This window comes from Wolbachia endosymbiont (group A) of Udea olivalis, from assembly GCF_964028365.1.
GTDB lineage: Bacteria > Pseudomonadota > Alphaproteobacteria > Rickettsiales > Anaplasmataceae > Wolbachia > Wolbachia pipientis.
This window is the reverse complement of the sequence record NZ_OZ034773.1, coordinates 403,700-461,370: the sequence shown is the minus strand read 5'-3', so window position 1 is coordinate 461,370 and position 57,671 is coordinate 403,700. Positions and strand designations below refer to the sequence as shown.

The following is a 57,671-nucleotide window of genomic DNA, read 5'->3' as shown; positions in this document are numbered from 1 at the left end:
TTCCCTATCAACTTCCAGCTTGTCAATGCTTTCGCCAACCAAGTACATAGTATCACCAGGATCAGTAATTTCCACTTTTTGTAGCATTTGTTTTAAGATCACCTCTAAATGCTTATTGTCTATACGAACACCCTGCAATCTATAAACTTGCTGTATTTCAGAAATCATATAGTGCGCTAAAGCTTCTAACCCAAGCACACGTAAAATATCATGGAGATCAGGGTCACCATCCATCAATAGATCACCTTTACGTACAAAATCACCTTCATTGACTATTACATGCTTACTTCTTGATACCAAATATTCAACTGGAGAAATTTGTTCATCTACAGGTTTAATTAATATACTGCATTTTCCTCTACGGTCTTTTTCAGAAAACGCTACATAGCCATCTATCTCACTAACAATAGCATGCTCTTTAGGACGACGTGCTTCAAATAACTCTATAACCCTCGGTAAACCACCAGTAATATCACGAGTTTTAACTGACTCTCTTGGTGTTCTTGTAATAACATCACCTGCATGAACCTTCTGGCCATCTTGTACATTGAGCACTGCACCGATTGGTATAAAATAACATGCTTCAACGCCACTTGCGAGTGTCATTACTTTACCATTATCGTCAAGCAGCACAATACGAGGACGTAAATTAGCTCCACCAGAATGCAATTTCCAGTCTTTTACTACTTTGCTTGATATTCCTGTAGATTCATCCATCACTTCAGTGATCGAAATTCCATCTTTTAAGTCCTGATAAGACACTGTACCAGTCTTCTCCGTGATAATAGGCAATGTATAAGGATCCCATTCCGCAACTTTATCGCCAATTTTTACTGACCCACTCTCATCTACATAAAGCTTAGCGCCGTAAGGTACACTGTGCTTCAACTTCTCACTACCAAGGCTATCAATCAACACGACTTCACAGGAACGGCTTATCACAATTTTATTTCCGTTTCTATCTATAATTATATTACTATTGTTTAACTTTATTTTAGCATTAATAGAAGCTATAATATTCGAGGATTCAACGCCTCTAGTCATTACTCCACCTATATGAAAAGTACGCATCGTTAACTGAGTACCTGGCTCTCCAACAGATTGAGCAGCTATAACACCAACTGCTTCACCTATTGAAACAATTTTACCAGTTGCAAGGTCTCTTCCATAACATAAAGAACATACACCAGGACTTATTTCACAAGTTAAAGGCGATCTAATTTTTACAACATCAAGACCTGCAATGCTGATTTGCTTTACTTTATCCTCATCAATTAATTCCCCTGCTTTTACTAATAATTCTTTTGTCACTGGGTTATATATATCATTTGCAGCTGTTCTACCCAGCACAACACTCTCTAGAGATGCAACTATAGTACTTCCTTCAACTGTAGCTCTCACAACAAGACCATTTTTTGTTTTACAGTCATGCTTTGTAACTATGCAATTTTGAGATACATCAACTAAACGACGAGTTAAGTATCCAGAGTTTGCAGTTTTAAGTGCAGTGTCAGCTAAACCTTTACGCGCACCGTGAGTAGAATTAAAGTATTCAAATACGTTCAATCCTTCACGGAAATTAGAAATTATAGGTGTTTCTATAATCTCACCAGAAGGTTTGGTCATGAGCCCTCGCATTCCTGCTAGCTGTTTCATCTGTGAAGTAGAACCCCTTGCACCAGAGTTAACCATCATATACACTGAGTTGTACTTACTATTTCCATCATATATAGATATTGCTTTTAACATATCATTAGCTATCATATCCGTACACTTAGACCATTCATCTATAACCTTGTTATACCTCTCACTTCTAGTTATTAGCCCATCTTGATATTGCATAGAGAATTTCTTAATTTCACCCCTCGCGTGATCAACATGTGTAGCTTTAGTTTCAGGTATAACCATATCACAACGACCAAAAGAGACACCAGAAAATGTGGCATACTCAAAGCCAAGTACCATTAATTTATCAGAAAATGCCACTGTAGCACTTTGACCACAGTTACGATATACCAAATCAACTATACCAGTTATTTCCTTGACTGTTAATATCTGATTTATTAGATCGAAGCCTAGATTCTCATGCTTAGGAAAAATTTGCCATAATATTAAACGGCCAGGAGTTGTACAAACAGTTTTATAGTGAGTTTCACCGCTGCTATTAATATACTCCATCCTATACTTTATACTAGAATGAATATGTAAAGTACCATCACTCAAGGAATGCTCAACTTCACAAAAAGCACCAAAAGATGGTAAATTATCTTCCTTAGGTTCTTGTAAAGTCAGATAATATATACCAAGTACTATATCTTTACTAGGAACTATAATCGGTCTGCCATTAGAAGGACTTAAAACGTTATTAGTGGACATCATCAACACCCTAGCTTCAAGCTGAGCTTCCAATGAAATTGGCACATGCACTGCCATTTGATCACCATCAAAATCAGCATTAAACGCCGTACAGACAAGCGGATGAAGCTGTATTGCTTTGCCTTCAATAAGGATTGGCTCAAAAGCCTGAATACCAAGTCTATGTAGCGTAGGCGCTCTATTCAACAAAACAGGATGCTCTTTTATTACCTCTTCAAGCATATCCCAAACTTCTGGTTTTTCTGCTCTTATCAACTTACTAGCAAACTTAATAGTTGGAGCCATACCATACATCTTAAGCTTTGAGTAAACAAAAGGTTTGAATAGTTCAAGAGCCATTCTTTTTGGTAATCCACACTGATTTAGTTTCAAAGTTGGACCAACAACTATTACAGAACGTCCAGAGTAGTCTACCCTTTTTCCTAAGAGGTTCTGGCGAAAACGACCCTGTTTTCCTTTTAACATATCACTAATGGACTTTTTATATCCAACAGCACCAGCTTTATTTACCAAAGTATTACGACGACTATTATCAAAAAGAGAATCAACTGCTTCTTGTAACATCCTTTTTTCATTACGAATCATAATCTCAGGAGGATTTAAGCTCAACAATTTCCTCAACCTGTTATTTCTATTAATAATAGTCCTATAATGATGATTCAGATCAGAAACTGCAGGACGACCACTCTCAAGCGATACCAAAGGACGCAAATCAGGTGGTAAAATAGGTATAGTTGTAAGTATCATCCACTCAGGCCTATTTCCAGATTTAATGAAGTTTTCAACAATACGCAATCTCTTTATAATTTTCTTTCTTCTTATCTCAGAAGCAACAGATTCTAATTCTAGTCTTAAATCCTTCCTAATTTCATGTAAATCAAGGCGCGTTAGCAACTCTCTTATAGCTTCAACACCTTGCATAGCTACAAAACTATCGATCCCATAGCTATCTTTAGCTTCATTATAAGCTTTTTCACTAATAATCTCACCTTTTTCAAAAGGCGAAACAAGAGGATCTATTACGATATAATTATCGCTATATAAAATATTCTCAATATCTCTGAGAGACATATCTAATAATGCTCCAATTCTTGAAGGAAGCGATTTCAAAAACCATATATGAGCAACAGGAGATGCAAGCTCTATATGACCCATCCTTTCTCTTCTTACTTTAGAAGATGTAACTTCTACTCCGCATTTTTCGCATATGCGACCTCTGTGTCTTCTTTTTTTGTATTTTCCACATAAACATTCATCGTCATTGACAGGGCCAAAAACCTTAGGGCAAAATAATCCACCTTTCTCAACTTTGAACGTACGATAATTTGCAGTTGAAACATCTTCTATCTCACCACAAGATATACGCTTAATACTTTCAGGGCTAGCAATCGATATGCTAACCTCATTAAAAGGTTGTGCAATGTTAGTGTGAGATATATCTTCAATCACTACATCATTTTGCTTTAAATCTACATTTAAACATAAAGAACGTAGTTCTTTTATCATCACATTAAAGGATTCAGGAATTCCACATTCAAAATTACTGTCACCTTTTATTATCGATTCATAAATCTTAACTCTACCATTAATATCATCAGACTTCACAGTTAACATTTCCTGCAAAGTATAAGCAGCACCATAGGCTTGTAATGCCCAACATTCCATTTCACCAAAACGCTGACCACCAAAATGAGATTTTCCTCCAAGAGGTTGTTGAGTAACCAAACTATAAGGCCCTACTGAACGCGCATGAATTTTACCATCAACCAAGTGGTGCAACTTAAGCATGTACATGTAACCAACTGTAACCTTGCGGTCGAATTTTTCACCACTGCAACCGTCATATAATACAGCTTGTCCAGAGTTATCTAAACCAGCAAGTTCAAATAATTTTGCTATTTGTTCATCTTTTGGACCCTCAAATACAGGTGCAGCAACAGGAACGCCATCACGTAATTTGCGTGCAAATTCAATGAGATTATTATCACTAATATTACGAATATCATTACAGATAGATACGTTACTGCCATAGCTATAAACCTCAATCAGGAAGTTACGTAAATTGCTGTATGAACTTTTACAAGAGTTCAAATAGTTCTCTACTAACTCATTCAACTCGTCATTTAGTGCATTCTTATTAGGTGTATTTAAAACAGAAGCCGTTATTTCATCATCATCAATATTTTCAATTTTTTTATTATCAAGGTATGCTACTGCAAATTGTGTAAAATTATCATCGTTAAGGGACCTAATTCCCTTGCAAAAAGCACTTTTGATCTTATTGATCTCATCGAGAATATTACTTACCTTTTCCCCTAATTTTCTACAAGCCCAACCTACATGCGTTTCCAGTATTTGCCCTACATTCATTCGTGAAGGAACACCAAGAGGGTTAAGAATAATATCAACAGGAGTACCATCTTCCAAATAAGGCATATCTTCCACTGGCACAACTCGAGAAATCACACCTTTATTTCCATGTCTACCAGCCATTTTATCCCCTGGTTGCAGACTATGTTTCACAGCAATGAAAACTTTTACTGACATCGACACACCTTGAGGCAGGTCATAACCTTCATGTAATTTTTCTACTTTTCGCTTAAACTGTGCTATTGCATGTGATACTTTTTCATCAAAATCTTTTTTTAAGCTCTTAACTTGCTCAGAAATGGATTGGTTTTTTAATCCTATACCCCACCATTGCTCACGTTCAATAGAGTCAAATTTTTCTCGATCTTGAGAACCAGAATTAATAAGAAGTTTCTTCAATTCATCATAGAAATATTCACTAGTAACATTGATTATATAATCTCGCTCTTCCTCAAAGTCATTTATCTCTTTTTGTTTGATGAGTAATGCCCTTTCATTTTCTTCAACCCCCCTGCGTGTAAAGACTTGTACATCAATTACTGTCCCTTCAACATCTGGAGATGTATATAAAGAGGAATCCGCACAATCGAATGACTTTTCACCAAAAATTGTCATTAATAACTTCGTTTCAGGAGGCAATGAAAGAGAAGGTTTAGGTGTAACTTTACCTACCAGAATATAGCCTGGACCAACTCTTGTACCAATTTTCACTATACCACTATCATCCAAGTGATATAGATTTTCTTCATTAACACCAGGTATAGCACGAGTTATTTTTTCTGATCCTAAAGGGGTATCATGTACAACACAGTCAAATTCTTCTATATGAATAGAAGTAAAGAGATCTTTTTTAACAACTTCACTAGAAATAATAATAGAGTCTTCAAAATTATAACCTTGCCAAGACATAAAAGCGACTAGCAAATTTTTACCAAGCGCCAACTCACCACTGTTAATTGCAGGACCATCAGCTATTACATCACCCTTTTTAACATAATCACCTACGCACACTAGCGGTCTTTGATTAATACAAGTATTATGGTTAGAACGCTGAAACTTCCTTAGATGATAAATATCTACGTCCAAGTAGTTAACCCTTTCTTTATCAAAAGCACGTATAACTATAGAGTTACTATCAGAACTATCAACTATGCCATCGCGTTTTGCTAAAACTACAGCACCAGAGCCAGAAGCTACAAAAGACTCCATACCAGTAGCAACCAGAGGAGCGGTAGGCTTCAATAAAGGTACGGCCTGACGTTGCATATTTGAGCCCATTAATGCTCTATTAGCATCATCATTTTCTAAAAATGGAATCAAGGAAGCTGCAACTGATATTACCTGCTTAGGAGATACGTCAATGTAACTAACTTGGTCGCTACTTACCATGACGAAGCTACCAGCATATCTACAGTATAGCATGTCATCAACAAAGCAATTATTTTCATCAAGCTTTACGCTAGTGTCAGCTATATGATGTGAGCCTTCGTCTATAGCAGAAAGATACTCAATTTGATCAGTAACAACCCTATTGACTACTTTTCTATAAGGGCTTTCAATGAAACCATATTTATTAATACGCGCGTATATAGCTAAGCTGTTGATTAACCCTATATTTTGCCCTTCAGGAGTCTCAATAGGGCAAATTCTTCCATAATGAGTTGGATGAACATCACGCACCTCAAATCCTGCCCGTTCTCTTGTTAAACCGCCAGGACCTAACGCGGATAACCTTCTTTTATGTGTTATTTCAGATAACGGATTAGTCTGATCCATAAATTGAGATAATTGAGAAGAATTGAAGAAATCTCTTAAGACATTAGTTAACACTTTTGGATTAATAAAATCAGATGGAGAAACTTTATCTAAACTAGAAGTGGACATAGAATCAACTATTGCGCGTTCCAATTTCAACAACCCAGTTCTAAATTGATTTTCTATAAACTCTCCAACTGATCTTACTCTTCTGTTTCCTAAATGATCAATATCATCTACAGATCCTTGACCGTCACGTAACAATACTATTTTTTTCACAATTTCAATAATATCTTCATGCGTTAAAACAGTTAAATCCTCATCATAATTTAATCCAAGGTAAGAGTTAAGCTTCAACCTACCAATGTTAGACAAATCATAATATTCCGGACTGAAGAAAAGATTACGGAAAAACTCTTCTACTATCTCTAAAACAGGAACTTCACCAGGACGCAAAACTCTATATATTTCATATAGTGCATCCTGATAAGACATGTTTTCATCTAAGAAAAGCGTATTTAATATATAAGGTCCAACAAACAAATTATCTATGTTCAACACTGATATTTCATCTACAGATAATAACTCAAGCTTCTTTATGTCTTCCAGCTTTATAGATTCACCAGCAGATAAAATTTTCGTAGAGCTAGCACTATCCATTAAATCTTCTGCGAGGAATAAACCACATATAGAATTAAAAGGAACCAGATACTCTTTCAATTCATTATCATATAGCTTTTTAGCTAGTCTTGAGGTAATACGAACGTTAGCTTTAAGCAGCACATTACCTTCAATATCCATTAAGTCGAAAGGCAGCCTCACTCCTTTAAATTTATCAGGAACAAAAGGCACTTTCCAACCATCTTTATGTTTTACATACTTTATTTTCTCATAAAATCTATCGAGTATATCATTATTTGATAAACCCAACGCCTTTAATAAAACTGAGATTGGCAATTTTCTTTTTCTATCAACACGAAAATACAAATGGTCTTTAACATCAAATTCAATATCAAGCCAAGAACCCCTATAAGGAATAATTCTAGCAGAATAGATCAATTTACCAGAATTGTAAGTTTTTCCCTTATCGCTATCAAAGAATACACCAGGAGACCTATGCATTTGTGAGACGATAACTTTTTCCACACCATTAATGATGAAAGTGCCCTTATCAGTCATCATAGGCAACCCACAAAAGTGGACTTTCTGCTCTTCTATAGATTTTACAACGGTTGCAAGTTTAGAATGATCTCCACTCTCTTTAATCGATTTATATTCATCAAGAGAAATACCATCCTGCATAACAACAAGACGTATAGAAGCAATAACCTGAGCAGAAAAAGTTACACCACGCTTTATACACTCAGATTCATCATACTTAGGATCATCCACCCTACAACTTATAAACTCAATAGTAGCCCTACGCAAAGGATCATTTATTGGAAAGATTGTATGAAAGATAACTTCAAGTCTTTCATTACCCTTATTCTGAGGAGTAAATGAATCATACGATTCTTTTTGAACCTTAACCAAATCCAATAAAGAACCTTTTAAATCAATCGACCTAGAATAAGAAACTCTAGGAACAAAAGCACCAGAAGCGTACATATAAGAAGAATCAACCATTAAAATACCCCAAACTAATTAAAAGAGCTATATCAATATAAAATTAATACATTAAATATTATTCAAGCTCCACTTTAGTTGCTCCTGCTTCAATAAGTTTTTGCTTGATTTTTTCTGCTTCGTCTTTAGGAACATTAGCAGTCAAATCTTTAGGTAAAGATTCAACCAACTCTTTTGCTTCTTTTAAACCCAATGTAGAATTAACCTCTCTCACAGCTTTAATAACTCCTATTTTTTTACTCGCATCAATTTCTTTAATCACAACTTTATATTCAACTTTCTCTTGAGCAGCAGGAGCAGCAGCATTATCGCCAACAGGCGCCCCAGCACCAACAGCTCCACCAAGAAAAGAACCAGCAGGCAACCCTATTTTCTCTTCTAGAACTTTTACAAGTTCAGAAGCCTCTAATAGATTTAAAGATAATATTTTATCAACCAAATCACTTGTTACATTACTCATAATTACCACCTTACTTAACAATAAATTTATTTTTTAGAACTATAATAATCCAAAACTCTCATAAGCCTCATAGAAGATGAATTAATAGACAACGCCAATCGAGCAGGAATATCATAAGATATTAAACGCATAATTTTAACACGCAATTCATCCAGAGAAGGCAACTTAGCCAGTTTATTAACATCTTCCACTGTTAACAATTCATTTAAATGAGCCGCGCAAATCACAGACATTTTTTCTTTGTTAGCATTAGCAAAATCAACTATTAACTTTGCAGCTTCTACTATGCCACTAGAGTATATAATAGCAACAGGACCAGAAAATTTGCCTGATAAATAAGAAAATTTGCCAGTCCTTTCCAAAGCCAAGCGAGCCAGAGTATTTTTAACTACTAATACCCCACCTGTTATAGACTTCAGGTTATTCCTCAGGATTAATGAATCATTAGCATTTATAGATTTAAAATTTACTAATATTAAGAAATCATTATTTACAAATACGTTTATTGTGTTCTGTATAAATTCATCCTTATTTTTACGCTTCACGGTATCGCTCCCTTAAATTATATCTTCCACTTTGCTTATCTTATAAGCTTTACCCATAGTTGAATTTAAAAAAACACCCTTAAAGTAAACTCCTTTCACAGAAATAGGTTTATTATCTTTAATTACTTTAAGAAAGGCTTTTAAATTTTCTAGCAAGTCATCAATATCAAATTTAATATTTCCTAATTTACCATGAATAACACCATTTTTATCTGTTCTAAATTTTATCTGACCAGACTTAATGGTTTTAATAGCTTCTGCAATGTTAGAAGTCACAGTACCAAATTTAGGGTTAGGCATCAGCCCTTTAGCACCCAATACTTTTGCAATAGGAGTGATTTTTGCCATAAAATCAGGAGTAGTAATGCACCAATCAACATCTAATTTTCTACCTTTTTTTATTTCTTCAACTAAATCCTCTCCTCCTGCAATATCAGCACCAGCTTTTTCAGCTTCTAATAAATGTTTATCTTGAGCGAAAACAGCTACTTTAATATTCTTCCCGATACCTTTAGGCAAAACTACTGTACCACGCACCTGCTCTTCAGATTTACATGAATCTACGCCTAGATTGACCGCAACATCAACTGATTCATTAAATTTTGCTGAAGCAGACTCAACAATCTTCTCCAAACACTGCTTAGGATTACCATTATATGTATTCATTTACCTAACCTTCCACAACTTCTATACCCATAGATTTTGCAGTGCCTACAACCATTTTCACTGCTGAATCTTCATTATCCACTTTCATATCAACCATCTTGCACTTTGCCACTTTAATTATAGCAGACATAGGTAATTTAGCCACTAATTCTTTACCAGGATTACCAGAACCTTTACTTAATTTAGCTTCCTGCTTAAGTAAATAAGCCACAGGAGGACCGCTGACAGTAAAATCATGAGAGCGATCATCCTTTATGGAAATTCGCACTGTTACTAAATCACCTACTTTATAATTAGCGTTAGCAGCGCTAGTAACTTTATTAAAAGCTTCACAAAACTTAGGAACAGGTATACCACGCGGACCAAGTACTGAAGCAATTTTTGGTCCTGGAACTGCTTTTCCAGCTTCCATAAGTAAGTTAATCTTAGCAACTACAACACTCATAATTAATCCTCTATTTTCTCTACTTGAGCCAGATCAAGCTCTATTATTGTCGGCTTACCTAAAATCGATACTTCCACATTAATAATTTTTTTCTCATCGTTTACCATATTTACCTTACCAGTAAAATTTTGAAAAAGACCATCATTAATTTTCACTTTTTCACCTTTTTCATAACCATAACCTAACTTCTTTGTCTCTTGAGCATTATAAAGTGCATTACACATTGAGTGAATCTCATCATCCAAAATTACCTTTGGAATATTACCATTTTTCAAAAATCCATAAACCTTAAGAGATTTTGGTATATTATTGATAAAATTCAATACTTCATCGCATAAATTCACGTATAAAAAGACATAACCAGGAAAGCATTTCCTTCGTGTAGCAATTTTCTTAGATTTTAACTCTATTTCACTTAGCTCTTCATATGGAATAAAAACTTCCTTAAAGTAATCATTAACACCCAATCTCATAGAATTTTCCAATATATGTTGGCGCACTTTCTCTTCACAATTGGAAGCAACTCTCAAGATATACCATTTATATCTATTAAATTCTTTACACTTTAAACTTATCTCATCATCTGAAATCATCTCAAAATCACCAGATTCGCCACTACAGAATCCAGGCGTTTGATTCAAAATATTTTTGCTTTCATCACACAGATGCATATATACATACACTTCACATAACTCTTTTATATCAGACTTTGAATTACATACCGTTTGATAAGGAATAAACACTTCCTTAAAATAAACAGCATTACTTACCAATTCGCGTATGTTTTGCTCATATCCATAATCAACTTTAATGATATACCATTTATATTCACATTCCATAAATAATTCCAAATAAAGCCTTAATTACGTAAAGAGACATAAAATCCACAAAACAGAAGAAAATCGAAAAGCATAATATAACAATCATTACAACAAATAGAGATGACAACACCTCCTGTTTCTTTACCCAAGCAATTCTTCGTATTTCTTGCTTTATATCACAGAAAAAACCACACAAACTTTTTAACATTTCCACCACAACATTAATGCAGGAGCGATAGGAATTGAACCTACAACCTCTGGTTTTGGAGACCAGCGCTCTACCAATTGAGCTACACTCCTATAACTCAAACTCTCACTCCAAAATTTCAGAAACAACACCAGAACCAACAGTTCTACCGCCTTCTCTTATCGCAAAACGCAATCCCTTATCCATTGCTATCGGTACTTGCAATTCTACTTCTACACTCACATTATCTCCTGGCATTACCATCTCCTTCCCATCTAGCAATTTTATGCTCCCAGTTACATCCGTTGTCCTTAAATAAAACTGTGGCTGGTAATTCGCAAAAAATGGTGTATGCCTTCCTCCTTCCTCTTTCTTTAATATATAAACCTCCGCCTTAAACTTTCTATGCGGTGTTATCGTCCCCGGTTTCGCTAATACTTGCCCTCTCTCCACTTCTTCTCTTTTTGTTCCTCTTAACAATATTCCTACATTGAGTCCTGCACTTCCCTTATCCAGCAACTTCTTAAACATCTCAACACCTGTGCATATCGTCTTTTGCGTCGCTTTCAGACCTATTATCTCTATCTCTTCTCCCGTCTTTATCTCTCCCTTCTCTATTCTTCCTGTTACCACTGTTCCTCGCCCCGATATCGAAAATACATCTTCGATTGGCAATAAAAATGGTAAATCCACAGGCCTTGGTGGAACCGCTACATATTCATCTAACTTTTCCATCAATTTGTCTATTGATTTCTTTCCATATTCGCTGCTGTCATCCTCCAGCGCCTTGAGCGCTGAACCAACCACCACAGGCACTTCATCCCCTGGAAATCCGTATTTACTCAGTAATTCCCTCACTTCCATTTCTACTAAATCTATCATATCAGTATCAGCAACATCAGCTTTATTTATATACACCACGATATATCCAACACCTACCTGCTTCGCCAGCAATATATGCTCTCTCGTTTGTGGCATTGGCCCATCAACCCCCGACACTACCAATATCGCCGCATCCATCTGTGCTGCACCTACTATCATGTTCTTTACATAGTCAGCGTGTCCAGGACAATCAACGTGTGCATAATGCCTTTTTTCCGTCTGATACTCAACATGCGCTGTTGCTATCGTTATCCCCCTCTTCCTTTCTTCTGGCGCTTTATCTATCTGATCGTACGCTACAAAATTTCCATAATGCTTCGTTATCGCCGCTGTTAACGTCGTCTTCCCATGATCCACATGTCCTATTGTTCCCACATTTACATGCGGCTTTCCAAATGCTTCCACTACTGCTGTCATAATTATTACCCTTAATTATACTCTAACTTTAACTCATCAACCACATATTGTGGCACTTGCTCATAACAAGAAAAATGCATACTATACTGCGCCCTTCCCTGAGACATAGAACGCAAAACGTTGATATAACCAAACATATTTGCAAGAGGTACCGAAGCAGTAATTATTTTACTATTATTACCTAAATCGAGCATATCAGCAACATTTCCTCTTCTACTATTTATATCACCCATAACATCACCCATATATTCTTCAGGAGTAATGATTTCAACTTTCATTATAGGCTCCAGCATTTTTGGACCAGCTTTATTTGCCATCTCTTTAAAAGCACCTTTAGCAGCAAGTTCAAAAGCTAAAGGACTAGAATCAACCTCATGAAAAGCACCATCAAGAAGGGTAGCCTTAAAATCAATCAACGGAAATCCCGAAATTACACCACCTTCTTTTATCAACTCCAAGCCATTTTCTACCCCAGGAATATACTCTTTTGGAATAGCACCACCTACAATTTTACTTTCAAATTGAAACCCAGAACCAGGCTCAAGAGGTTCAAATTTTATTTTAACCTTAGCAAACTGACCAGCTCCACCAGATTGTTTTTTATGAATGTAATCAATTTCAACAGATTTAGTGATAGTTTCACGATATGCAACCTGAGGAGCACCGACGTTAGCCTCAACGTTAAATTCGCGCTTCATTCTATCAACAATAATCTCAAGATGGAGCTCACCCATGCCTTTCAATATAGTCTGGCCACTTTCCGCATTTACTGACATTCTCAAAGAAGGATCTTCTGCAACCAACCTATTTAGAGCAATACCTAATTTTTCCTGATCTGAAGTGGTTTTAGGTTCCACAGCAATTTCAATAACAGGCTCAGGAAATTCCATACGCTCCAATAATATAGGAAAATCAACAGAACATAAAGTATCTCCGGTGGTTGTTTTCTTTAGCCCAACTAAAGCAACTATATCTCCAGCCCTAGCCTCAGTTATATCTTCTCGGTTATTTGCATGCATAAGTAACATTCTGCCAATCCCTTCAGTTTCGTTTTTTAACGCATTTGAAACGGTAGATTTAGACTTTAATTTACCAGAATAAATACGGATAAACGTCAAGCTGCCTACAAATTTATCCGTCATCACTTTAAATGCAAGAGCAACAAATTTCTCTTTTTCTGAAGGTTTGACCTCAATTTTCTTTTCTGAATCTTTAGGATCAATTCCAACAATTACATCAACATCAATAGGAGAAGGTAAAAAGTCAACTACACCATCTAAAAGTGGTTGTACGCCTTTATTTTTAAAAGCTGATCCACATAACACAGGAACAAATTTTCCTTTAATGGTCCCATTTCTCACGCATTTTTTCAGTAAATCCACTGGCAGATCATTAGACTCAAAGTAAGTATTCATCGCTTCATCATCCATCTCAGCTGCAGCATCTAATAAAAGATTTCGATATTCTTGAGCCTTATCAAGCAAATCAGAAGGAATATCTTCATAAGAAAATTTAGCGCCCAACGTTTCTTCTTGCCATATAATGGCTTTCATAGAAATAAGGTCAATTATACCTTTGAAATCTTTCTCACTCCCTATTGGTAAATGAATAACTAAAGGTGCTGCACCAAGCTTCGTCTTTATCATATCAACACATCGATAAAAATTTGCCCCTATTCTATCCATCTTATTAACAAAGCAGATACGAGGAACGCTATATTTATCAGCTTGACGCCACACTGTCTCAGATTGAGGTTCAACTCCAGCAACTCCATCAAATACAGCAACTGCACCATCCAAAACCCTTAAAGATCTCTCAACTTCAATAGTGAAATCAACGTGACCAGGAGTGTCTATTATATTGACCCTATGATCATTCCAAAAACATGTTGTTGCAGCAGATGTGATTGTAATACCACGCTCTTTTTCCTGCTCCATCCAATCCATAGAAGCTGCACCATCGTGCACTTCACCAATTCTATTTTGCTTACCAGTATAAAATAAAATACGCTCTGTTGTGGTAGTCTTACCAGCATCTATGTGAGCCATTATCCCTATATTTCTGTATTTAGATATTCCAATTTCCATATCACAATTAATTAGCTAACATTAAAAACGAAGATGAGAAAATGCCTTATTAGCTTCAGCCATTTTATATTTTTCTTCGCACATCTTAAACGCACCACCGCGTTTATTATAAGCATCCAGTATTTCAGATTGCAAACAATCAACAGTGGTTTTTCCACTCTTTTTTCGAGCAGCAGAAGTTGCTTTAGCAATCCACCTTAACGCTAAAGAAACCGCTCTATCTTGTCGAACTTCAACAGGTACTTGATAAGTTGCACCACCAATGCGTCGAGAACGCACTTCTATAGAAGGAGTAACATTTCCTACTGCTGTCTCAAAAATTGATAACCCACCTTCGCCTATTTTCTTTTCAGCTAAAGACAAAGCGTCATAGATAATCTTTTCTGCAGTAGATTTTTTACCACATTTCATGATTGTATTAATGAAACGCATCAGCAAAACACTGCCGTAACGCGAATCAGGACTTATTTCTCTTTTTTTTGCTTTATTCCGACGAGCCATAAACTTTAACCAGATTTCTTTACACCATATTTTGAACGAGCTTTCTTTCGATTTTGCACACCACGCAGATCAAGGGCACCTCTTATTATGTGATAACGCACACCTGGCAAATCTTTAACCCGCCCACCACGTATCAAAACAACAGAGTGTTCTTGTAAATTATGACCTTCACCAGGTATATAAGCCGTCACTTCACCATACCCACTAATTTTTACTCTGGCTACTTTACGGAGTGCTGAGTTAGGCTTTCTAGGAGTTGTAGTATACACCTTAGTGCAAACACCTCTCCTTTGAGGGTTGCTTTCTCCCAAAGCTGGTACCTTTTTCTTATGGGTCAATCCTAATCTACCCTTACGTATTAATTGATTTATCGTAGGCATATGTTATAAACTCAAGCTCATTAAAATAACTAAGTTTTTAGTTATAAAATAATAAACCTCAATAGTCAATATAAAAATAAACATTACTACTCTAATAATTAAGCTCAACTGCCTTGAAAGCCATCAGTAGACTTCTTGCACTACCTCCCAAGCCACAACTGTCATTCAGTAGAAACGAAAAAACTTACTTGACACCCTTCGCCAGCCCCATTATCATGGTACTGAAGGTATTCATTTATCTTCAATCTGTGCAGATTAAATGACAACAGTATTACGTAATTGGCGTCTTATTTTTAATTTTTTGCACTATGCACACTTTACGTCTTCACAACATTTCTGGGTTTTTACCTATATAAGCTGAAACGCGCTTATAAAGCGTTTAAGACAGTATAGTACGCCAATTTGCAGGATTAGAGAGTGACAACTAGCTAATACGGGATATCTTTTGCCTTTTTTTCTGCTTAGTAAATTTCTTAAACATTTAAACTAAGGTGAGTTGCATTTAAAAGCAGCTAAATTGCAGTGTTTAAGACTTAAAAAACGCCAATACTGAAAATAGACAATGACTAGGGCTTCTTTTGCCTTTTTTTTTGCTTGGTAAATTTCTTAATATTTATGGCAACATGAACTGAGCAGGAAGGTGTCATTCCAGTGCTTGACACTGGAATCCAGTTTTCCATATAATCTCATCGAAAATGTTGTAACCACTTTCTGTGCTAGTTTGCTTGCTTACAAGCAAACTTTTCTGGATCTCAGTGTCTGGGCACTGGGATGACAGGGGAGGGAGGCTACTTGGATGACACCATTCTTTTTCCTGGATCCAAGTAGTCAGGGCACTGGGATGACAGGAGAAGGTACTAGGATGACACCCTGACCTCGTCGTCCCGCTACGTGTTAGCGGAATCTAGAGATACCGTGACGGTATGACGTAAAGCTCGCATTAGCTATACTTTTATGCTCACCAACTTAGCTGGATCCAAGTAGTCAAGCTACTTGGATCTGCAAATTGCAATGTTCGTACAGCTGCGTGCTTGACACTGGGATTTAGCGCAGCTACCCTAAACTGGAAGCTCATCTTGCTATTTTTGGCTGAAAGAAACATATTTTTAGAATAATGAAAACAATCAGCACTTTAATTCAAGAAGGATCGGAGTTATTATCGTCACATAAAGTTGAATCACCACATTTAGATTGTGAAATCATCATGCAGCACGTACTTGGAGTGGAAAGATCATTTATAATTGTGAACCATGCTGATCAAGTGCCGATGGAGAAAGAACTTTTATTTTGGAAATTAACAAAAAAAAGAGCGGAAAGATATCCAATATCGCAAATAATAGGTAATCGTGAATTCTGGAGTAAAAATTTTATAGTTAACCAGCATGTTTTAGATCCAAGGCCAGATAGTGAAACAATAATCCTAGCAGTGTTAAAATATTACCCAAACAAAAAACAGAAACTAAAAATTGCAGATTTTGGTACAGGCACAGGTTGTTTATTGATATCCGTACTTAGTGAGTATGAATATGCTGTTGGCGTCGGTTTTGAAAAAAGCTTGGAAGCATATAAAGTTGCCTATCAGAACACAAAAAAACATGATCTTCTCAGCAGAGCCAAAATACTTCCAAGTTCGTGGACAGAGTGCAGAGGTTCATTCGATCTTATAATCAGTAATCCTCCATATATTAAAAGAAGCAAATTGAAAGACTTGCAAGCTGAAGTGCAAAAGGAACCAAGAATTGCCCTTGATGGTGGTATTGATGGTTTGAGCTGTTATTTGAGCATTTTTCCAATATTGAGAAAGTGCCTTAAAAAAAATGGGTTTGCGATATTGGAGATAGGTGAAGATCAAAGCAATATTGACAAAATAATCCCCTCATACGAATTAGCTTTTCAGGAATATGTATATGACTTAGCGGGAATGAAGAGATGCATTGTTGTGAAAAGAACATAGCTAATGTTTTTTTGCCTTCATCCCATATTATCCTATATCATCCCAGTACCCTCTACCTAGTCATCCAAGTAGCGTGACTACTTGGATCTATATTTAACTAGATCCTATGGTCAAGCCATAGGACGACAGGAACGGTTTTATGCATTTTTTAAAGGGCAACATGTTTAAGCTTTGCTGGCAAAATGGAAAGTAAGACCAGCCTCTATACCGTGTGTGTGAAATAGTTGATTACCTATATTTATTTCCTCAGTTACTTTGCTACCTGAGCTAGGATTAAGCTTCTTTTTTTTATCATTATTAGGGTCGTCTACCACTTGTCCTAACCTTTTTGCTGTAAGCTTAATATCGCTACCAATAGCACCAAAACCTCTATATCCGATATGCATATTTACATCTTCGTTTATGCGATAGTCAAAGCCAGCTTTTAATTGACCTGCGGGTCTTATTGACGGTTTTTCAAACATCGTCATTCTTGTTGCACCGATCCCAATACCAACGTAAGGAGAAAAAGAGAAACGGTCACTTTTCCAATGATGATAAACATTTGCCATTACAGATATGTTCTCAATTTGGTCATGACTAACTGCAGCACTATAGAGATAAGTTTCTTTATTAGGATCCTCACCAGTCTCCTTTAGGTATGAAACAGTTATTTGGCTACTTGTTAAACCAATATTATCCACTTTTACAGAAGAATACATCCCTTCCAATTCAGCCCTATAGCTGTTGTTACCCAATTCTCCTGTGTAACCAAATGCCACATTTGCAGCAAAAGGTGGATTATAATCTCCTTTATACTCACTTAGTGACTGACCTTCTGTGTTCTGAGCACCCCTGTCATTTATAGACAAATTTTTGATACCTGTAGTGCTTGTTTTTAGTACGCTTGTGTTATTTAAATATTGACCGTAATACCTACTACCAAAGTAAAACCCTTCTGTTTCACTTGCAAAAGATTGTTGTGACAACAATAAAGCAAATGCTGTAACTGCTAATGTTTTTTTACTAATCATTACTACTCCCCTAGTTAAAATAGCTAATCTAATACTAATTAATTAAAAATGGCTTAATATGAAAAAGCTAATTATTTACATAACTTGCACTTTTCTGAGCTAAAAATAGGCAAAGTTAACCTTACTTCTCGTCATTTTTTAATTTATCCTCATCTTCAAATTCATCCTCCTCTTCTTCGTCATCAAACCCATCATCGCTCCTATCCTCATCTTCCTCGTCATCATCTTCAAACTTATCGTCGATATCTTCATCATCAATATCTTCGTCTGCAAATTCATCTGATTCATCATATACTGCATCTTCGGTTTTAGTTTCAGCAGGATAATCAACTGAATTAGGTCCCTCAAGAACATTATTCCCCTCGTTATTAACCTTATCTTTGCTCGCAGCGGCAGAAAGAACTTTGTTTGGGTCATATGGTTCTTGTGTAGGCACACGAGTTTGTTTGAGCAGCCTTCTTGTGAAGGTGGTATCACTGTAGTACAAAATTTTCTTTGATTTAATTGGGTAAGTCGACTCTATTAAAATTATCTGATCGTCACGTGGCAACATAATAACTTCTTGAGGCAATAGCAATGCTCTCTGTATTTCAGAGATATGTAATGACCTTGAAGCAGGATTTAAATCTAAAAATTTAGGCTTATTCAACGATTCTTGTTGTACAGTTTTGTTTCCTATAAGTTGCGATATTAAATTAGCTGTTTCAATATTATTGGCTGCAAAAGTTATTCTGTAAGTCGAGTTTGACAAAAAGGAGTTCATCCCTGCTTCTTCGTATATTCCTTTGAGCTGCTCAGTATCTTGAACAATTAAGAATAACCTAACTCGATAACCACGAAAATATGCAATACCTGTTTGAAATTGCTCCATTTTTCCAAGTGTAGGAAACTCATCCATTAAAAACAATACGCCATAAGGCTCGTCATCCGATGGCAATTTTCTACATAAAAACTCAGTTGCCTGTTGGTAAAAAACCTGCATTAAAGGCCTGAGCCTAGTCAAGTTGTCAGGAGTTAAACCAACATAAACTGTAATTTTCTTCTTTTTAAAATCTAGAATATTAAAATCACTTGACGCAGTTGCAGTATCAATCAATGGGTTTGCCCACAATTCAAGTGATGAGTTCATGGTTGATACAACACCTGACCTTTCTTTATCAGCTTTTTGTAAAAAAGCTGCAATATTCATATATGCTACAGGGTGTAGTATTTTACCCATTGTATCAAGAGCAACAGCAAGATTATAAACCACGTCATCACTACGCATCGTACGCACAACTTCACCAAAAGATTTAACTTTCTCTGGTGCAGCAAGTAAGTATAATACCACTCCAACAAATAAGCTTCTTGCTTCATTCTGCCAAAAGTCTTGTTCAGGCATGATTAGGTTAGCTATTTTCTGCACATCGTCAACCATCTGCCCAGGTTTTTCACTAATCCATTGTAATGGATTGTAACAGTGACTTATTCCATCTGGCTGCGCTGGATTCCATACGTATACTTTTTGTCCTTGTCGTTCTCGCCAACCACTTGTTATTTCATAGTTTTCTAATTTTATGTCGTGTACAATTACCGAGTCAGTCCAAAATAATAAATTAGGAATTACAAAGCCAACACCCTTACCAGAACCTGTAGGTGCAAATAACAATGCATGCTGAAACCCATCAGAAATGAAGTATCCTCTTTTATCTTTACCAAGCAATAATCCCTTTTTGCTTCTTAATCCTGCTTTTCGTATGTCTTTCTCTGATGCCCACTGCGAATCTCCATGAAGTGATTCCTTCTTTTTAAATGGTCGCCACTCAATTATCCTTTCTCTTAAATTCCATAAGATAATCATTAAAACAATGATAGGCAGTGCAGAAGATATAATTAATGTGATTTTGAGCTCAAGGCTATATAACTCTGGATGATGCCAACAATATTGTATATGATCAAAAATCGTTGGCCAAAGAGCTTGAGGGAAAGGCGTCAAACTAGGATTAATTGCCTTAAAATCCACAGCATCCGGACCATCAGCAAACAGAACAAACAATATACCAGATAGATAGAAGCAAAACTCAAGTACGCTAAAAGCTACTACACCTCCTATGAGAATATTACGTAGGTGATTTCCATTACTCATAAACTACTCTTCCTTAACTTATGTATAAATTTAAGCATTTTCGCTCGCAGATCTAGTAAATAATATCTCAGAAATGCTTCTTTTGCCCCCACCGGTTCTTTTTAGCTGAATAACAATATCAATCACATTTCTAATGTATGGTATAATTTGGTCTGGAGGAATGCCAAGGTTTGCTTGCATAACCATCAGTTTTATTTGCTCAAGGGCCATTGTTGGACTATCCGCATGAAGGGTTGATATTGATCCAGGGTGACCAGTATTTATCGCCCTAAGAAAACTAAAAGCTTCCGCTCCACGGAGCTCACCAACTATTATTCTGTCTGGCCTTAAACGTAAGCACGCTTCTATCAAATCTTGAGTGGTTACTTTTGCTCTGCCCTGCCCTCCTTTAGAGGCAATTAGATGGACTTTATTGGGATGATCGTTCAAAACGATTTCCCTTGCATCCTCAACAGTAATAATTCTTTCCTCATCTGGAATAGCACGCAAAGTAGCATTAGTAAAAGTAGTCTTACCAGTGGAAGTTCCACCACTAATTATAATATTTTTCTTACTTATTACAGCGTATTCTAAAAACTCTTTTATTTTTTTTTGCCTTAACAGTAAATCCAAATGACGGTCAACTGGATTATCAGTTGCTTCTGTAACAGTTTCAGAAAAAGCCCCCATTTTTTCGTAATCATCGAGTGCTAATTGCATGCTAGAAGGCTTACGAATCGACATGACTACTTTATCAGGCTCACATGCTGGCGGAAATACTATCTGTATACGATAACCATTTGGTAATGTTGCCGAAAGTAACGGCGCTTCTTCGCTAAGCTTTTGTTCTGTAGCTTGAGCAATCAGTCTGCCAAGAGATTTCAAATGGTTAAGATCGAATATTTCTAATTTTTCACACCTTACTTCACCACGATTTTCAATCCATACTTCCTTTGGCTTATTTATTGATATTTCATTTACGCCTTCTTCTTGAAATATGCCCTGTAATGGCTCCAAATATGTATCAAGTGCAGCATAGTTCATTTCATTGATTTAATATTGCCTGTGGAGGAAATACTATATCTTGGTTAACAAATACTTTCAATGCAGTGCCTTGATCAACATAAATAGTTGGTTTTTTATCTGTATATCTGCCCACTATATCTCGCATGTCTTTAGAAAAATCATTGATTGATTTCCCGATTGCTTCATCATAAACAGATTTGCTTCTTTTCTGAGTTTGCCTCAACAGTTGACGTACATCGTCTAAAGTTATACCGATATTGTCACTAGTAATTGCATCAACTCCACTAGCTCCAGAACTTTTTATCACACTTACTATTTCTTCCTTTATTATTCTCAGTAAATCCTGATCACTTTTAGCATTCCGAATTTTTTCAATAGCCCTAAGACCCAATTTCCATTTTTCGTCTCCTACCTTCCCAACTTCAGTTTTTATAGCATCCTCCAATCTCTCAACAATAGCCCCTTTGAGAGAAGAAATATCTATTTCAGTTGCAGTAATAGACTTCACTGCATCCATGGCAGTTAGCGCATCGATAAGATTAGAAGCCTTTTGCCCTATAACAGCCGAACTAATTGAAACACCAGCAAGTGCCACTGAAGAGAATAACGCACTTACTATTTTATTATCAACTATTCCCGCTATCCCTGCTCTACCAAGCTCGTCAGTACTAAGTGATGAGATGGCAACATCTATTCCATGTGGCAGAATCACTCTATTCCAGTTTATATTTACACGAGATTTAGCAACATTCGAGTCAAATGAATAACTACCTATCAATCTTGAGCCTTTAGGTATTAAAACTGTATCACCAGTTTCTGCATAAACATCTCTACTCACCATAGCACGCAGCATTCCTTGCAGATCAGAATTTATTGCAGTTTCAAGAACAGCATCAATAATTTTACCTTGAGTAATCATTAAACCAAGCTTTCCTACTCTGGTAGCTTTGCTCGACTGTGCTGAAGTGTCGGATAAAATAGCATCAGCAGCCTTGTTCTCTCCACTACTACCTGAAATTGTTAACATTTGTGCACTACGTCTGTCTCTAGGATAACCTCCGCCCCCTATTGTAGGAAACGAGGTAGGTAAATTGCTAATAACATTACTAGAAGGAAAATTTGGCTTTGGCAAAATAGGTATATTTGACACAGGGGTTTCTTTTGGTTTCTCTTCTTCTTTTTTAATTTGTTTTATTTCTGGTACGATTTGTGGTGTAGGAAGAGGAGGTAAGGGTGGTAAGGAATCGGTTATTATTCTTTCTGGAACTATTACATTATCTGGAACTTGTTCCAACTTTCCTTTAAATTCTTGAACGTTTTGCTTTGTTTCCTCTTTTTTAATAACTTCTGAATCCTCTTTATGAGAAGGACTAAAATAGAAATAATACACTACACCAACCAGAAGCACTAAAATCATAACCATCAATGCCCTATGACCTTGATTAGAGCCAACTGTTACTACCTTGTTCTCTATTTCTGACTCATCTTCTGAATTGTTACGCCTTTCTTTATTCATATTGCATGTACCACAGCTAAAGTGACCTATTTATAATTTCAACTTCATCATCTTCATAACGCATAAATAGCTTTTTATGTACCCCTTTTATTATAACATAATCATCAAATAACAGCCTTTTACAAGGTTTATCCTCCCCTTCTACAAAAATCTGAGGTATTTTATTATTATTTCTAAATTTTAAATAGGTTAAATAACCATCATCAAATAACTCAATCGGAACTATATCCGCATTACCACCTTCATCAATATATGTATAATTATACTTCGTATCATTTTCTTGTATTATTTTTTCTAGCTTGTCTGTAGTATACTGCATTTGAGTAGGTAAAGAAACCTCATCTAAATCAACATCAAATTCACCTTCTTCTTGAGGATAATAAAAACGTACTACGTAAGATATATCCTTTTCAGCAGAATAATCGTGATCCACTTTCTTAGCATTAGTGTCCAGGTATTTATCGTAGTTTGGCCTTGAGATTAAATCAAAAATGTAATTTCTTTTTTTAGTTGTCGTAATAATCATGTTAGTGCGGCTACTAACTTCAAATGGCATGATAAGCAATTTATTGTCATAAGGATTAATTTTCCAACTTGATGCATCACCAACAGCGATATTTTTAACTTTTTCTCCTTCCGCAAATTCAATATAAGAATAGTAACCCTGACTAAAAACCACCGTAAATACTTCATTAGGGCTATACACAAAAGTCTTTATTCTACTATCTACAGAAATAGGTTCATTATAATTAATGGATGCGTTTAAATTGCTACTTACAAGTAAAACTAAAACTAATAATATCCTATACATATTCATCATCTACTCTATATGAAATAACTTGAAACCCTAATGGGTTAATATATCTTTGCTGATCATTCATTTCAAGCGATGCATATCTATATGACATAATAACTATCTTATTTTTTCTTGTGGAACTTCCATCTTTCCGTATAAATTCCACAAAAAACCTCACCTGAAGAGCATCGTTACCCAATTTTTGAATCGAGCGAATTTTAAATTCATTTTTGGTATCTGAATATAAATTAAAAAGATCATCCATATTCTGCGATCCTATATAATTTCTAAATTCATTATACACATTAGATGAGGAAAACAACCTCACCTTTGTATAATAGTTATAATTATAATGATATGGATCAAAAACCTCCCTTGCTTTTATATACTCTGAAATAAAATAATCGTTCAGCGCTTCATCTGCAGAATACTGCTTTACTGTGACAGGATCAACCAATTGCACTATTCCAGATTTCTTGTCAATTTCTATAACAAATGGCTCAATAGTGCTACTTGTGCTAATTTTAAATATGACTAATATGCTGATAGAGATCGTTGCTAATAATATTAACGCAAATAAAAGTAGAATATTCCTTTGAGCAATAACTGTGCTGTAGCGGTTTGAATTCCAATTTATATCCTTATCTAACGATTCAGTACTTTTCTCTCGCTTAAAAAATCTTAGCATTTTAATATTCTTAAAAATCTTAACTTGTGTTAATAAACATAGCAAATTAACAAAGTAGTTACAACAAAAAAGCTAAAAAACTCTTAACTTATGGCCTAGCTTACCAAACTTTGTCTCCATATATGAATCGTTATATTTATTACGTTCCACAATAAGTGGTAGACACTTTGTAACCTCTATACCACTACTTTCCAATTCTGACAATTTCCTATCATTGTTTGTAAGTAATTGGATTTTGTTAATGTTCAATTTCTTAAGCATTTTAGCTGCAACAACAAAACTCCTTTCATCATCTTCAAAACCCAATATTCTATTTGCATCAACAGTATCAAGGTTATGTTCTCTTTGCATACTGTATGCTCTTAACTTATTAGTTAAACCAATACCTCTTCCATCCTGCATCAAATACAATATAATACCACTTCCAAAGTCAGCTATCATTTGAATTGCTTGATGTAACTGACTTCTGCAATCGCATGATAAGCTATCTAACAAGTCACCCGTATAGCACGAAGAATGAATTCTCACTAATGGTTCGTCATCTTTATCTGGATTGCCAATGATAATTGCATGATGTTCTCTTCCACCACTTTCGGTTCTATAAGATATGATATTTACTTCTTGAGTCTGTTTTAAAAATAATGATGTTTTGCACACTTCATATACATCCTGATTTTCTTGAAAATTATTTATGAATGACGTGTCCAGTGCAATAACGTCATTTTTCTCGCACCAATTTCGCATTTCATGGTTATTCTCAAAAGTCATATCAGCCACTAACGCGTATGGCAATAATTCTGAGAACTTAAGCAAGGCAATAGCACATTCATCTATTGTCTTTGAGCATTGCAACTCTTTTATGCAATCTTCCTTTGAACAGTTTATTAAATAGAGCAGTTCATCAAAATTATTCACCAACAGACGTTTGCTGTTATGTTCTTTATTCTGAGATATGTATTTTACCTTACTTGAAGTTAAAGTAACATATACATTACTTGATGTAAGCTTGTATTGATTAAATAAATCTCTTTCTAAAGCCTCAGCAGCAGCAAACAATAGGTAATTACTTTCATCATATATTACAATTGGCCGACCGCGCCTGATTTCGCTGATAGCTCTTTCTACCTTATTGCTACTCTGATTTCCTATAAACATTTTTACCCATATTAAACAGCGATAAAAACTGGTGCGGCCGAGAAGACTTGAACTTCCAAGGCCTTATGAGCCACAGCGACCTCAACGCTGCGTGTCTACCAATTCCACCACGGCCGCACTATATTCTAGTTTTTATATAATTATTTTAAATTACTTAATCATTTTAGAATTTTTCATCTAGAGTGTCAATCTGATACTAGAATAATTTAGAAATTGTTTGTATAATTTGATTATGAATTTTGTGATTATAAATTTTAATCATTTAAGATAACCTTACTACTAATTTTTAACTTAGGTTTTTATACAAATGAATATAGCTAATATCTTTATTTTTTTAGCTCTCTCTCTTATAACTAGCTTTCATTTCGTCCATGCACAAATATTATACACATGGTCTCAAGTTATCCCAGAAAATAAACTAAGCATACGCGCAATTACGGACAATGACATGTGTCCCATTGTTTATGTTGATGGCGAGGAAACAGAAATGCTGAATCGCAGCTCAATTAACAATGGTGATCATAACGAAACAGTTTGTGAACTGACAGTACAAACAAGTGCCAAAAACATTAGTATTGAGAATCTACGGGTTCCTATATTACCAAAAAAGGTTAATAAAATTGCTTTCATTGGTGACACGGGCTGTAGAATAAATATGTTATTTCAGCAGGAATGTAATTCGGTAGATAGCTGGCCTTTAAAAAAAAATTTAGATTCAATCGCCCTTCATAAACCAGATTTAATTATCCATGTTGGTGATTATCATTATAGACAAACAAAATGTAGAAATACAAAAAAGTGTGGCGATATTTATGGATACAATAAAGAAGTTTGGTACGCTGATTGGTTTGAGCCTGCAAAGGATATTTTATCACAATCCCCTTTCCTTTTTGTTCGTGGAAACCATGAGAGTTGTGATAGAGCTTATGAAGGATGGTTCAGGTATCTAGATTCATACCCCTTTTCGTCTGAAAAATGTGGAAACTTCGTTTCTAGTTGGTCCTTAGATGCTGGACCGATGAAATTTTTTATCTTCGACTCTTCATCCGGTGAGGATATTTTTACAACCCAAAGCACAATTGATGCTTTTGAGAGGCAATTTGATAAATTGATACAAAATAGTTCTGACAAGCCCATGTGGTTTTTAACTCATAAACCGCTTTGGAGATCTCCAAAAAAAGAATTTTTGACATTAAAAAGCCATGGTAATCTTACACAAATCGAAGCTTTTGGAGATAAATTTCCAAGCAATGTTACTACCATAGTTTCTGGCCACATTCATATAGCCCAGATTTTATTAATGGATAATGTTCCAGACCAAATTATAGTTGGAAACGGTGGTGCATCATTACACGCTCAAGATCAAGAATCTGTTTATCAAAATGTAGAATTTGACTATTTAAATGGTAAAAACTACTTAGCACACGAGGTTAGAAACTTTTTTGGCTTTGGCTTTGCAATACTAAATTTAGATGATCACGAATTTACCTTCTATAATCAACACAATAAGGAAATGTATTCTGCGAAGCTAACAGAAGATTTTAAACTTAAACGGATTAAAACTATAGTCGATTCATTTTAGGATTTGTTATTAGCTATTTTAAAAACGCTACTTAAACATTTTTTTTAATCGATTGATTTCATCAGCAAATTTTGAGTCGGTCTTTATAAAATTTTCTACTTGTTTTACTGCATGTATAACAGTAGCATGGTCTCTGCCACCAAAGTTTCTCCCAATATCTGGTAGGCTTTTTTGCGTAAATTTTTTGGCAAAATACATAGCTATTTGTCTTGGCCTTGCAAGACTGCGAAGCCTTCTATTGGATTGCATATCTGCAACCTTTATATTGAAAAATTCAGCTACTTTCTTTTGTATTTCTTCTATTGTGACTGACCTATGATTTGACCTAAGAAGATCGATTAGGGTTTCACTAGCTGATTCTACCGTCATACTTCTTCCAATTAATGAGGTATGGGTAACCTTATTTAATGCTCCTTCTAATTCTCTTATATTAGATTTTATGTTCCTTGCTAAAAACTCTAGGACATCTTTCGGAACATACATATTCATCTGCTCCACTTTTGCCTGCAATATACCAAGCCTTAATTCAAAAGTTGTTTCATTAATATCTGCCACCAACCCCCAACCGAGTCGTGATTTTATTCTTTCTTCCACTCCATCAAGATCACTAGGAGACCTATCAGCTGATATAACCAATTGTTTATTTTGGTCTATCAATGCATTGAAAGTGTGAAAAAATTCTTCTTGTGTACTATCTTTACCACTGATAAATTGCACATCATCTACCATCAATACATCTACTGATCTAAATTGCTCTTTAAATAACATAATATCTTTGCTTCGCAGCGCTGTAATATATTGGTACATGAATTTCTCTGCTGATAAATACACCACTTTTCTTTTTGCTGATGGGGAATTGACTATGTGCCAAGCTATAGCATGCATTAGATGTGTTTTACCAAGTCCCACTCCACCATATAGAAACAAAGGATTGCTGCCTAATATTGGATCTATAGATTCTGCCACACGCTTTGCCGCCGTAAATGCTAATTCATTTGGCTTTCCCACTACAAAATTATCAAAGGTGAACCTTGGATCCAGCGGCGAACCAAGATTATGATTACTTTCCTCTCTGTTTTTTAGTATAACATTAAAATTTGAATTCCTCTCCTCAATTACTTGAATATCAATAGAACGTATACTTTTATCTTCGCTTTGCCATAATGATAATATTTTTTTCATGTAATGAACTGTAATCCACTCTTTTATAAACCTTGTTGACACGGATAAAAGAACTTCCCCATTTCTGCTACTGACAAATTTTAGTGAACTCAGCCAGCTATTATATGTTGCTTCTCCATAAAGATTATAAAGACAATTTTGGATTTTTTCCCAAGTAACATTGTGATCCGTTACTGTAATAATCTGATCAAAAAACATAGTAGAAACCTTAGGGCTAGTTAAGTTCATATACCACACCAAGAAAAAAGCAATAATTAGAAAAATATAAGATAATCAATAGCCTACTGCAAAATGAAAAGCTAATACTACTTAATACATACTAAAAATTATGGTGATTTTTTGATGGGTTGTAAAGGGTATAAAAACATTAAAATTGATCATTTTTATTTCAAAAAAATGAAAAATTTGTAAATGTCGCTTGTATCGAGGATTAGAAGCATGCAAAAACAGTAATACATTATGTATAAATAAGATGTTAAATTTACTGGCAAATAAGTAAAGTATTCATATAAATATAGCTAACCTAATATAGATTTACTGAAGCAAATTTATGATTATATTAAGTAATTTGAGTTGTTATGCTGTATTAGGTATTGAACTAGAGTTTTACATTGAAGGAATAGAAAAAGAATACTTATTTCTGAATAGCATCAAAAATAAAATAGCATCTCTTGAATTTTCTTGCGAGAAGGAGAATTCTACACATCAGTATGAGATAAAAAGTGGTTGTTATACGAACTCCTACAATTTAATTAAGCATTTTGAGTTAGCAAAACAATCACTTACTGAAACAGCACAAAAACTAGGTGGGAATGTTTCTTTTAAAGCAAAGCCTTATTTGGATAGAGCAGGCAGTGCATTAAATGTGCATGTTAATCTCGTGAATTCAAATAACGGTAACTTATTTTATATCAATGAGCAAAAGTACAGTGACTATCTGATTCATAGTATTGGTGGATTATGTGCAATGATGAAAAAACATATGTTGTTTTTTGCTCCAAATGATGATTCATATTTAAGATTTCAGTATCCGGATATTCACACTCCAACTACGATTAGTTGGGGAGTAAATAACAGAACTGCTGCGATAAGAATTCCCTATTTTGGCAACGATTTCAAAAGATGCCGCCTAGAGCACCGCGTTCCCGGAGCAGATTGTGACCTTGAAAAAGTACTCACAGCAATAATTGAAGGTATGGTTTTTGGTATAGAGAACAAAATTGCTCCGCCAAATAGGGTCTACGGCATTGCATCTGATCCTCAATATGAGATGGAGAGGTTAATATAACAACTATCTATCAAATCCTAATCCGTTAAACCCCTTTTGGGTAATTGGCTGTTTTAGCATTTTTTTTACATCATTATCTACATTTTTGCACTGTAATAGCAAGTCTAAAGCAGATAGTTTCTGCGTGCTTTTAGATTCAAGCTCTAGATTGCTTAACACTTGCCCAGGAAGTGGATTACCAGGCACATCCATGTGCTCAGGAAGAGGTTTCATCTGATTCTTTATAGAGCTAGAGTTATTTTGTGTAAGAGTTTTATCATTTAGCATGCTAAGAATAATTTCCTCAGGCACTACCATAGTTTTTGTATAATCAACAGGATTACTATTTTCAGCATCTATAGTCACATGAATTGGTTCGCCAAACGCATTTATAGGACCACCAAGTGATCCTTTCTCCATGCGTTCTTGTGCTCTTTTCCTTATTATTTCTTCTTCTAACTCAGTTTCAGTTTTTTCTGGTTCTTTTGCGGTATCTTTTTCTTCACCTTCATCAACACTGCTATACCCTTCATCTTCTGAAACTTTCTCTCCTGAAACACCAGTAATTTCAGGCTGTTCTTTTTTAGTTCTTATTTTATGAATCAGCGAAAGTAATAAGTAAGTAACTGCAGCAGCAGAAACGATAATGGCTATCTTTGCGGCAATGTGGATTGCTGTTAAAAATATTAAAGCTGATAAAGCTCCAGCTAATCCAGACACAATAACTTTATTTTTGCCTTTTGTTATATTTAGAATTGCCACCATAATAACCTCTCAAATACTGTTCTAGAATTATTATACAGGAATTTTCTTATACTTGCAATTTTGCGAAAATTTTAATTATTTGCATAAAGTTTTAAAGCTACACAAGGATTAATTAATATGCAATGTATCTCGACTATAATATTGTACAAACACACATATTCAGCTAACATTCAACATGCAGAGCTTACTCATAGAGCGAAACAGGGCGGTGGTATTATTACTTATAGTAATTTTTATCTTCGGTTCATACGTTTATGTAAAAATGCCAAGGGAAAGCAATCCTGATATACAGATTCCTATAATCAGCGTGTTTGTTGGACTTCCTGGGATTTCTGCTCAAGATAGTGAAAAGCTATTAGTGCTTCCTATAGAAAATGAACTAAGATCCATCGAAGGTGTAAGAGAATTGAGAGCTTTTGCAACTAATGATGGTGCTCACATGATACTCGAATTTGGAACAGAGTATGATAATAAAGAAGTGCTCGATAATGTTCGTTCAAAGCTTTCAAACATAAAATCGAAGTTACCTGTTGAAGCGGAATCTCCGATAATCAATGAAATAAACTTGAGCTTATTTCCGATACTCAATGTCGGCTTAATTGGTAATTTGCCAGAAAGAGCCTTAACTGAAATAGCACGCAAGCTAAAGAAAGAAATAGAATCTCTGCCAAATGTTCTCAAAGTTGAAGTGGCGGGTATGCGTAAAGAAACAGTGGAAGTTATAATTGAGCCCACAGTTCTAACAAAATATAACATTCAATCAAACGAAATATTCCAAGCTATATCAAGCAATAATAGACTAGTGGGAGCTGGATCACTGGAAAATGACACCGGTAAATATTCGATTAAAATATCAGGATTACTAAAAGATATAGAAGATATTATGAATATTCCTATTAGATCTCAAGGCGATGCAGTTTTGAGAATAAAAGATATAGCAAAAGTATACCCTAGGTTTGAAGATCACCAAGGGTTTGCTCGCATTAATGGATTACCTAGTGTCGTGCTAGAAATTTCAAAACGTAACGGAAAAAACATAATAGACACAGTAAATCAAGTAAAATACTTAATGGATAAGGCAAAAGATCAATTACCTGAAAATTTAAAAGTGGTGTACTTAAACGACCAGTCAAAAAACGTCCGCGATGTGCTTGATGACTTGGAAAACGGCATAATATTTGCTGTGTTGTTAATATTGATCATAATGATGCTTTCTATGGGAACAAGGATTGCTATTCTTGTGGCACTCTCGATACCCGGTTCCTTTCTCATTGGGATAATAGCTCTTTACTTTATGGGTATAACCTTAAATATCGTTGTGCTCTTCAGTTTTATTATGGCTGTTGGCATGCTGGTTGATGATGCAATTGTGATCAGCGAATATGCCGATAGAAAGATGATCTGCGGAATGGGCAAAGTAGAAGCCTTTCACACTTCAGTTCGTGATATGTTTTATCCGGTCTTATCATCAACGTTAACTAAATTGGCAGTGTTTTTTCCTTTACTACTCTGGCCTGATACTGTGGGAAAATTCATGCAGTATATACCAATTACAATAATTTTAACTTTAACCGGATCGCTCATTATGGCTCTGGTTTTTATACCAACACTTGGTGCAATCTTTGGAAAGCCATCAGTAACTTCAAAGGAAGAAATTGAAAAAATGAATGCTATCGAAAGTGGTGAAATAAAAAATGCTGGGCCTATAATAAGAGCTTACGTACGAATGCTAGAGAAGGTTTTGGATCATCCTAAAAAATTCGTATGTGCTACTGTATTCGTTTTGTTTTCATTTAGTGTGCTGTACTTTACTTTTGGTCCTGGAGTAAAGTTTTTTCCGAAAGTGGATTCAGATAATATTTTAATCAGTGTTAAAGCAAAAGAAAGCTTATCAGCCAAAGCACGAGATCTGATACTCAAAGAAGTGGAAGAACGCATTTTGAGCATTGAAAAAGAAATTCATGTTTCTTATGCTAGATCAGGAGCATTTTCAGACAACGTTATCGCCAGAATACAACTAGAACTTATGGATTGGCGCTTCAGGCGCAAAGCTAAGCACATACTAAATGATATAAGGAGCAGTGTGCAAGACATGAAAGGAATAATAATTAATGTTCAAGAGGAAAAGCCAGGACCGTCGGCTGACAAGCCAATACAAATCAACCTCAGCGGGAGTGCATCCAGTTTGAATTTAGCAGCAGAGAAAATTCTAGAAATTATGAACCAACCTTCATCCGGGTTTATAAATATTCAAGATAGCAGATCAGCACCTGAAATAGAGTGGAATATGAGTGTTGATAAGAATAAGGCTACAAGCTCTGAAGTAAGTGTTGCAACCATTGGCGATTTTATAAAGATGGTTACAAATGGAGTGTTGATTGGAAAATATAGACCAAATAACACGGATGAAGAAATCGATATTGTACTCCGTTTCCCTGGAAAGGATCGCAACATGAAGACTATAGACAATCTTTTTATCAATACAGTTAATGGCCCGTATCCTATGAGCAATATAGTAAAATATGCTCCCGAAAAAAAGGTAAACAAACTAAACAGGATTGATGGATTACGCACAGTGACAATCTCTGCTGACGTTGATACTGGCTATCTTGTTGATGAAAGAGTAAAGTTCATTCAGAATTCTATTGCCCAGGATTGGGACAAGGGAGTAAAAATTGATTTTAAAGGCGACAAAGAAGATCAACAAAAATCAGGAGCATTTTTGTTAAAGGCTTTTATATTAGCGATTACACTAATGATATTGGTATTAGTGACACAGTTTAATAATGTATACCATACATTTATCGTAATGACAGCAGTGTTTTTATCCACAACATGTGTGTTTTTTGTTTTCTTTCTTATCCAACAAGTTTTCGTAGTTGTTATGTGTGGAGTGGGGATAATTGCTTTGGCAGGAATTATAGTAAATAATAACATACTATTGCTTGATGCCTTTCATCACCAAATTAAGGTACACAAAAATGACATCAAGCGATGTGTAATAAACGCTGCAATTTCTCGCGTTAGGCCAATATTGCTTACCGTTGCAACCACAGTTCTTGGTTTAATACCGATGATTACCAGGTTAAATATCAATTTTTTTACGCTACAAATCACATATGATGCTCCATCAAGCCAGTGGTGGGTTGACATTTCAACAACCATAGCAAGTGGAATATTGGCTGCAACGGTTTTAACTTTATTCTTTACTCCTGCGTTGCTTGTTATACAAAAACATGAAAAAACTTGACTTAAATTAGCAATCATTTAACATTTAAGATAGTGTTCTTTGCCCGTTGGAGCTATAATTATAACTAATTACATTGGATTTATTTATTATGATTGCTAATCGTAAAAGCAGTGTTAAGCAGAAAAGTAACAAGAATAACATAGTTGGAAGCCTTGATGTAATAAAAACAGCAGGAGAGCTTTCACTTCAAAAAGGTTTAGATTTTGATGTTGTAATAAAGGCACTAGAAAGTGCTATAGAAGCAGTGGCTCATCAAAAATATGGTAGCAAAAGTAAAATTGTAGTTGATATAGATAGAAACACAGGCAAAGTTACTTCATATAGAAAACTAAAAGTTATTGATGATGAATCAAATGAAAAAGAGAATACCGAGTGTGAATCAATTACGCTTACACAAGCTAAATTAATAAAAGGAGATGCAAAAGTTGGAGATACTGTTAGTGAATTACTCTCTCTTAACACTGATCTTGCTTCAGCAAGAATTGCCCAGCAAAAGATTGCTCAAATAATTAAAGATGAAGAGTCAAAAAAGCAATATGAGGAATTTAAAGATAAGGTGGGAGAAATAAGGTATGGTATTGTTAAACAAGTAGAATATTCAGATCTTATTATAGACATAAATGGCACTAGGGCATATCTTCCATTGCGAAATTTAACTGGTGGTGAATCATTTCGTGAAGGTGATAAGGTTAAAGCTTACATACAGACTGTTAAGCGCTCTGATGATGGACGTCAAATTATTCTTTCTAGGACTCATGAAGGCTTTTTGGAGGCATTATTAAATCAAGAAATACCAGAAATTGCTGACGGATTAGTGACAATTAAAGGTATAGCTAGAGATGCTGGTTCAAGGTCTAAGGTTGCCGTTTTCTCTCCCGACAAGAACATTGATCCAGTAGGTGCTTGTGTTGGAGTTAAGGGAGATAGAATAAAAACTATTATACACGAATTAAATGGTGAAAAAATTGACGTTATAAATTACTCCTCAGATTTGGGTCAATTTGTTATTAAAGCCATTACTCCTGCAGAAGTATCGAAGGTTATTATTGATGAAAATGAAAATTGCATAGAGTTAATAGTTGCTGAAGATCAATTGAGTTTAGCGATAGGAAAAAAGGGCCAGAATGTAAGATTAGCTTCAGAGCTTGTTGGATGGAAAATTGAGATATTAAGCACTCAGCAAGAATCAGAAAGGCGAAGTAAAGAACTTAGTCAATGTTCAGCTTTATTTGCTGAAGCTTTAAACTTAGAAGAGATTATGGGTCAGCTATTGGTAACAGAAGGTTTTTCAAGTGTAGAAGACATATCTAGCGCTTCAATTAAAGAGCTTGCTTCAATAGAGGGCTTTAATGAAGATATTGCAAACGAACTTCACAATAGAGCAAATAAGTACCTGAAAGCAGAAAATGATAGAAAAATAGAAGAGCTAAAAAGTTTAGGTATGGAGGATGATGTAATCAATTTAACTTTATCAATAGACAATAAAATTGCTCTTAGTAAGCATGATATTAAGACTTTAGAGGACATAGCAGATTTATCAAGTTATGAGTTTTGCAGCATACTCTCTTCCTCATCCGATAGCAAAGAAGATCTAAAAGATACAGTAGATTCAATAATCATAGAAGCACGTAAAAAGCTTGGATTAATATAATAAAATAATATGAATAATGAAGATATCAGTGATAAAAAATTAACGCTCCAAGGTTTAAGCAAGCTTAAATTAGACCTCAATTTAAACTCTTCAGCTAGCCCAAGTACTGGAGCTACAGTAGTAAAAAAAAGAAGAAAAAAATCTCATGATGCAGAAGAACATAATTTATTTGACGAGAGTAAATTAGGTTCTTTAACAGAGAAAGAACAAATTTTCCGCATTAATGCTGTGCAGAATGCTGCTTTGCTGAAAGAAAGAAATCAGAGAGAAGAAAAAGAGAAAACAGCAAAAGAAGACAGCAATAAAGAGATTGACGAGAAAAATGAAGCGGACGCTTTATCTAAGGAAATAAATAAGCAAGTTTTAAGTAATACCCACTTAGTTGAACCAAAAGAAGATAGTATTGACCATGAGGACAACGATAAAAAGTCTTTTAAAGTCAACAAAGATATATATTCTAAGCATTCTAAACTGGTAATTGCACAGGCAATAGATGAAAAAACTGAACAACCCCCTGTATTTAAGCAAAGGTTTGGTATAAGAGGTAGAAAGTCAAAGTTTACTAAGGGTAAAAATATATCAAGAGAAGTTATTATACCAGACAAAATAACTATCAGGGAGTTATCTATTCGCATGGCAGAAGATAGCAAGAGTGTGCTAAAAATGTTCAAAGAAGAAGTCGGTGAGAGTTATAGAGTAGATGATCTGGTGGATCCAGATATAGCATGTGAAATAGTGGAAAAATTTAATCATACGGCTAAACGAGTGAGCGATACCAACAGAGAAAAAGATTTATTTTTTATAGAAGGCAGAGAAAGCCTGCCTAAAAAACCTAAACCATCAATCGTCACTTTTATGGGACACGTCGATCATGGTAAAACCTCATTGCTCGATGCATTTCGTGAATCTAATGTTGCAGAAAGAGAGTCAGGTGGCATAACTCAACACATAGGTGCTTATCAAATAATAACAAAAGATAAGCAAAAAATTACTTTCATTGATACACCAGGACATGAAGCGTTCACTGCGATGCGTGCATGTGGTGCCAATATTACTAATATAGTTGTAATAGTAGTTGCAGCTGACGATGGAATCATGAAACAAACAGTTGAAGCAATAAATCATGCAAAAGCAGCAAATGTTTCTATTATAGTTGCTATTAATAAAATTGATAAATCTGAGCCTGGTGATGTGGAGAAAATAATGAGTAGCTTACCTCAATATGATCTCATTCCTGAAGAGCTTGGTGGTGATGTTATGATTGTGCCAGTATCAGCAAAAAAGAAAACTAATTTAGATAAACTAGAAGAGACGATTTTGTTAATCGCTGAATTAATGAAGCTAGAAGCAATAGAAGATTGTCGAGCACTTGGATGGGTAATAGAATCCAAAATAGATAAAGCGAAAGGAATATCAGCTACATTGATAGTTGAGGAAGGAACGTTAAAGGTTGGTGATATATTGGTAGTTGGTACAACATACAGTAAAGTACGTAGTATGGTTAATCACCTTGGTCAAAGAGAAAAAGCAGCACTACCCTCCGCTCCAATTGAAATTACTGGTCTAAATGGTGTACCAAATGCTGGAGATAAATTTGTTGTTGTAAATTCTGAAAAGCAGGCGCGTGAAATTGTTGAATACAGGCTAGAGTTAATCAAGAAAAAGAAAGAAGATTTGGGCGACAATAACTTAGATATATTCAGTCGTAATAACAGCGAAACAGAAGAACTATCTGTAGTTTTAAAGTGCGATGTAACTGGTTCTATTGAAGCAATATCAAGTTCAATTGATAAACTCGGTAAAGACCAAGTGAAATTAAATATCCTACACAAAGCAGTAGGAGGGATAACAGATTCAGATGTGCTGCTTGCAGAAGCATCAAGTGCAGTAATTTTAGCTTTTAATGTAAAAGTGGACTCAAAAATAAGGGACTTGGCAAAACAAAAAGGTATAGAAATACATACTTATAACATAATATACGAGCTCATTGACGACATGAGAATGTATTTAACTAAAATGTTAAAGCCTGTTACACGAGAGGTTCGTGTTGGTTCTGCATCTGTAAGGCAAATATTTAATGTATCTAAAGCTGGTAATATCATTGGATGTTATGTAAGTGATGGAGTCATAAAAAAAGATTCTTTAATTAAGGTAGTGCGTGGTGGCAAATTGGTGCATGAAGGAAAGTTAAAAGCAATACGTAGATTTAAAGATGATGTTAAAGAAGTAGGTGTAAACTTTGAATGCGGAGTATCACTAGAGGGTAATATCGATATTAAAGTTGGAGATATTTTGGAAGCTTATCAATTAGTGCAAGAAGAAAGGGTGTTATAGTAGCTGGATATGAAAAAGGAAATTAGAAACCTAAAGATAGCATCGGTATTGCATAGAGCAATATCAAGAATTCTAATGGAAGGTAAGGTGTTCAATAAAAATGTAGCGGTATCTGACGTAAAATTAAGTAAAGATTTGAAAAAAGCAGATGTATATATTGTGTTATCTTCATTGAATATTCAAGTAGCTGACTACTTAGATCCAGAAAAAAGACGCACTGGAGATCCTTCTGAGAATAATTGTGATCTTAACACCGTTGTTAATGAAATGAACCAATCTGCATGGTCAATACGTAAATCTATACTGTGTTATGTTGATTTGCGATTTATACCTGAACTAGTTTTCAAGCCTGACTTAGCGTTCGATAATTTTGTTAATGTAAGCAAAATATTACATAATCACACTTAATTAATGCATTTCAATCGTTACTTTTCATTAATGAGGTTGCACAGTTTAACGGGTTTGTGGCTTGTGCTATTTCCCAGTTTGAGCGGTATTCTTTTAGCCTCAACTTCTCTATCGTATCAGGTTCTTTTTCTCCTTGTTTTGTTTACTATAGGTGCATTTTTAATGAGACCCGCAGGGTGCATAATCAATGATATCTTCGATAGAAAAATAGATGCGCACGTTGAACGAACAAAATATAGGCCACTTGCAAGTGGTGCATTAAACATAAAGCAGGCTTTAGCTTTACTTTCACTGCTACTGTCTATTGACCTGGTAATCTTATTATTAACTAATAAAACTACACTTATACTTGGAATAATCTCAATGTGTATGATAGCTACTTACCCTTTATTAAAGCGGTATGTTTGGTGGCCACAATTGTTCTTAGGGTTTACCTTCAATATGGGATCGCTCATGGGCTCAGCAGCAATAACAAACCAGATCAGTATAGAATCCTTGCTGTTTTATATAGGATGCGTCTTTTGGACACTTAGCTATGACACCATATACGCCCATCAAGATAAAAAAGATGATGAAAAACTCGGGATGAAATCTACCGCATTATATTTTGGTGATACAACAAAATCTTGGTTGAAAAGATTTTATTTAATATCTCTTATGACGTGGCTATATGCTGGTATTTTATCATCATTAAATAACATTTTTTATATTGCTCTACTTGCCGTAGGGTTCATATTTCACCGCCAATACAAAAATTTCAATCCTGACGATCCCAGTCAATGCATGTCCATATTTAAAAATAATTCCTACGTAGGGTTGCTTCTCTTTTTTGGCATCCTTTTAGATAGAATTATCACCTAGGTCTCAAGAGTTTTGGCTCTAATGAAGTCAATAAACTCAGGTACTCGCAGAAACGAAAATTGCTTGACACCCTTCGCCAGCCCTCTTATCATGAAACTGAAGCTATTGTATTTGCTTTCGCCAATCTGCAGATTAAAAGGTAAGGATTACTTAATGTATCGGCGTCTTATGTTCAATTTTTTGCAGTATATAGATACTGTATGTCTTTACAAAACTTCATCTACATCTAGATTTTTATCTAAATAAGCTGAACGCGCTTATAAAGCGTTACAAGACATCAAAAAATGCCAATACTCGACAGAGATAGTAAAAGACTAGCTAACTCGGGGATTCTTTGTCTTTTTTTCTGCTTAGTAAATTTCTTAAACATTTGCAGCGTAAGTTAGTTGCAATTAAAAGCGGCTGAATCTCGCTTGTCAAGCGTTTAAAACATAAAAAACGCCAATATTTTAAAGCGGATAATAACCCCAGGGCTTCTTTTGCCTTTTTTTTCATTTGGTAAATTTCTTAATATTTACAGCTAAACAACAACCGTCATCCCTAAGTATCCCGCTGCTTGTTAGCGGCTGAGATACCGCGAATGAATCGCGGTATGACGGTTCGCGGCAGGATGACGATAAGCTCGTCATCCCACTACTTGTTAGCGGCTAAGAGATACCGCGGCGGTATAGCTATAGGATGACAAAAAAAGGGCACTGTGACGAACTTAAATCACAATTATCAGTTAATGCTAATTACGGCATTATAAAAAACGCCAAACTTTTTTCTGCTTTTATGCAAGAAGTCTAGTCCATATATTCCTCCCACTTTTCCGTGACTTTTCTTACTATTTCCTCACTCATCTCAATTTTCTTTCCCCACTCTCGTTTGGTTTCAGGCGGGATTTTATTTGTCGCATCAAATCCCATTTTACCTCCAAGTCCACTTTCAGGGGAAGCAAAGTCTAAATAATCAATAGGTGCATTTTCTATCATGATTGTATCACGCACAGGGTCCATCCTCGTTGACATTGCCCACATCACTTCCTTCCAATCACGTATATTTATATCATCATCAACAACGATAATAAACTTCGTGTATAAAAATTGCTTTAGAAAGGAAAGTATGCCCATAACAATTCTTTTTGCCTGCCCTGGATAGGATTTTTTTATCGACACTACCGCTATTCTATATGAGCAACCTTCCGGTGGCAGATAAAAGTCCACTATCTCTGGAAATTGATTGATAAGAATGGGCACAAAAATTTCATTGAGTGCTTCACCAAGAATCGATGGTTCATCAGGTGGCTTGCCAGTGAAAGTGCTAAGATATATCGGGTTTTTACGCATAGTAATTGCAGTAATATTAAATTCAGGAAATTGCTCAACAGAATTATAGTAGCCGGTGTGATCTCCGTATGGCCCTTCGTCTTGATATCTATCCAAACTCACATAGCCTTCCAGAACGATTTCCGCGTGAGCTGGTACTTGAAGTGGAATAGTCCTACAATTTACCAGCTCAAGCGGCTTCTTTCGCAGCAGTCCAGCAAATTGGTATTCTGACAATGTTTCTGGCACTGGAGTTACTGCAGCAATAATCGTTGCAGGATCACTACCGATCACAGCAGCAGCAGGAAATTTCATATTTTGTTCCTTCTCTTTCCATCGTTTGTGGTGAGTTGCGCCACCTCTTTGTGCAAGCCAACGCATTAGTGTTGTTTTTTTATCTATAACCTGCATACGATATATTCCAAGATTAAAATTATCTTGCTTTTCTTTCGTGGGTCCTTTTGTTACCACAATCGGCCAGGTGATAAGTGGTGCAGGTTCATTTGGCCAGCATGTTTGAATGGGCAGTAGACTTAGGTCCACTTCATCTCCGGTTAGCACTACCTCTTGACATGGAGCCTTGCTCACGACTTTACTTCGCATCGATAACACGACTTTCAACAAAGGAAACATTTTTATAGCATCCTTAAAGTTTTTTGGCGGCTCAGGTGATTGCAAAAATGCTAAAAGTTTACCAAGATCTCTTAGTTCATCAGGATTTATGTTCAACCCCAATGCAATCCTCTTAATAGTACCAAATAAATTCACCAAAACTGGAATCGAATTTTTGCCATTTTCTGTGATAACATTTTCAAAAATGATCGCTGGCCCTTTGCTTGACAAAACTCTGCGATGAATTTCTGTCATTTCAAGAACTGTTGAAACTTCCTCCTTAATCCTAATCAGATCTTTTTTTTCTTCTAAGGCTTTGATGAAGTCGCGTAAGTTGTTGTACATATTCCAGTTTTTAAAATTTTAAGTTTATATCTAGTTTTCAAGCACTTTATTGAAATTTGACCTATGCACTGTCTAGCGAGCTTTCAGTTAATTTGAGATCAAATCTTCATATTGCTTACTAAGTTTGTATTTCCTTCCTCTATTGGAAAAATCTACAATCTTGATAAACCCCATTTCCACCCACTTTTTACAAAGTTGCGCACTAGTACGAGGCTTAAAATTAAATAGTTCGCCAACCTGACTAGCTGTAATAGCGGAAAACTCCTGGAAGAGCTCAAGAGCTTTGCGTTGTTTAGGATCAAGTTTACGTATAAGATCAGTCTGATCAGTGTGGTATTCTTCTTCATTTATACGTTGTAAAACGTTCTCAAATGAATTTGCCATACCTTCTACGAAATACTCCACCCACTTAGTGATATCTGCTTCAGCTCGTCCCATATAATAATTGTGCGATGGACCTACACTGATTGCCTCATAATAAGCTCCTAGATTCTTAGCATAATATTCTTCCAATGAATAAAGCCCTTTTAGGTCATATCCACCAAGGTGTAAAATTAATGTAGTCAACAATCTTGCAGTACGACCATTACCGTCATAGTAAGGGTGAATTGTTACAAATTGATAATGAGCAATACCTGCAATAATTGGGCAAGGCACTTGCTCACTGTCACGAATCCAATCAATCATACTGCTCATGAGCTTTGGTACATCCTTTGCTTCAGGGGGCATATAAATTATTGCACGTGTACGGCTATCACGAATAACGTTTTGACCATCACGATAAGAGGTTGGCTTCACTTTAGATTTTCCACTCGCCATTACTAGGGCATGAAGCGTTTGAATGGCTTTCTCAGTAATAGGGATCGTTCTCGCTGCCCATTGTTCAACTTGGGTTAAAGCTGCATAATATCCTTTAACCTCATTTTCATCTCTCCTATATTTTGGAAAGTGGCTTTTACCACTTAAAACCTCTTCAATCTGTTTAGGCTCAAGTCGATTTCCTTCAATCATAGTAGAATAGTGTGTGGTATAAAGCCGTGCAGTTTCACGAAGGGACGAGAGCATCGATACAGTGAGTGGCAAATGTAACACTTTTTCTTTTGCTGCTTCAATCCTCATAAGGCAATTAGCAATTTTAGAAGTAATCGTATAATTTGGCATCGGCATAATATCTGCATTACATTACTTCTATATTATGCTGATAAAATGCAGATAATACAACATTTACACGACGCCGACCATAAACAGCAATAAATTCGGCTGATTGAGAAAGAAGTTTGTCTTGTAGAATAGCTATTTCTTTTTCTCTGCCAATTATTGGTTCACTCATATGTTTATTCCGCGGAGTTTGTTGAAATTATACACAGCGGAATAAAATTATCAACTTTGTTTTACCGCCATGTTTACAGCGCGGCGGTAAAAGATAGAGCATCTCATAATTGGCTATTCTGGGGGTAGTTTGGTCACCTACATTATCAAGTCTTCTGATGAACTTTGTGACAATATACCTAATCATTGTACGTAAAGTTTGTATTCGAGGCAAAACTGACTATAAAATACACTTGATATAAATGTTTTTATATATTAACATTAGATGCTTCTTTTAATATATAGATAAATGTGTACTAAAAGTTTTATATTGTAGGTTCTTTAATAAGTATATGTCTAGAATATCGTTTTTATTGATTCTTATACTGGCAGTAGCAAGTTTACCAGTAATAAACAATTGGCTTTCACACCGCGGTCAAACCCTAACCGATGACCAAATAAGTACGAGATTAGATGATTATATCAGTAGAAATTTTGATAAGATCGTAAAAACTCTCAAAGAGGAGTCGATTAAAAGTAGTTACGCTGCTCGAGATAACGCGACTAAAGGTAAAATTTTACAGTACAAAAATGAAATATTCGACTCCGCTTATCCTTACTCAGGAAATGAAAATAGTAGTGTTATAGCTGTAGGCTTCTTTGACTATTCTTGTGGATATTGCAAAGCTATGAAGAATGATATAAAGCAGTTAATTAACGACGGTAAAATTAAGTATATCTTTAGGGATGCTCCAATACTTGGTAATGACTCTTTAAGGGCAGCAAAAAGCGCTTTAGCTGTTTACTTTATTGATAAAGAAAAATATTTCGATTTTCACTATTCTGCTTTAAGTCACAAAGGAGGATTTTCAGACGAAAGCATATTGGATATAGTGAAAAGCATAGGGATTGATGAGGACGATTTTAATGATTCCATAAAAGATAACGCGGACAAAATTGAGCAAATGATAAACAACAGTAGGCTTCTAGTAAGAGATTTGGGAGTAGGTGGTACACCTTTTTTAATAATTGGGGATAGTCTGTTTGTAGGAGCAACTGATTTAAATATACTACGCAAAAAAGTAGATGAATTAAGTCACAAGCAAGGCTAGTTTCAATTTGCCATAAAATTTTATTTTTTTTTGCTTGACAACTCAAATGAACCTGAGTATAGTAACTGTGGGTGTGATAAGTAACGGCACGTAGAAGTGACACAGTAGCTCAAGAAAAGCAGGTGATGCCTATAGTCAAGCATAACCTCAGCCTGCAAAGATTGACTAATCCATTAAAAAGTGTTAAACTCAATATATAATTACCATTCTGGAGTTACAATATGAAAGAACCTAATTATACAAGAGAACCAATTGCTCTTTTTCGACAAATCAAAGAAAAGAAAAAATCAAGTAATTTATTGCATAATTTAAAGAGTGCTTATTCTAAAAAACTAAAGATAGGGGCTGCTCTAAAGACAGGGGATTGCTTTTTTGACTCCGTGGCTCAAGGGTTGAATGAGTTAAAACCTGGTCATCGTTTTACCGCAAAATCATTAAGAAAAGATTGTGCAGATTATGCTGAAAACAAAAAGGACTCACGATGGGTTTTTGATGAAATAACAAAAAATATTGCTGAAGGATATGCTGTACCTATGATAGGTTCAAATGGAAATGTAATGAAAGATAACCAGAACAATATTATACCAGACAATATTGCATCTTTTGATAGATATTTAAAAGATATTAGAAGTATGGCTACAGAAGCTAGCCTACCTATATGGGGTCGCCCAGGGATTGAAGGGAGAATGATATGTGATAAGTATGAAGTGGAGCTTGATATTTATTCAATAGAGGAAGATAGTCAAAAAGTTACAGTAACTAAAATTACAGCACATGATGATGATCTAGAAGTTTTTATACAAGGTGTGAATCTTGATCAATTAAAGATAGATAATAGTAAAAAAACTGTAGGAGTAGTGAATTACATGCAACATTTTGTACCACTCCTTAGTGGAATTTCTGAAGATATAAAAGAAGATCAACAAGTTTCTAGTGAAGCAATTCTTGGCACAGGTAAAAGAGTTCCTACTTCTGATCAATCAGAGAAAGAAGTACAACAAGAAATAATTAATATCAGTACTAGTGCGACTGTTTATACGGATAAAGAAATCCCTTTTTCTCATCAACTAGAGCAAAAAACACGACAAGAAGGAATTAATGCCAGCGCTAGTGCGACTGTTTATACGGATAGAGAAATTCCTACTTCTAATCAATCAGAGCAAAAAGTACAACAAGAAATAATTAATACCAACACTAGTGCGCCGGTTTTACAAATTTACACAGATAAAAAAATCCCTTCCTCTCATCAGCAAGAACAAAAAACACAACAAAAAGAAATACAAAAAAAATTAATCAATAGTTACAGGAAAGAGGCTATTTATGTAATAGCTACTGTAATAACAGCTATAGCATTCACAGCATCTGCTATAGCTGCTATCATTACTCAAGCAATTCCTTTTGCATGTCTTGCTGGAACTGCTTTAGTCGCTGCATGTGTTTGTGTATATCAATTAACGCAGAGTCATAAAGACATTAACGAACTGAAAAGCGAGTTAGGAAAAGGTCAAGAAGATAATGCCCACACTTTCTTAGAGAAGGTGGGATTAAAAATGCACGATCTTATTAATAAAGCAATTTCAAAAGTTTAAGATTTTTCCTACTTTATCTACATCAACTCAACTTTATTTCTACAGGAGGGTATATGTCATTCACAGAAATTAGATTTCCAGAAAATATATCTTATGGTTCCGCTGGAGGACCGGAATTTTCCACTGACGTTGTAACAACTCATAACGGTTGTGAACAGCGCAACATCAATTGGTCTCATGCACGCACTAGATACAACATAGCTTACGGGGTCAGATCAAACGAGCAGCTACTAGAACTAATAACATTTTTTCATGCACGAAAAGGTAAAGCAATAGGGTTTCGTTTTAAGGATTGGTCGGATTTTATAGCCATCAACCAAGAGATTGGTATAGGAGATAACAAAAAAACGACTTTTCAGCTAATCAAAACTTATGTAAGTGGGGAAGATAAGCATATACGTATGATCAAAAAGCCAGTACATGGGACAGTAAAGATTTATTTAAATGGTAAAGAAGAGAGTGAATATTCAGTAAATTATTCAACGGGAGAAATAACATTCATGAAACCGCCAGTAAAAGATGCAATAATCACTGCGAGCTTCGAATTTGATGTGCCCGTGCGCTTTGATACAGATTACTTAAACGCTTCTATTGATGACTATGGAAGCAATAGCTGGAATAACATTCCACTAATAGAGGTGAAATTTTAGCTGTAAGCGAGCATAGATCTACATCATAGTAGGGCTACTAGTCACCATCAATTAAAAAAGTTAAGCACCACTGAGGCTCTATATTTAAATGAGCCTTAGTATATGCAATTATTTTAAACTTTATCACCAGCTATATACTACAATGTTGCTGAGCTTTGCTAACATTTACACTTGAAGCTTGGGGAGATTCTAGCTTAGTGCTTTCTCCTTCCTGCAAAATAGAAAGCTTCAACAATTCCTTTAGAGTTGATTTTGCAAGTGTTGTATCATCTTTGTTTAAGATGTAGTCTAGCATGTTGTTTTTCTGTAAGCGATTAACAAAATATCTATCTTCCTCATTAAGAACCTCTATCTTGTTAATACAAGATAATACTAAATCCGAATTCTTTGTTGCTAAAATTCCATTCAAAAAGATATCTAATTTTGTTTTGTCTTCAGTCAAGTCTCTAGCTAACCTATTTCTGATGTTATCATTATCAAGCACAGTGTACTCGAGGTACGAGCAAGGCTCAATAAGTATAAAGTCCTCTAAAGGCACTAGTTCTGGATAGGTGCCAGCGTAATCAAGTATGCCACACTCAGTAATACACCCTCCTTTTCTTATAACACAGCAATTGAGACGACCATGATACATTGATAACAAAGAAAAAAGACGTATTATACTTGTACCTCTATCTTTCATTTCCTCGAAAAGCTTCCTATCATTTATTAATTTGTGCAAAATGTAATCCATAGCAGGACCTGGTTTGCGGAAATGAAACATATTATTCTCTTCAAAAATGGCCTCAGCTAATTCGATAGATTTTTTATCCTCATCTACGAAAGCTTTTTCATTTCTATTTAACTGTATGATCTCAGCTTTGCTATCTCTGCGTAGACCAGTTCTCCTTATTAACATCTCAAATATTTTTGTATTCATATATATCCTATATTAGTTAAAGTAAATATTAATAATGTTTACTTTTTAAATAAAAATAAATGAAAATTTTAATAAAAATTATTTTTTTTAATAGAATAAAAATCTTTTATATTTGCTTGAGTACCAAAAGGGCTTTATTGGTGTAATGCGTTTTCTATTGCGCCTGGCTGCAGCGCGTGATGCAACCGGATTCAAGTGTCAGCTACTTTTATAGCACCACTTCTGCTTCAATAACTGTAAATACTAAGCGATCTGTCTTAAAATCTCCTCTTGTTGCTGAGCATGGACACTAGCATAACCACATGCAGGAGATGCAGCAGCAGGTCTCGCGATACACTTAGGTCTTTTTGCTTGAATATCGAGATTGGACAACACTTCTTCTATCAATGGGTTGACAAAAAACCATCCTCCCATATTTTTTGGTTCTTCTTGACACCATATAATTTCAGCGTTTTTGTACTTTTCAAGTTCATTACTTAGTTTATCTGCAGGAAACGGATAGAATTGTTCTAAACGTATCACTGCTATATCGTTTATTTTTTGTGTTTCAAGCATTTCAATTATATCGTAATAAACTTTACCGCTGCATATTACAACTTTTCGTACTTTATCACTTGAAACTAAACCTTTTCTACATTCTGGAATCACCGTGAGGAATTTTCCTTCAAAATCGGATAGGTTAGAAACTGCTCTTTTATGACGCAGTAGTGATTTAGGTGTAAACACTACTAAAGGCTTGCGAAAGTCTCTATGCATTTGTCTGCGTAAGACATGGAAGTAATTCGCCGGAGTGGAACAATTAACTACCTGCATATTATCCTCTGCGCAGAGTTGCAAAAATCTCTCTATACGTGCGGAGCTATGCTCAGGTCCCTGTCCTTCATAACCATGAGGCAGCAATAAAACTAGACCGCTTGATCGCAACCACTTTGTTTCTGCAGATGCGATAAACTGGTCGATCATAATTTGTGCACCATTTGCAAAATCACCAAATTGCCCTTCCCAGAGCACCAGTGAATACGGGGAATCAAGACTATATCCATATTCAAAGCCCATTACAGCATACTCTGATAAAGCGCTATCTATGACCTCAAAGTGAGCTTGCTTTTCATTTATATTGTTTAGCGGAATAAACGCTTCTTCTGTTACCTGATCAACAAGCCTTGAATGACGGTGCGAGAAAGTTCCACGACCAGAGTCTTGTCCTGATAAACGCACTCCTATTCCTTCTGTGAGCAGTGATGCAAACGCAAGACTTTCGGCAGTTGCCCAGTCTATATTACTACCGGAATTTATGCTGTCTATTCTGCCATCAAGTATTTTTCTAACCTTATTGTTAATATTAAAGCTACTTGGGATGTTGCTATTTATATGTACACCTAATTTTTTCAACTCATCTGGCGGAACACCAGAATCCGTGTAGTATTCGCTCAAATCGTTCAACTTTGCTCTTCTTAATTTTGACCACACTCCACCGAACCAGTCAGCTTTTTTTGGAGTATAAGCCGCTGATTCAGCAAGACTTTTATCTAATTTTGCCCTGAACTCACTGCGCAATTTATTTACCTCATCACCACTTAATACTTTCTCTGCGATCAACTTCTCTTCATACAGTGTTCCTGGAGTTTTATGCTTTGATATTACCTTATACATGAGTGGCTGAGTGAAATTCGGTTCATCACCTTCATTATGGCCATATTTGCGGTAACATATTATGTCAATCACTACGTCCTTTTTAAATTTCTGCCTATATTCCATCGCCAGACTTGTAGCAAAACTCACAGCTTCTGGGTTATCTCCATTAACGTGAAACACTGGAGCTTCTATTGATTTTGCTACATCAGTACAGTAAAAAGAGGATCGCGCACAACACGGATTAGCAGTAAAACCAACTTGGTTATTAATAACAATGTGCACAATGCCATCTACCTTATAACCTCCAATATTGCTTAAGGTTAGAGTTTCAGCAACCACTCCTTGGCCGATGAAAGCCGCATCACCATGAATTGATATGCCAAGCACAGATCTTATATTCTGTTTTGCTCTTATTCTTCCAGCCAAAACCGGATTTACCGCTTCAAGGTGAGATGGATTAGGGCATAAACTTAAATGTATTTTCTTACCACTGGCAAGTGTTTGATCAGAAGAGTAACCAAGGTGATATTTAACATCACCGGACACCTCAAGACCACCTGGATATGCAAGATTGCCTTGAAATTCAGATAGCATTGCCGCATATTCTTTGCCCATAACTTTGGTTAGAATATTGAGTCGTCCGCGGTGAGCCATGCCAAGAACTATTTCTTCAATACTAAAAGCTGCAGAATCACTAATGATTCTCTCAATTGCAACGATAGCTGATTCCCCACCTTCGATAGAAAAACGTTTATATCCAGGAAATTTCATATGGAGAAATTGCTCGAACATCTCAGATTCAATTAAGTGCCTCAGTATTTCCTTTTTATCTTGTGAACTCAGCGTATAGGTTTGATTTTCGATCTTTTCCTGCAGCCACATCCTCTCCTCATAAGAGGAGATATGCATAAATTCAAAACCGATGTTCTTGCAGTAAATATCTCTATAGATTCCAGCGTCACTTGCCGGATATAGATTCGAATATTTCTGATAATCTACTTCCTTATTCACATTGGGTGATAACGGATTAAGATCCGCAAAAAAATGACCGTAAGATCTGAAAAAATTTGCTAAACTAGAAACTGAATCATCCACCTTAGTTACATGTTGTGCACCGCAGGTCTCCGCTTTATTAACTTCTAAATTGCTTGAAAAAATTCTATACCAATCCTCCCCGATTGATTTATCACCCTGCAAATAACGGCTATACATTTCTTCCACAAATTCTGCATTATCACCATAAAGGCAGCTTAAACTCGACATCATCACTATAAAAAGTATCAAATACTTATAAGTATAACTTAAGTTTTTTAAAAAAGAACTTTTTTAGTTTCTATACGTCATACCGCGATTCATTCGCAGTATCTCTTAGCCGCTAACAAGCAGCGGGATGACGAATTACTTAACCATCATCTACACCGTCATACCGCGATTCATTCGCGGTATCTCAAAGCATAGATCCCTTACTTAACCGTCATACCTTAACATAGATCCCGCTAACAAGCAGCGGGATGACGAGCTTATCGTCACGCCGCCACGAACCGTCATACCGCGATTCATTCGCGGTATCTCAAAGCATAGATCCCGCTAACACGTAGCGGGATGACGATTGTCGTTTAGCTATAAATATTAAGAAATTTACCAAATAAAAAAAAGGCAAAAGAAGCCCCGTGGTTGGCTAATTACTTACATTATACTTTCAAGTATGGCGTTTTTTTATTCTAAACGCTTAATAACCTCGATTTAGCTGCTTTTTAATGCAACTAACCTTTAGTCATAAATGTTTAAGAAATTTACTAAACAGAAAAAAAGGCAAAAGAAACCCTAGGGTAGCTAATTATTCACTATCCATTTTTTAAGTTGGCGTTTTTTGATGTTTTAAATGCTTTATAAGCGTATTTCAGCTTGTATAGGTAAAAACCTAGAAATTTGATAAAGACATAGAGTGCACATAGTACAAAAAATTAAACATGAGACGCCAGATACGTTGAGTTTTTTTGTCATTTAATCTGTACAGAGAAGATAAATAAATAGCTTCACTTTCATGATAAGGGGGCTGACGGAGTTTGTCAAGGAAGTTTTTTCGTTTAATCCGTTTCTATGAGCTACTTGGATGACGAGGTTACATATTTATGGCAACCTCATTACCTACGCTCAAAAAGTTTTTCAATATCACTGAGTTTCATTTCTATATAAGTTGGTCTTCCGTGGTTGCATTGCCCGGAATATGGGGTTTTTTCCATTTGTCTCAGCAGCTCATTCATTTCATCTAACCTCATTTTTCTACCCGCTCTAATTGATCCATGACAAGCGATAGTGGCCAATATTTTGTTCACTTTATCTTCTACTGGCAATGTATCTTCTATTTCCGTTAATCTATCAATTATGTTAATTAGCATCTCTTTCACATCTATTGCTCCCAAAATTGCAGGGATTTCTTTTACTATCACTTTATTCTCTGATTTGATTTCAATATCAAAACCCATTTCAAATAACTTATCTTTATAGATTTCAATCATCTCCATTCCGGCTTGATTTTTGATTTCAACCGTTTCAGGAAGAAGTAGTTTTTGTCTTTTTATACTTGATTTTTGTTTTAGGCATTCATATACTAATCTCTCGTGGGCTGCATGCTGATCGACTATAATCAATTTGTCCCTTACCTCTGCAATAATATAAGTATTATAGACCTGACAGCGTGCAAACCCGAGCGGGTGGCTCTCTATCAAATCAACTTGCTCTAACACCTTTTTTTCTAGAACCATAGTCTCCGCTTGTGATGGTAATTTCTGTATGCCGGTATAATCAAACGATTTTGACTGTTCTGATAAGCTTTTTACTCTTTCATTTGGAGAAGCAAATTCTTTTATTAGTTGATTTTCAAAAGGACTTGGCCTTCTTTCATTTTGAACATTAGGTTTATCAAAAGGATCTGGCAATGTTGAATCCATTTTCTGGTCATGCGCTAGAAAGGTGCCTATCCTTCTTGACAATGCTTTAATTAATCCTCTTGTCACTATCTCATATATGAGCTTCTTATTCTGAAACCTTACTTCTGACTTATTTGGATGCACATTTACATCTACTTGATCATAAGGTATCTCTAAATGTAACGCTGCGAAAGGATACCTATCGCTTGGAATAAAATCATGATATGCATACCTAACTGCGCCAATAAGTAGATTATCTTTGATTGGCCTTCCATTAACAAACGTATAGATCTGAGTTGACTTACCACGATTGACGGTCGGTTTACAGATGTGTCCCGTAAGTTTAATGCCGTCTTCTTCTTCATTAATCTCCAGAGAACTGCCCTGAAATTCTTCTTCTACTTCACACAATCTATGAAATAACGAAGTCTGCTTAGCGTATTTTAAGAGCTTTTTATTACCTGAATTGAAAGTAAACCCTATATGATAGTTAATCATTGCTAGGTTATTTACAATATCAACAATGCTTTGAGTTTCTGCTCTTTCGGTTTTTAGAAATTTTAGTCTATTTGGAGTGGCAAAAAATAAATCTCGTACTTCAATATGTGTACCTTGTGATAAAGAGTAAGGAGTTTGCTCCCCTATTTTCTCTCCACCCTCATAACTTATAGACCATGCTTCATTTGCTTCTCTTGCCTTAGACGATAATTTTATCCTACTTACTGCTGCTATTGAAGGCAGAGCTTCTCCTCTAAAGCCAAGATGCTTGATTTCTATCAACTCATTGTCGCTCAATTTTGAAGTAGCATGGCGCATAAACGCAAGTTCTAAATCGTTTTTTTCTACTCCGTTACCATCATCTGTCACAATAATAAGGTTACGCCCACCACTTTCTATTTTGATCTCTATTTCTAAACTTCCAGCATCTATTGCATTTTCCACTAATTCCTTTACTACACTTGCTGGCCTTTCTATCACCTCCCCCGCTGCTATACGGTTTATGGTTTTTGTGTCTAAAAGAATTATTGCCATAGATTTATTATGAAACTGGTTTTTCTTTTACTTCTTTGGTCTGTTTCTCTCTCCACTTTTTTAACCTACCTGCAATTTCACTGTTGGAAATTGACAATATAGATACGGCAGTAATGGCAGCATTATATGCTCCATTTTCTCCTATAGACATGGTTGCAACTGGAACACCCTTTGGCATTTGAACTATAGAGAGTAGACTGTCCAGCCCATTTAATTGTTTACTATGCACAGGAACGCCGATAACTGGTAAACAAGTTAGTGACGCAACCATACCAGGTAAATGAGCTGCACCTCCTGCACCAGCTATAATAACCTTAAAACCTTCTTCTTGTGCAGATTTAGCAAAATTGAAGAGCCTTTCTGGTGTTCTATGTGCAGATATTATGAATATGTCATGTGAAACTTCTAATGCTTTTAACATATCGACGGTATGGACCATAGTAGTGTAATCTGACTCACTTCCCATAATAACAGCAATATCTTTTTTTATTTTTGTCATATTCAACACAATTTTACTTACTAACTAAATAATGTTCCAGCTAAAAAGCAACAAATATTTAAATTATATTATAAATATAATATATAGAATTCTCGTTAAAATAGAAATTTTAAAAATTTAAATAAATATTTATATTAAGATATAGAGATATAAACTTCTTATGTAAGATAAATTTATAAAATAATTATTTTTGTATTTCAAGCTTTGTAATCTTAGCTTGTTCTTTCTATAAATGGTTTTTTCAGATAGACTGATGGTAAAATGGTAATTTAAAATTACTAGAAATTTGATAAAAATATTAATATATAATCAACTTAAAGTTTTAAATATTGATATCATATAATTATTGACAAGTTACATGATATTAATATCTTGGTATATTAAATATTATGTTATAATATTTAATAAAGTTAATTGATATGTGAGTGTAAGAATTATGGAAATAATATCGTTAAATAACTTAGACAGTGCAGGAATAAAAACAAAGTTGCTTTATATAATAAATAAAATTGTAGAAAAAAATGCTTGGACTCAGGCTTTTGCAGCTGAGAAACTTGGTATTGATCAGCCAAAGGTATCACAAATTAAAAATGGTAAAATAGATGGTTTTTCTTTAGAGCGATTGTTAGGATTTCTAAAAAAACTTGATCATGAGATAACAATCACGATGACAGAAAGCCAAGAAATAAAATCTGAGGCAGAAAAAGTAAAACATGAAGTTGAATCGCAATAGATACAAAGTTGACAACTTGTTTTTTGTGATATAGTATAAAACTTATTAAGGTAGTATCTTATGGCTGAGTCTATTGTAGAAAAGTGTATAGAACGGGTAAGTAACCGTTTCAAATTGGTTCTGTTGGCAAGTCAAAGAACACATGATTTAAATACAGGGGCAAGTAATCCGATTCAAGCAGCTAAGTTTAAAGGTCATAAAAATACCATAGTTTCCTTACATGAAATAGCAGGAAAACAGGTGGATACTCATGAGCTGTTTAGCCTTTTGGTAGGTAGATGCAAGGAATACATGAAAGGAAATATGAATAATGTTTACAGCAGTAATACAAGTAAGCTAGCGAATTTATTAAATTTTTCTGATAACACAGACCTTGATGCAAGTCAAGAAAGCCAAGATTATGAAGTGGATGGTGAAATAGATGATGAAATAAATGATCAAGATGGCGATGAAGAAGTATCCGTTTAGAAATCTACTGAAGTTACATAGTCTTTAAATGATTTGCATTGCTATCTATACACTGTTGTTCTGTATGAGTGTAATGTTGTGTTGCATAGTGTCTAAGTCAAATGATGTGTACAATAAGGTTTTAGCGTTCAATAATTTCTCAACGCAAGTAGTTGTACTTATAACAGCAATATCAATCATTCTGAATAATTTTTTTTTAATTGATATAGCATTGTTGTATGCTAGCGTTAGCTTTATATCAACTATAGCACTAATGAGATTAATGTTGTTTTGATAATTTATGATAGGATCCATTTTCATATTTTTAGGTATTTGTTTGATAATTATTTCAAATATAGGGGTGATCAGATTTCCTGATTTCTATACTAGGTTACATGCAGCAGGTATTACAGATTCTAGCGGTGCAACGTTATTGTTAATTGGTTTTGCTTTGCAGAATGGATTTTCAATCAATACTGTTAAAATAGTATTATTAATTTTTATAATATGGGTAGCTAACTCAACTAATAGCTATATTTTAGCGCGCACTCATTATAAAGTTAAGAAAAAAACTGTTAAAGAAGGCTAAGGTGTTAGAAATATTAAATGTAGTGTTACTTTTGTTGTTACTAACAGTTACGGTTTTTATAGTTTTCTCGCGACATTTAGTCGTAATTGCTGTTCTAATGTGTGTATTTAGTTCACTGATTGCGCTTATATACTTAATTATGAATGCACCTGATGTTGCAATTACTGAAGCTTCTGTTGGTGCGGGGCTCAGTACAGTTTTTACGTTTGCAGCACTCTCCTTGATAAAGAATCATAAAGTAAATCTATCTCATAACCCTATAACGCTTTTTTTTATGTTATTTCTGGCTGTATGTTTGTCATATTTTATGATTCAATTGCCAGATTTTGGCAGCCACAATGCTCCGATCCACTTGCATGTTGCTCCTTATTATGTGGAAAATACCGAAAAAGCTACCGGTATTCCTAATATAGTGACAGCTATTTTGGCAAGCTTTCGTGGTTATGACACGTTTGGAGAAACTATAGTAGTTTTTACTGCTGCGCTTTGTATAACGTTGATATTAAAAGAAGAAAAAGAAAATGATTAAAGATCCGATATTAAATGCAGTAACATTTTTGATGATACCTTTTATCATTTTATTTGGTTTATACATACAATTTCACGGTGATTACACTCCGGGTGGAGGTTTTCAAGCAGGAATAATTATTGCCTCCGGGATAATATTATATTCAATGCTATTTGGTGTATCTACAACTCTAAAAGCAATACCTTATTCTGTGATTAGATTGACTAACGTGTTAGGTATTTTAATTTATGGAGGAACGGGCGTTGCAACAACTTTACTTGGCCAAAATTTTTTATCTTATGATATCTTGTTAACCAATAATAGAACCGGTCAAAAATTAGGTATTTTTTTGGTGGAATTAGGTGTAGCATTTACTGTCTGCTCCTCTATGTTAATTATATATATAAATTTTGCTCGTAGGAAAAAACAATGACTTTATATAATTATACGATTATTATTGTATTAATGGTGCTAGGTTTATATATTATTATAAACGATAAAAATTTAATCAAGAAAATGATAGGGGTAAGCGTCTTCCAAGCATCTGTTTTGTTATTTTACATATCTCTAGGATATATAAAAAGTTCCTTGCCTCCTATATTGGTTTCAAATTTTTATTCATATAGCAATCCTATACCCCATGTTTTAATGCTTACTGCTATAGTGGTTGGAATTGCAACATTTTCAGTTGGATTATCCATAGCAGTAAAAATGGAAGAAAAGTATGGAACAATCGATTAAGACAAGTGTACATAAATTAACAGTATCTTAAACTATATGAAGTAACAAATAGCCACAAGTTAAAAGTAAAATTATAGACTTGCTCGTTGTAAGTTTGTTTGTTAATAAGAAATAAAATTATAAACTATAAAGGTAATGATGTCAACTATTAATGATGCAGAAGATAAGAAAAAAATTATCAAAGATCTGGTAACTAAGAGTATAAAAAAGGGTGGTTTTATCACCTTTGATGATATAAATGATAAATTATCAGATGAAAATTTTTCGTCTGACTTTATAGATGATGCTATATCTTTATTGCAGGATTCCGGAATTAATGTGCTTGAAAGTAGCGAAGATAAAGAAGATATTCCTTCCAACAGTGATGATAGTAAACTTGATGATGATGACACATCGCCAAATGTTACTGCAACTTTAGTACAAAATGATGATCCAGTGAGGATTTATTTACAAGACATGAGCTCCGTAAAGCTTTTATCAAGGGCAGATGAAATCGAGATAGCAAAAAAAATTGAATCTGAAAAGCATAACATGTTACGTGCAATAATTGAAACATCAGTAACATTAAAGGTGATAAAAGTATGGCGTGATGATTTAAGTAATGGAGCTCTCTTACTGAGAGAAATTATAGATCTGGATGCAATTTATAACTCTGATTTTAATGTGGTACCCAAAGAAGAAAGTGAAGAGAGTGAAGAAAGTGCTGAAGATGTTGAGGATTCTGAGGATGTTTCTGAAGATGCTGAGTACTGTAGTGATGATGAGAAAGATAGTAAAAAAAGTGATGATGAGAAAGACGGTAATAATGAAGATATAAGTTCAGTCAATTTAAATGTTTCTATTCTTGAAATGGAAAGTGACTTATTGCCAAAGGTCATAGTTGCATTGGATGAGATAATTACTTTAACAAATGAAGCGTTGATATTAAGAAAAAATTCTAAAAATTTCTCTAATGAGCTAGAAAATTTGTATAATCAAATATGGTCTATAGCATTACAAATTAAGTTAAGTGATGCTGCTGTTGCCAGAATTACACAAGAACTTTATAAGATAAATAGATCCATTACGCTTGAAGAGGCTAATCTTATTGCTGAGGCTAGAAAATACGATATCGATAGAGAAAGTTTCTATAAAGTTTATGATGACGTGCTTTTAAAGCACGAATTGAAAAAGATAAGTCTTTTAAAGATCAATGAAAATCAGTCCTCTTTTACAGGTGAATTAAAAAACAAATTTTTAAGGTTTATAGACGATAACTCTGAACATATAGCTAGTACCTTGAACGGTATTAAGCAGCATATACAGGAAGATAACGTACAAGAATTTAAGGAGCTAATCAAGAGAATACAAAAACACGAACGAGAAGTCTCTGAAGCAAAGCAAGAAATGATTAAGGCTAACTTAAGGCTAGTAGTTTCCATTGCTAAGAAGTATTCAAAAAGAGGCCTTGATCTGCTTGATTTGATACAAGAAGGCAATATTGGTCTTATGAAGGCCGTGGATAAGTTTGATTACAAACGTGGATATAAATTTTCAACTTATGGCACTTGGTGGGTAAGACAATCAATCACTAGAGCAATACCTGAGCAGTCTAAAGTAGTTAGAATACCAGTTCATATGGTGGAAATTATCAGTAAAATCAACA

The 57,671-nt window shown here is 35.1% G+C and carries 46 protein-coding genes and 2 tRNA genes (2 of these 48 running past the window's edge); 19 read left to right on the top strand and 29 right to left on the bottom strand.

The genetic code is table 11. The annotated features are described in order from the left end of the window. From ABWU32_RS02120 to rpsL, 12 genes are all read right to left on the bottom strand, one after another. Nucleotides 1–8,127: the 5' portion of a DNA-directed RNA polymerase subunit beta/beta' gene (locus tag ABWU32_RS02120; protein WP_353278733.1), read on the bottom strand. Its footprint begins 387 nt before the window's first position; only the first 8,127 of its 8,514 coding nucleotides appear in the window; it begins with the start codon at nt 8,125–8,127; its stop codon lies beyond the left edge, outside the window. A 58-nt stretch (nt 8,128–8,185) separates the two neighbouring features. Then, nucleotides 8,186–8,587: a 50S ribosomal protein L7/L12 gene (gene rplL / locus ABWU32_RS02115; RefSeq protein WP_015588768.1), complete on the bottom strand. Its 402-nt coding sequence runs from the start codon at nt 8,585–8,587 to the stop codon at nt 8,186–8,188. A gap of 26 nt (nt 8,588–8,613) precedes the next feature. Further along, nucleotides 8,614–9,132: a 50S ribosomal protein L10 gene (gene rplJ, locus ABWU32_RS02110; RefSeq protein WP_015588767.1), complete on the bottom strand. Its 519-nt coding sequence runs from the start codon at nt 9,130–9,132 to the stop codon at nt 8,614–8,616. 12 nt (nt 9,133–9,144) lie between these two features. Beyond that, a complete protein-coding gene (gene rplA, locus ABWU32_RS02105) occupies nt 9,145–9,798 on the bottom strand; it encodes a 50S ribosomal protein L1 (protein ID WP_015588766.1) in 654 nt (217 codons plus the stop codon). 4 nt (nt 9,799–9,802) lie between these two features. Then, a complete protein-coding gene (locus ABWU32_RS02100) occupies nt 9,803–10,243 on the bottom strand; it encodes a 50S ribosomal protein L11 (protein ID WP_015588765.1) in 441 nt (146 codons plus the stop codon). Between the two features lie 2 nt (nt 10,244–10,245). Next, a complete protein-coding gene (gene nusG / locus ABWU32_RS02095) occupies nt 10,246–11,082 on the bottom strand; it encodes a transcription termination/antitermination protein NusG (protein ID WP_015588764.1) in 837 nt (278 codons plus the stop codon). Beyond that, nucleotides 11,072–11,272 carry a preprotein translocase subunit SecE gene (gene secE / locus ABWU32_RS02090; protein ID WP_022626186.1) on the bottom strand — a complete coding sequence of 67 codons (201 nt, stop codon included), beginning with the start codon at nt 11,270–11,272 and terminating at the stop codon, nt 11,072–11,074. Before secE ends, nusG begins: the two co-directional genes overlap by 11 nt. Before the next feature lie 19 nt (nt 11,273–11,291). Then, nucleotides 11,292–11,364, bottom strand: a tRNA-Trp gene (locus tag ABWU32_RS02085). Between the two features lie 13 nt (nt 11,365–11,377). After that, the gene (gene tuf, locus ABWU32_RS02080; protein ID WP_141456826.1) at nt 11,378–12,550 is read right to left on the bottom strand and encodes an elongation factor Tu; all 1,173 of its coding nucleotides are present in this window, start codon (nt 12,548–12,550) and stop codon (nt 11,378–11,380) included. 11 nt (nt 12,551–12,561) lie between these two features. Continuing rightward, complete coding sequence (gene fusA, locus ABWU32_RS02075; RefSeq protein WP_141456828.1) at nt 12,562–14,637, bottom strand: elongation factor G; 2,076 nt, start codon at nt 14,635–14,637, stop codon at nt 12,562–12,564. A gap of 21 nt (nt 14,638–14,658) precedes the next feature. Further along, nucleotides 14,659–15,138, bottom strand: coding sequence for a 30S ribosomal protein S7 (gene rpsG, locus ABWU32_RS02070; RefSeq protein ID WP_007549313.1), 480 nt, complete (start codon nt 15,136–15,138; stop codon nt 14,659–14,661). Nucleotides 15,139–15,143: 5 nt separating this feature from the next. After that, nucleotides 15,144–15,518, bottom strand: coding sequence for a 30S ribosomal protein S12 (rpsL, locus tag ABWU32_RS02065; protein WP_006279787.1), 375 nt, complete (start codon nt 15,516–15,518; stop codon nt 15,144–15,146). A gap of 1,114 nt (nt 15,519–16,632) precedes the next feature. Here rpsL and prmC point away from each other — a divergent pair. Then, entirely contained in the window at nt 16,633–17,472 is an 840-nt protein-coding gene (gene prmC, locus ABWU32_RS02060; RefSeq protein ID WP_353278730.1) for a peptide chain release factor N(5)-glutamine methyltransferase, read from the top strand. Nucleotides 17,473–17,636: 164 nt separating this feature from the next. On the opposite strand, the gene ABWU32_RS02055 is transcribed toward prmC, so the two are convergent. The 8 genes from ABWU32_RS02055 to ABWU32_RS02020 all read right to left on the bottom strand — a co-directional run bounded on the left by ABWU32_RS02055 (nt 17,637) and on the right by ABWU32_RS02020 (nt 25,887). After that, nucleotides 17,637–18,485, bottom strand: a complete 849-nt coding sequence (locus ABWU32_RS02055) for a P44/Msp2 family outer membrane protein (protein WP_141456832.1) — start codon at nt 18,483–18,485, stop codon at nt 17,637–17,639. A 121-nt stretch (nt 18,486–18,606) separates the two neighbouring features. After that, nucleotides 18,607–20,610: a type IV secretory system conjugative DNA transfer family protein gene (locus ABWU32_RS02050; RefSeq protein ID WP_077188467.1), complete on the bottom strand. Its 2,004-nt coding sequence runs from the start codon at nt 20,608–20,610 to the stop codon at nt 18,607–18,609. Nucleotides 20,611–20,640: 30 nt separating this feature from the next. Beyond that, a complete protein-coding gene (gene virB11 / locus ABWU32_RS02045) occupies nt 20,641–21,633 on the bottom strand; it encodes a P-type DNA transfer ATPase VirB11 (protein WP_141456834.1) in 993 nt (330 codons plus the stop codon). Between the two features lies 1 nt (nt 21,634). Next, complete coding sequence (locus ABWU32_RS02040) at nt 21,635–23,131, bottom strand: TrbI/VirB10 family protein (protein ID WP_015588759.1); 1,497 nt, start codon at nt 23,129–23,131, stop codon at nt 21,635–21,637. Nucleotides 23,132–23,147: 16 nt separating this feature from the next. Further along, nucleotides 23,148–23,948 (bottom strand): P-type conjugative transfer protein VirB9, encoded by an 801-nt coding sequence (gene virB9, locus ABWU32_RS02035; RefSeq protein ID WP_015588758.1) that lies wholly within the window; start codon nt 23,946–23,948, stop codon nt 23,148–23,150. Continuing rightward, nucleotides 23,935–24,615: a virB8 family protein gene (locus tag ABWU32_RS02030; RefSeq protein ID WP_015588757.1), complete on the bottom strand. Its 681-nt coding sequence runs from the start codon at nt 24,613–24,615 to the stop codon at nt 23,935–23,937. Before ABWU32_RS02030 ends, virB9 begins: the two co-directional genes overlap by 14 nt. 72 nt (nt 24,616–24,687) lie before the next feature. After that, nucleotides 24,688–25,770: a GTP cyclohydrolase II gene (locus tag ABWU32_RS02025; protein ID WP_015588756.1), complete on the bottom strand. Its 1,083-nt coding sequence runs from the start codon at nt 25,768–25,770 to the stop codon at nt 24,688–24,690. A gap of 29 nt (nt 25,771–25,799) precedes the next feature. After that, nucleotides 25,800–25,887: transfer RNA gene (locus ABWU32_RS02020), tRNA-Leu, on the bottom strand. 190 nt (nt 25,888–26,077) lie between these two features. On the opposite strand from ABWU32_RS02020, the gene ABWU32_RS02015 reads away from it, so the two are divergent. Next, nucleotides 26,078–27,352 carry a metallophosphoesterase gene (locus ABWU32_RS02015; protein WP_015588755.1) on the top strand — a complete coding sequence of 425 codons (1,275 nt, stop codon included), beginning with the start codon at nt 26,078–26,080 and terminating at the stop codon, nt 27,350–27,352. Nucleotides 27,353–27,379: 27 nt separating this feature from the next. Here the strand turns inward: ABWU32_RS02015 and dnaA are convergent, their stop codons facing one another. Then, nucleotides 27,380–28,762: a chromosomal replication initiator protein DnaA gene (dnaA, locus tag ABWU32_RS02010; RefSeq protein ID WP_010962298.1), complete on the bottom strand. Its 1,383-nt coding sequence runs from the start codon at nt 28,760–28,762 to the stop codon at nt 27,380–27,382. Nucleotides 28,763–29,084: 322 nt separating this feature from the next. Here dnaA and ABWU32_RS02005 point away from each other — a divergent pair, with 322 nt between their 5' ends. Further along, entirely contained in the window at nt 29,085–29,822 is a 738-nt protein-coding gene (locus ABWU32_RS02005) for a glutamine synthetase (RefSeq protein ID WP_015589514.1), read from the top strand. A 3-nt stretch (nt 29,823–29,825) separates the two neighbouring features. Here ABWU32_RS02005 and ABWU32_RS02000 read toward each other — a convergent pair whose 3' ends face one another. Next, the gene (locus tag ABWU32_RS02000; protein ID WP_015589513.1) at nt 29,826–30,566 is read right to left on the bottom strand and encodes a hypothetical protein; all 741 of its coding nucleotides are present in this window, start codon (nt 30,564–30,566) and stop codon (nt 29,826–29,828) included. Nucleotides 30,567–30,741: 175 nt separating this feature from the next. Here ABWU32_RS02000 and ABWU32_RS01995 point away from each other — a divergent pair, with 175 nt between their 5' ends. The 5 genes from ABWU32_RS01995 (at nt 30,742) to ubiA (ending at nt 39,070) form a co-directional block, all read left to right on the top strand. Next, complete coding sequence (locus tag ABWU32_RS01995; protein ID WP_265027921.1) at nt 30,742–33,816, top strand: efflux RND transporter permease subunit; 3,075 nt, start codon at nt 30,742–30,744, stop codon at nt 33,814–33,816. An 88-nt stretch (nt 33,817–33,904) separates the two neighbouring features. Continuing rightward, on the top strand, nt 33,905–35,467 hold the full coding sequence (gene nusA / locus ABWU32_RS01990) for a transcription termination factor NusA (RefSeq protein WP_015589511.1): 1,563 nt from the start codon (nt 33,905–33,907) through the stop codon (nt 35,465–35,467). A 9-nt stretch (nt 35,468–35,476) separates the two neighbouring features. After that, nucleotides 35,477–37,801, top strand: a complete 2,325-nt coding sequence (gene infB, locus ABWU32_RS01985; RefSeq protein WP_353278726.1) for a translation initiation factor IF-2 — start codon at nt 35,477–35,479, stop codon at nt 37,799–37,801. Between the two features lie 9 nt (nt 37,802–37,810). Beyond that, complete coding sequence (locus tag ABWU32_RS01980) at nt 37,811–38,209, top strand: ribosome-binding factor A (RefSeq protein ID WP_015589509.1); 399 nt, start codon at nt 37,811–37,813, stop codon at nt 38,207–38,209. 3 nt (nt 38,210–38,212) lie between these two features. Next, nucleotides 38,213–39,070, top strand: a complete 858-nt coding sequence (gene ubiA, locus ABWU32_RS01975; protein WP_015589508.1) for a 4-hydroxybenzoate octaprenyltransferase — start codon at nt 38,213–38,215, stop codon at nt 39,068–39,070. 785 nt (nt 39,071–39,855) lie between these two features. On the opposite strand, the gene ABWU32_RS01970 is transcribed toward ubiA, so the two are convergent. From ABWU32_RS01970 to ABWU32_RS01960, 3 genes are all read right to left on the bottom strand, one after another. After that, nucleotides 39,856–41,334 (bottom strand): UbiD family decarboxylase, encoded by a 1,479-nt coding sequence (locus ABWU32_RS01970; RefSeq protein ID WP_015589507.1) that lies wholly within the window; start codon nt 41,332–41,334, stop codon nt 39,856–39,858. Between the two features lie 87 nt (nt 41,335–41,421). Then, on the bottom strand, nt 41,422–42,501 hold the full coding sequence (locus ABWU32_RS01965) for a Fic family protein (RefSeq protein ID WP_141456842.1): 1,080 nt from the start codon (nt 42,499–42,501) through the stop codon (nt 41,422–41,424). Between the two features lie 10 nt (nt 42,502–42,511). Further along, nucleotides 42,512–42,664, bottom strand: a complete 153-nt coding sequence (locus ABWU32_RS01960) for a hypothetical protein (protein ID WP_007548541.1) — start codon at nt 42,662–42,664, stop codon at nt 42,512–42,514. 331 nt (nt 42,665–42,995) lie between these two features. Here ABWU32_RS01960 and ABWU32_RS01955 point away from each other — a divergent pair, with 331 nt between their 5' ends. The 3 genes from ABWU32_RS01955 (at nt 42,996) to ABWU32_RS01945 (ending at nt 45,993) form a co-directional block, all read left to right on the top strand. Then, nucleotides 42,996–43,754: a DsbA family protein gene (locus tag ABWU32_RS01955; RefSeq protein ID WP_015589505.1), complete on the top strand. Its 759-nt coding sequence runs from the start codon at nt 42,996–42,998 to the stop codon at nt 43,752–43,754. Nucleotides 43,755–43,975: 221 nt separating this feature from the next. Then, complete coding sequence (locus ABWU32_RS01950) at nt 43,976–45,343, top strand: hypothetical protein (protein WP_255498570.1); 1,368 nt, start codon at nt 43,976–43,978, stop codon at nt 45,341–45,343. A gap of 53 nt (nt 45,344–45,396) precedes the next feature. Next, the gene (locus ABWU32_RS01945; protein WP_141456846.1) at nt 45,397–45,993 is read left to right on the top strand and encodes a TIGR02217 family protein; all 597 of its coding nucleotides are present in this window, start codon (nt 45,397–45,399) and stop codon (nt 45,991–45,993) included. A 130-nt stretch (nt 45,994–46,123) separates the two neighbouring features. Here the strand turns inward: ABWU32_RS01945 and ABWU32_RS01940 are convergent, their stop codons facing one another. From ABWU32_RS01940 to purE, 4 genes are all read right to left on the bottom strand, one after another. Continuing rightward, entirely contained in the window at nt 46,124–46,912 is a 789-nt protein-coding gene (locus ABWU32_RS01940; protein ID WP_015589502.1) for a hypothetical protein, read from the bottom strand. A gap of 243 nt (nt 46,913–47,155) precedes the next feature. Beyond that, the gene (locus tag ABWU32_RS01935; protein ID WP_353278724.1) at nt 47,156–49,810 is read right to left on the bottom strand and encodes a 2-oxoglutarate dehydrogenase E1 component; all 2,655 of its coding nucleotides are present in this window, start codon (nt 49,808–49,810) and stop codon (nt 47,156–47,158) included. An 881-nt stretch (nt 49,811–50,691) separates the two neighbouring features. Next, entirely contained in the window at nt 50,692–52,509 is a 1,818-nt protein-coding gene (gene mutL / locus ABWU32_RS01930) for a DNA mismatch repair endonuclease MutL (protein ID WP_141456850.1), read from the bottom strand. Nucleotides 52,510–52,516: 7 nt separating this feature from the next. Then, nucleotides 52,517–53,008, bottom strand: a complete 492-nt coding sequence (gene purE / locus ABWU32_RS01925; RefSeq protein WP_015589499.1) for a 5-(carboxyamino)imidazole ribonucleotide mutase — start codon at nt 53,006–53,008, stop codon at nt 52,517–52,519. Between the two features lie 436 nt (nt 53,009–53,444). Here purE and ABWU32_RS01920 point away from each other — a divergent pair, with 436 nt between their 5' ends. The 8 genes from ABWU32_RS01920 to rpoD all read left to right on the top strand — a co-directional run. After that, entirely contained in the window at nt 53,445–53,741 is a 297-nt protein-coding gene (locus ABWU32_RS01920) for a helix-turn-helix domain-containing protein (protein ID WP_012673420.1), read from the top strand. A 60-nt stretch (nt 53,742–53,801) separates the two neighbouring features. After that, nucleotides 53,802–54,209 (top strand): DNA-directed RNA polymerase subunit omega, encoded by a 408-nt coding sequence (rpoZ, locus tag ABWU32_RS01915; protein ID WP_007548528.1) that lies wholly within the window; start codon nt 53,802–53,804, stop codon nt 54,207–54,209. 28 nt (nt 54,210–54,237) lie between these two features. After that, nucleotides 54,238–54,483 carry a monovalent cation/H+ antiporter complex subunit F gene (locus ABWU32_RS01910; RefSeq protein WP_007548527.1) on the top strand — a complete coding sequence of 82 codons (246 nt, stop codon included), beginning with the start codon at nt 54,238–54,240 and terminating at the stop codon, nt 54,481–54,483. Nucleotides 54,484–54,489: 6 nt separating this feature from the next. Further along, on the top strand, nt 54,490–54,777 hold the full coding sequence (gene mnhG / locus ABWU32_RS01905) for a monovalent cation/H(+) antiporter subunit G (protein ID WP_006279703.1): 288 nt from the start codon (nt 54,490–54,492) through the stop codon (nt 54,775–54,777). A 1-nt stretch (nt 54,778) separates the two neighbouring features. Continuing rightward, nucleotides 54,779–55,306, top strand: coding sequence for a DUF4040 domain-containing protein (locus ABWU32_RS01900; protein ID WP_353278722.1), 528 nt, complete (start codon nt 54,779–54,781; stop codon nt 55,304–55,306). Continuing rightward, nucleotides 55,299–55,718, top strand: coding sequence for a Na(+)/H(+) antiporter subunit B (locus ABWU32_RS01895; RefSeq protein WP_006279705.1), 420 nt, complete (start codon nt 55,299–55,301; stop codon nt 55,716–55,718). The genes ABWU32_RS01900 and ABWU32_RS01895 overlap by 8 nt, the downstream gene beginning before the upstream one ends. Continuing rightward, on the top strand, nt 55,715–56,026 hold the full coding sequence (locus tag ABWU32_RS01890) for a cation:proton antiporter subunit C (RefSeq protein WP_006279706.1): 312 nt from the start codon (nt 55,715–55,717) through the stop codon (nt 56,024–56,026). The genes ABWU32_RS01895 and ABWU32_RS01890 overlap by 4 nt, the downstream gene beginning before the upstream one ends. 138 nt (nt 56,027–56,164) lie before the next feature. Next, on the top strand, nt 56,165–57,671 hold the 5' portion of the coding sequence (gene rpoD, locus ABWU32_RS01885) for an RNA polymerase sigma factor RpoD (protein WP_265027919.1). Its footprint extends 446 nt past the window's final position; 1,507 of the gene's 1,953 nt are visible here — the first part of the coding sequence; it begins with the start codon at nt 56,165–56,167; the stop codon falls past the right edge of the window.

Coding starts and splice junctions, on each gene's coding strand:
- prmC (WP_353278730.1), top strand. CDS start 16,633: ATGAAAACAATCAGCACTTTAATTCAAGAAGGATCGGAGTTATTATCG.
- ABWU32_RS01995 (WP_265027921.1), top strand. CDS start 30,742: ATGCAGAGCTTACTCATAGAGCGAAACAGGGCGGTGGTATTATTACTT.
- mutL (WP_141456850.1), bottom strand. CDS start 52,509: ATGGCAATAATTCTTTTAGACACAAAAACCATAAACCGTATAGCAGCG.
- rplA (WP_015588766.1), bottom strand. CDS start 9,798: ATGAATACATATAATGGTAATCCTAAGCAGTGTTTGGAGAAGATTGTT.
- virB9 (WP_015588758.1), bottom strand. CDS start 23,948: ATGAATATGTATAGGATATTATTAGTTTTAGTTTTACTTGTAAGTAGC.
- ABWU32_RS01935 (WP_353278724.1), bottom strand. CDS start 49,810: ATGTCGAGTTTAAGCTGCCTTTATGGTGATAATGCAGAATTTGTGGAA.
- nusA (WP_015589511.1), top strand. CDS start 33,905: ATGATTGCTAATCGTAAAAGCAGTGTTAAGCAGAAAAGTAACAAGAAT.
- dnaA (WP_010962298.1), bottom strand. CDS start 28,762: ATGAACTTAACTAGCCCTAAGGTTTCTACTATGTTTTTTGATCAGATT.
- ABWU32_RS02055 (WP_141456832.1), bottom strand. CDS start 18,485: ATGATTAGTAAAAAAACATTAGCAGTTACAGCATTTGCTTTATTGTTG.
- ABWU32_RS02040 (WP_015588759.1), bottom strand. CDS start 23,131: ATGAATAAAGAAAGGCGTAACAATTCAGAAGATGAGTCAGAAATAGAG.
- ABWU32_RS01910 (WP_007548527.1), top strand. CDS start 54,238: ATGATTTGCATTGCTATCTATACACTGTTGTTCTGTATGAGTGTAATG.
- fusA (WP_141456828.1), bottom strand. CDS start 14,637: ATGGAAATTGGAATATCTAAATACAGAAATATAGGGATAATGGCTCAC.
- secE (WP_022626186.1), bottom strand. CDS start 11,272: ATGTTAAAAAGTTTGTGTGGTTTTTTCTGTGATATAAAGCAAGAAATA.
- nusG (WP_015588764.1), bottom strand. CDS start 11,082: ATGGAATGTGAATATAAATGGTATATCATTAAAGTTGATTATGGATAT.
- ABWU32_RS01940 (WP_015589502.1), bottom strand. CDS start 46,912: ATGAATACAAAAATATTTGAGATGTTAATAAGGAGAACTGGTCTACGC.
- ABWU32_RS01950 (WP_255498570.1), top strand. CDS start 43,976: ATGAAAGAACCTAATTATACAAGAGAACCAATTGCTCTTTTTCGACAA.
- ABWU32_RS01955 (WP_015589505.1), top strand. CDS start 42,996: ATGTCTAGAATATCGTTTTTATTGATTCTTATACTGGCAGTAGCAAGT.
- rplL (WP_015588768.1), bottom strand. CDS start 8,587: ATGAGTAATGTAACAAGTGATTTGGTTGATAAAATATTATCTTTAAAT.
- ABWU32_RS02050 (WP_077188467.1), bottom strand. CDS start 20,610: ATGAGTAATGGAAATCACCTACGTAATATTCTCATAGGAGGTGTAGTA.
- ABWU32_RS02030 (WP_015588757.1), bottom strand. CDS start 24,615: ATGCTAAGATTTTTTAAGCGAGAGAAAAGTACTGAATCGTTAGATAAG.
- virB11 (WP_141456834.1), bottom strand. CDS start 21,633: ATGAACTATGCTGCACTTGATACATATTTGGAGCCATTACAGGGCATA.
- tuf (WP_141456826.1), bottom strand. CDS start 12,550: ATGACAGCAGTAGTGGAAGCATTTGGAAAGCCGCATGTAAATGTGGGA.
- rpoZ (WP_007548528.1), top strand. CDS start 53,802: ATGGCTGAGTCTATTGTAGAAAAGTGTATAGAACGGGTAAGTAACCGT.
- ABWU32_RS01965 (WP_141456842.1), bottom strand. CDS start 42,501: ATGCCGATGCCAAATTATACGATTACTTCTAAAATTGCTAATTGCCTT.
- ABWU32_RS01890 (WP_006279706.1), top strand. CDS start 55,715: ATGACTTTATATAATTATACGATTATTATTGTATTAATGGTGCTAGGT.
- ABWU32_RS01895 (WP_006279705.1), top strand. CDS start 55,299: ATGATTAAAGATCCGATATTAAATGCAGTAACATTTTTGATGATACCT.
- ABWU32_RS01945 (WP_141456846.1), top strand. CDS start 45,397: ATGTCATTCACAGAAATTAGATTTCCAGAAAATATATCTTATGGTTCC.
- ubiA (WP_015589508.1), top strand. CDS start 38,213: ATGCATTTCAATCGTTACTTTTCATTAATGAGGTTGCACAGTTTAACG.
- ABWU32_RS02025 (WP_015588756.1), bottom strand. CDS start 25,770: ATGTTTATAGGAAATCAGAGTAGCAATAAGGTAGAAAGAGCTATCAGC.
- ABWU32_RS01920 (WP_012673420.1), top strand. CDS start 53,445: ATGGAAATAATATCGTTAAATAACTTAGACAGTGCAGGAATAAAAACA.
- infB (WP_353278726.1), top strand. CDS start 35,477: ATGAATAATGAAGATATCAGTGATAAAAAATTAACGCTCCAAGGTTTA.
- mnhG (WP_006279703.1), top strand. CDS start 54,490: ATGATAGGATCCATTTTCATATTTTTAGGTATTTGTTTGATAATTATT.
- ABWU32_RS01970 (WP_015589507.1), bottom strand. CDS start 41,334: ATGTACAACAACTTACGCGACTTCATCAAAGCCTTAGAAGAAAAAAAA.
- ABWU32_RS02015 (WP_015588755.1), top strand. CDS start 26,078: ATGAATATAGCTAATATCTTTATTTTTTTAGCTCTCTCTCTTATAACT.
- ABWU32_RS02100 (WP_015588765.1), bottom strand. CDS start 10,243: ATGAGTGTTGTAGTTGCTAAGATTAACTTACTTATGGAAGCTGGAAAA.
- ABWU32_RS01980 (WP_015589509.1), top strand. CDS start 37,811: ATGAAAAAGGAAATTAGAAACCTAAAGATAGCATCGGTATTGCATAGA.
- rpsL (WP_006279787.1), bottom strand. CDS start 15,518: ATGCCTACGATAAATCAATTAATACGTAAGGGTAGATTAGGATTGACC.
- ABWU32_RS02000 (WP_015589513.1), bottom strand. CDS start 30,566: ATGGTGGCAATTCTAAATATAACAAAAGGCAAAAATAAAGTTATTGTG.
- ABWU32_RS02005 (WP_015589514.1), top strand. CDS start 29,085: ATGATTATATTAAGTAATTTGAGTTGTTATGCTGTATTAGGTATTGAA.
- purE (WP_015589499.1), bottom strand. CDS start 53,008: ATGACAAAAATAAAAAAAGATATTGCTGTTATTATGGGAAGTGAGTCA.
- rpsG (WP_007549313.1), bottom strand. CDS start 15,138: ATGGCTCGTCGGAATAAAGCAAAAAAAAGAGAAATAAGTCCTGATTCG.
- ABWU32_RS01960 (WP_007548541.1), bottom strand. CDS start 42,664: ATGAGTGAACCAATAATTGGCAGAGAAAAAGAAATAGCTATTCTACAA.